Consider the following 57671-nt stretch of genomic DNA (forward strand, 5'->3'; position numbering starts at 1 on the left):
CGGCGGCTGCCGGCTGCGCTTCAGGGCTGCCCGGCCCCGGACCGTTGCAGCCGGGCATCAAGCTGCCAGAACAGCAGCGCCCAGCCCAGGCCGAATGCCCAGCCGGCCATCACGTCGGTCGGCCAGTGCACACCCAGATAGATGCGGCTCGTGCCCACCACCGCCGCGAGCAGGACCGCCAAGCCATAGGCCAGGATGTGTACGCTCCACTCGGCGCGTTCCCGCACCAGCATCCTGGCGAGCATGAGATAGACCAGCATGGAGGCTAGCGCATGCCCGCTCGGGAAGCTCGCGGTATAGACGTTGGTCAGGTGCTCGACGACATCGGGACGCGGTCGTGACAACGCCAGTTTCAACAGGTGATTCACCAGGATGCCGCTGCCGAGCGCCACGGCGAGCACTATGGCCTGGCGGTGCCGGCGCGCCAGCAGGAGAAAGGCCATGGCCGCCAGCACCAGCGTGATGAGCACGCCATAACTGCCCAGCGCGGTGAAATCCCGCACCGTCTCTCCCAGCCAGTCGGGCCCGCGCGGCTCAGCGCCTCCTTCGGCGCCGCGAAGGACCATGAGCCACCGTCGTTCGAAGGGCATCGGCTCTTCCCGCCGGGCGCTCCATGCCAGTACCGCAAAGACCAGAAACGCCAGGACCGTGACAATCCATGTTGCAGACGCACGGATGCCGGGACCGCGGGATGATGGTCCCGCCGGTCCCAGGGGATTCTTTACCGGCCCGATCATGGCTGCACTGTAGGCCATTCCGTCCAGTGACGCCGGGACCGCGGCGTGGCGGCCGGCGTGCCCTCACGCGGCCGGCGACAGATATCCCTCGGGGGCCAGGCTGGTGGCGAGCATCACGCTGTTGATGTCGAGGTGGTCATGCCAGGTCGCCGCCTGCTGATTGATGGGTTGGAGCCAGAAGGCCTGGATGGAGTCGGCCATGGATAAGAAGCCGCGGAGGACGCCAGGCGACGCGGTTGCCGCCCCCCGGGTGTCGAGAATCCGCTCCACCGCGTGCAGCCCGATGCCCAGTCCGAGCTCCCGAAATGGCAATCGGCGATTCGCCGGCCCCGCAAGCTGGCCTTGTCGCACGATCGCCTCCAGTCCCTGACGGCCGTCGTCCAGCAGGCGGTCGACCTCTTCCGGTCCGATCTCGCTGGCCACGGGCACGAGCTGCTCCAGGCGCCAGGCATCCGTCAGGAGACCCCCGATGCCCAGCGGGTCGCTGGTCACCCATCCCCGATCCACGCACATGGAGCGGAAATCAGCGGCCTGGGGTGCCAGCCGGGCATGGTCGTCGCCAAGCGGGGACCACTGCAGCTGCAGGGCGGTGATCCAGCCGTCCAGCGGATCGTGGTGGCCCATCGAGGTGACCTGGGGACGATCGAGTTCGACATTCATCTTCCACCACATGCGGGGCGTCCCATCCCGTTCGTCGCGGTACACGAAGGCCTGATGCGCGGTCTCGCACAGTTCGACCGCCCAGCGGTGGTAACGACGATCGCCCGTGACCCGGGCGACCTGCTCGAGGGCGTGCATCCAGCGGGTCAGATAATGGAAGTACTGTCCTTCGCTCTGCCATTCAAGCCGTTCGTCGAAGGGCTCGCTGCCCGTGCGTTCGGGGAGCTCCTTGCCGATGCGCAGGCCGGCGCGCGTCGGGTGCTGCCGCTGCTCTGCATCGTCCAGCCCGCTGAGCCAGCCGACGCGCGGGTCATCCGGGTGATGCCGTCCCAGCACCGCGTGGACCTGCTCGACCAGCTTGAGCGCCAGCCCCAGAAGATGCGGTTCTCCCAGTGTCCGCTGGAGCCCCAGAAGGTTGCAGACGGCAAAGGCATCGGTCCACAGATAGCGGCGCGGCGGCTCGCTGCCCTTGACGCCGGTGCGGGTCGCAAAGTTGTCCATCAGGGTTACGGCGCGAGTGTGCTGGTCCATGGTCGCGGTCTCCGGCTTCCGTTGGTTCAGCCCCCGCCTTGCGCGGGATGTCCATCCGGGCGGGACGCAGATCCCCGATGGGCGGAGTCGCCGGAGGCGGTGCCTGCGCGACGGGGTCACGCGACGCATTCGCTGATGATTCGGGCCAGCCTTCGGCGATTCGACAGGCTTGGCGCGATAGTGCAGGCGGCCCCACCGCGCCGTGAGTCACACGTGCGTGCTGAAGTCTCCGTGGCGCACCTCGCCAAGCAGGGAACGGAAGGCCTCGCCGCTCAGGTGCACGAGCGAGTGGTGGTCGCCACCCTCGATGAAGATGTCATCCTGGTCGGCGAGGCTGTCGTCGAGCAGCATTTCGATGCCGTACGCGGTTCCGAGCGCCGGAACGGCACCGCGCTCGCAGTCGGGGAAGAGGTCCCGCATTTCGTCCTCGGTGGCCAGACCCACATGTTCCCCCAGTTCATGGTGCAGGCGTCCGAGCTGCAGCCGGCGTGTGGCGGGCAGCGCAGCCAGCATGGGCCGACCGTGATTTTCCAGTACCACAGCCTTTGCAAACCGGTCGCCCGGCACGTGAGCCGCCTCTGCGCTGCGGTTGGCCGATGGGGTGGTGGGGTGCTTGACCACTTCATACTGGACACCGTGTTCGTCCAGGAAGGACTTCAGTGTGGTTGCGATGGCCATGGTGGTATCTCCACGAGGACGGTCCCGTCCTGATGATGGGCATGGGCCTTCCCGGTCAACGCCGTCGGCGGAGATCGATGACTGCCCCGATTTCAACCTTGCGCCCGGGAGGAAGGATTCCGGGGTCTGAAATGGGCCTTCAAGCCCGAAAACGCCAGTCGGAACCACGCATGATGGCTTCGGATTCAGGGGGATGCGTTGGTCCGACCCCAAGACTCCCCACGATTCGCGTCTGGGGAGCGCACTGGCCTACATGCCGACCAGTTCGGCCTGGATGCCACTGTCGGTGACCGTGTCCAGGATCGCGCGGCCGTCGATGGCATCCGGGTCGTATCCGACCACCACCAGGTGAGGGGTCTCATCCTGGCTTGATGCGGCGACCACGCCCCGCAGACCGCGCAGCTCGTCCTGAATTTTCTCGCGATCCGCAGCCCCCAGGGACTCGTCGAGATGAATCGTCACGTCCACGACTTTGTCGGTCATTGTCGACTCCTTGGTGTTGCCTGTTCTCCGATGAGATACGTTCGCATCCGGCGCTGCAGCACCCTCTACTCCTTGTGACCGACTGGGCCCGTTGCCGTTCACGACCCAACCCCGTCCAAGGTCATCTCGATGTTGCGACGGTGCAGCGCGTCGACCCGAGCAGAGGCGGAGTCTCCGGCAGCGGCCCGCAATCGACTGGCTGAGACACCGTGCTTGAGCTGTAGGCAGGGAAAAGCGGGCGGCCTGTTCGCGCCAGTCGACCATGCGCAGGATCCCCGGCAAATGATCCTCGCGTTCCCCGGCGCGCTCAGGGCTTGCGAGCGAGAAGCTGGACCACGGCGCCACGCCCGTTGTGCAGCCGGCCCTCGTGCACCTCGCGCTCCAGCTCGCACGCCCGTTCGAGGTGCAGGCCGGCCAGCTCTTCCCGCAGCGTCTCCAGGGTCATCATCAGCGCGGCATCGGGCGGACCGCCAGTACCCAGCGCCAGCTGTGCCGGCGTGTACGCCTCGAGCACGAAATGCCCGCCCGGGCGCAGCCCGGCGACCACCTCGCGGTGCAGCGCCCTGCGCGCGGACGCCGGCAGGTGGCAGAAGACGGAGACGATCAGGTCCCATGCGCCGGGCTCGATGCGATAGCCGTCCAGGTCCGCCACCTCGGTGCGGATCTCGACCCCGCGCTCCCGCGCCAGACGTTCCGCCTTGGCGAGACCCACTGCGGACGCGTCCACCGCGTGCACCCTGTAGCCCTGTTCGGCCAGGAAGACCGCGTTGCGCCCCTCGCCTTCCGCCAGGCAGAGCGCGCGGCCTCCGGTGCCGAGCGAGCGGATCATGTTGGCAAGGAAGTCGTTCGGCTGCCTTCCGTAGACGTATTCTTCGCCCGCGTAGCGCTGGTCCCAGATCATGCGACACCTCTTTTGATGGTTACGAAGACCCCGCTGGGGATGAGCGCCGGATCGCCGCGAGGGTGTGCCCCCGTGGGAGCGGCCTGTGGCCGCGATTGCGGCCGTCTCAGGGCCGATCGCGGCCAGAGGCCGCTCCCACAGGCGGCCGTCTCAGGACCGATCGCGGCCGGAGGCCGCTCCCACAGGCGGCGGTCTCAGGGCCGATCGCGGCCGGAGGCCGCTCCCACAGGCCGTTCCAACAGGCCGCTCCCACAGGGGCTGCTGCGGCACCGCGGGAGGCCAGGCCGCTGGGCGACAGGTCCCGGCGCCGGAGTTTCGTGTTCCGCCGGCCAGGACCGCCATTGTGCCGGAATGCCGCGGCCCCTGGGGACGTCGTATTTTTAATCTCCCCAATCGGAGTTCCGCCATGCATGCCGCCGTTTCCTTGCGCCGTTCGCCGGCCGAGATTCGCCGTCGCCGCCTCTGCTCGGTATTCGGGCTTGCGGCGCTGATCCTCGCCGCACTCCTGCTCACCTCCGCCGATGCGCGCGAGCGCCTGGAGTATCCGGACTGGTTCACACCGACCTTCTATGATCTGCCGGGCGATCTTGACGATGCGGTCGCGCGCGGGAAGCGGGGCATCGCGCTCTTCTTCAGCGCGGAGACCTGCCTGCACTGCGTCGCAATGGCGCGCAGCACCTTCCAGGATCCGGAGATCGTGCGGCGCCTCTCGGGGCAGTTCGACGTGATCGCGGTCGATGTCTTCAGCGACGTGGAGATGGTCGGGCTCGACGGCGAGATGCACCGGGCCCGGGAGCTGTCCGAGCACGAGCGGGCGACCTTCACGCCGACCCTGCTGTTCGTCGACGCGTCCGGTGAGCGGATGCTGCGCTTCGTCGGGTTTGCCGATCCCGAGCGCATGACCGTGATCCTCGACTATCTTGACTCGGGGGCCTGGCAAGGCGAGTCCCTGCGGGACTATGCCGCCCGACTGCAGGACGAGGAGGGCAGGGTGGCGTCACCGCCTGCGGCTGATGCCGAACTCAGTGGCTTCCAGCAGCCGCCGGCGGACCTGGCCGCGCAGCGGACGGCCAACCCACGTCCCTCGCTGGTGCTGTTCGAACGCGACGGTTGCGAGGAGTGCCAGCGGTTGCGCGAACAGATTCTCGAGCACCCGTCCGTGCAGGAGGAGCTGGCCGGTTTCCACGCCCTGCAACTGAACACGGACCACGGCGGCATCGTCGTGCTCCCGGATGGCCGGCACGGCACCGCTGGAGCCCTGGCCGCCGAGCTGGATCTGGCCCATCGGCCCGGCCTTGTCTTCTACGCCGAGGACGGGCAGGAGGCCGTCCGCATGGACAGCACCTGGCTGATCGATCACTCGGGACAGCTGCCCGACGCCACACGCCAGGACCTGCTTGCCGCCTTTCTCGCGCGGCTCGATTACGTCGCCAGCGGTGCCTACCGCGACTGGCCGCAGTACCAGCGCTGGCGCGCCCAGCGAGACCGTGCGCAGGCGTCCGACGGATAGGGATCGAGGCCTTCCGTTCAGACCCCGGGCGTCACGCGCGACCGGGGGCGCCCGCGTGCAGACGCGACTCCGTGAACGGTCGCCGAAGCGCTATCATTGTGGAGAGGCACGCGGGCGTGGGCGGCGGTGCCGCGCAGCGGTATACCGCTCGGCATTTCGGTATACAGTACGCCGGGGTCAGCAGGATCGATCGGGGCGGTGCGGGGCCAGACACGAGACCGGACCCTGGCCATGGGGGCGGATGAGCATGCGAGGCTCGGGGGAGGGCACGGGGCGAAGCGACGAAGACGGCAACGGGCTGCGGATCGAGATCGAGGGTCGCGGCCGGATCGCCGAGGTCAGCGCGAGCGCGCGCCGCGTCCCGTGGCTGCTGAACGCCCTGCAGATTCTCTGGGTGGCCGGTCCCGCCACCTTCATCGCAATGCAGGGCGGTTACTGGCTTGGCTTCGGCGAGTTCGCGCCCGCGCGCAACGTCGTTTATTTCGTGTTCTTCACGTTGTTTCTGGGCCTGATCGGTCTGGCCAGCAAACTCGCGTCGGTTGCGGTGATCGAGCGGCGCGAGCACGAGGCCGCACAGAAGCTGCGCCGCACGATCGACCTGTTACCGGATCTCCTCTTCGCGATCCGGGATACCGATCTCGCGGCGGAACCCGCGGAACGCCGGCGACGTCTGGCCGCGGGCGTGCTGCTGCAGGAACTCGATCTCGGGCCCGAGACCCTGGCAATGGCGGTGCGCGAACTCTCCGGCGATGTCGGTCTCTCGCAGGTGGCGCAGCAGATCGAGGTGTACCGACGGCTCGGCCTGCACTCTCGGGTTCGGGATCTCGTGGACGCGTCGGCCGAGGCGCGGCTGGCGGCCCTGGAACGGGTGCACGCGGAGGCGCCGGAACTGGCCGACGCGCTGCGGGAGCGGCTGCAGGGGAACGCCCCGAGCCAGGACGCCGGCATACCGCGTCGCGAGGGCTTTCTGCAGCGCCTGCTCGCCACCGCGGACGAGGATGACCCGGCGGACTTGCCCGTCTCGGATGTGCAGGAACTGATCGTGCTGGCCTTCGAGCTGCTCAGCGGACGGGAGATCCGTTACCTGCATTTCACCTGGAAGGGCCGCTGGGGCGTGGCGCGCGCCCTGGATGCCGTGGAGACCACCCGGGCCCGCTACCGCCTTGCCCAGGCCCGCGTGGACGGTCGGTTGCGCGCGCTTGGCCTGAGTATGGTCGGGTTGCCGGAAAGCCAGATTCAGCGCGCGGACATCCGCAGCGACCCGCTGGTCCTGGCGCCGAAGGTCATCGACGCCCTGGAGCGGCTGATCGCGCATCGGCCGCCCCGCGGAACCCGGGCGGCGCGGCGTCTGGGGCGGATCCTGACCGGCGTGCGCCGGCTGCGCGAGGAGTACCACCAGTGGCTCGAGGCGGGCAGCGCCCTCGATGCCGCGATGGCGCACTGGGAAATGCTCCAGCGCCAGATCTATCCAACCGGCGCCCGCTGGTGGCGCAGGCGGCTGTCCGCGCGGAGGCTGCAAATCCAGGAAGGCGTGATCGCGTTCAGCGACGAGGCGAAGCTCGCCTTCGCGCGGGGCCTGTGCGATCTGGTCGACGATCTCGAGCTCCAGGTCGATCAACGCGGACTCTACTTCGCCGGCCAACCGCTCGACCGGGCCGAGATACGGCGCCTGGGGCTGCAGCTGCTGACGCTGCTGCAGGATTCCCTGGACCTCACCGACCTGGCTGTCCAGCGCGCGATCCAGGCGTCCCCGGCGGCGTGGCTTGGGGGGCTGCAGGCGGATATGAGTGCAGAGGCGCGCGCGGGTCTGGGGGCGGCCGTGGTCAAGGAGGTGCGCCAGGATCTCGGACGGATGGCGGAGCGGCTGGCCGCCCAGCTGGTGACGTTGTACCACCTGCCTCTGGACGCGCAGCTGCGGCAGCAGTTGGTGGAACGCTATGGGGCGAATGCCGAGCGGCTTGAGATGCTGGCGAGCCGAAGCGCGGAGGGTGAGGTCTCCTACCCGGTCCGGCGCGTGCGCAGCAGCGAGCGCGAGGCGATGATGCGGGATCCGCGGTGGACCTTGCTGCTCAAGCTCGGCGAGCGCTATGCCGGCTGAGCCGGGGCCGGTGCCTCCGCCGGGGCCGGGGGTGAAGGGGAACGGCCTGGCCCCGCTTCGAAACCGCCGATATCCCGGGGGTGGAATTGCCGGGGGCCGGCTTCTGGTGCAAGCTGCGGACCGTCTGCAGCCCCTGCGGTACCGGGGATAGGCGACCGCCCCGGTCCACTGAACCACGCCGCCGATTGTCGGGAGTCTGAAAAAGATGCGTCTGGGATTCAGCACTGTCGTACAGGTGCTGTTCATCACGATGATGATCATCACCGTGACCCTGGTTGCGGCCACCGGTTACAACCAGGCGCGCTCCGGCGTGGTGGATGTCGGTACGCAGGTGATCGACGGTGCGCTGGAGAAGACCCGCGAGCGTTTCACGGAACGTTACACGGAGACCGGCGATCGCCTGGCGCTCCTGGCCACGGCGCTCACGGGGCTGGATCCGGTGGAACAGCGCGACGACGTGCTGCGGAGCCTGTGGGAGCTGACCCGGCAGTCACCGCTGCACCAGTCGAGCTTCCTGGCCGGCGTTGACGGCCTGCTGCTGGAGGCGCGGAGCCTGCCCAACCCTGCCACCCGTTTCGTGCCCCCAGGGGACGGGGAGGCGCGCGAGGAATGGGTCTACCGGGATGCGGACTTCGGCGTGATGACGCGCCTGAAGAAGCCGGGTACGGAGTACCCGCGCGAGGCCCAACGGCTTGCCGAGGGCACGGTGCCGGAGGACACACGGTTCAGCTCTGTGCATGCGCTGAGTCTCACCGGTGAGCCCGGCATCACGGTCTCCCGGCCGGTGCACGATGCGGATGGCACGCTGACCGGGATTGTCGGTATCGAGGTGCCGCTGGCCAGGCTGGATTCCCTGCTGCGCGCCGGCATGCTCGGTGACGAATCGGTGCTGCTGATCATCTCGGATGCGGACGAGGTGATCGCCCACCCCCTCGGGCCTGCACCGGGGCAGGCCGGACGGGATTCCGACGGGCTGCTGAAGGTCGCGGACCTGCGCCAGCAATGGATCGGCGAGGCCTGGATGCGCCTGGGCGAGCAGGCAGGGGCCGACGGCAGCTCCGAGGTCACGCTGCTCGATCTGGAGCCGGGGCGGTACTTCGTGCAGAAGAAGCCGCTGACCGGGCATCTGGACCACAACTGGCACCTGTTCCTGATGGTCTCGGATCACGTGGTACTGGCCGGCGTGAATCGTGGTCTCCACACCTCCGTGACGCTGGCCCTGATCATGATGATCGTCGCGGCCTACGTGATCTTCGTGACCGCGGGGCAGCTGACCCGCCCGCTGCGCCAGATGGTGGACAACGCCCGCCTCCTCGAGCAACTGCGCTTCGGCGAACTGAAGCCCGTCCAGGCAGATTTCAACGAGTTCAGGGCCCTGGATCGCTCGCTGCGTCAGATGGCCTCCAGTCTGATGGCCTTCAACCGGTATGTGCCGACCTCGCTGCTGCGACGGCTGCTGTCCGAGAAGCACGAGGCCACGCTCGGTGCGGAGTCCCGCCCGCTGGTGCTGCTGAACACGGGGATCAACCACTTCAACAGCGTCGGTGCGCAGATGGAGGCGCAAGAGCAGGCGGAGTACCTGACGCGCTACCAGCGCGAGGTCTTCGAAGCGGTGCATCGCAATGACGGTTCCATCGACAAGTTCATCGACGATCGGGTGATCGCATTCTGGGGGGCTCCGGATGCGGCCGAGAACGACACCTATCACGCCTGCACGGCTGCACTGGAGTGCCAGGCCGCGATCCAGCAGCTCAGCCAGGCGCTGCGCTGGGAGAACCATCCGGCGATGGCCGTGCGCATCGGCCTGCACCGGGATGTCTGCATGGTGGGCAACTTCGGCTCCGAGGACCGGATGTTCTACTCGGTGGTCGGCGGGGCGGTCTCGGTGAACCAGTGGCTGGGCAACCTGAACAGCCGCTACGGCACCACGATACTGGCGAGCGAGCCCATCCGCCAGCAGACCGCGGGCGACTTCGTGTGGCGGTGGGTGGACCGCGTCGAGGAGTTCGACCAGGAGGGCGTCTTCGATGTCTATGAGCTGTGCGGCCACGGCGCGGATCCCGGTCTGGCCCAGCGCCGGGACTACATCGCACGCTACGAGGCCGCGCTCGCGCTGCGGGTGAACGAACGGGACCTGGACGCGGCGCTGGACCACTTCTATGCCCTGCACGAGCAGTACCCGGGCGATGCCGCGGTCGCCTGGCAGGTCGAGCGCATCCGTGCAATGTCGGAGGATAAAAAGGCATGAGTTATTTCGACCAGGACAAGATGGTCGAGACGGCGCTCGAGCGCTTCGACCACATCCACGCCCTGCATGTCCAGGGCTCGGCCGCGCTGGCACAACGCCTGAATTTCCTCTACCGGGTGACCTTCCTCGGCCTGGCGCTGGTGCTGGGGGCGCTGTTCTTCCTCGTGATCGTGATCTCGGCCCAGATGAACAACATGAACCGGGTGATCTCGGTCCTGAACGACCACGTGGGCGAGATCAATCAGGACATGAACCGGATGCTGGCGACCGTGTCCCGCCTCGACACGAACATGCAGGGCATGTCCGGGATCGTGCTCCGGATGGATGACATCAACGGCAGCGTCGAGACGATTTCGGAAGACATGATCGAGGTCAACGGGCACATGGCGGCGCTGGACCGGGACGTCGAGCAACTGTCGGCCCATGTCGGCGACATGCGTCAGTCCTTTCAGGCAGTGGACGGCAACATGGGGCTTCTCGCCAACGACGTACAGCACATGTCCCAACCGATGCGCCTGTTCAACCAGCTCAATCCCTTCTGGTAGCGCTGATGACCGGATCCGCGAAGAGCCTGGAGAGGATCGTCCGCCGCCTCGGCCAGGTCGAGGACGACATCCGCCAGAATCAGCTGGAGGACGCCGCGCATGTACGCCGCACTCAGCGGTTCATGCAGACGATGGTGGCAGCACTGGCCGTGGTCGCCCTGGTGAACCTGTATTTCGTGGGCGAGCTCGCCCACGAGATCGGGCTTCTGGTGCGCAACATGGATCGGGGCGTGGTGCATCTCGAGCAGATGGGGGATCGCATGTCGGGGATGCAGCTGCACTTCGACAGTATCGGGGAGAGCGCCGGCAGGCTGCCGATCGTCGTGGACCAGATGATGTCCATCAGCGCCGGCATGCAGGATATCGAGCGGGACCTCGGCGGTATTCGGGGGCGCACGCAGCAGATGAGCGAGCACGTGGCGGAAATGGACGGGGACGTCGAGAACATGACGCACGCGTTCCGCGAGGTGAACGGCAAGCTGGTGCACATCCGGCACAGCATGGGACAGATGTCGAACGTCGTGCCCTGACCGGCACCGGTCGCTGACGCGGGCTTGCGTTCAGTCCCTTGCGGCCGGAAGACGGATGACCTCGACGCTTACCTGGACGAGACCGCTGTCGAGCATGCCAAGCCTGCCGGCGGCCGTGCGCGACAGGTCGATGATCCGCTCCGTCCGGAACGGCCCGCGGTCGTTGATGCGGACCACCACGCTCGTCCCGTTGTCCTTCCGCGTGACGCGCACGGTGGTTCCGAAGGGCAGCGTCCGGTGCGCGGCGGTCAGGGCTCCCTGGTCGAACCGCTCGCCGCTTGCGGTCATCCGACCGTGAAAACGGTCGTGATAGTAGGAGGCGATGCCTGCCTCGGTATGTCCGGGCACCACGACCGCCTGACCCGCTGAGCAGACGGGGAGCACTGCAAGGAGCATCAGGAGCAGGGCCGTTGTCGTGGTCGGTGACATCACCACAGTCTAGTGGACCGTGCGGAAGGTTCGGTAGTGCGTCATGCAGACGCCGTGCATGCCCGCGGCGACGCGTTGGTCCCGCAAAACGAAGACGGGGGCGCCGTTTGACGCCCCCGTGACCTGCTGCGAACCGGATGGCTTGCGGTCAGCGCTGCGGGCGCTCGCGCGGGTCCACGGCCGGCTCGGATTCGCGACTCGTGGTGGTCAGCACCGGAATCTCTTCCACCTCTTCCGAGACCGTCTGGTCACCGTCGAGCCACGGCGGTGGGCTGTCCGGCCGCCATTCGAGGACGTGCGCGGGCGAGGGGAGGTCGGTCGCGCTGAGCAGCCGCGAGGCGGAGTCCACGGCGGCCGGGTTCTGCAGGGTGATCACCAGACCCGTCGCCAGCATCAGCAGACCGAGGTCGAACTGCGGATTGCGGGTGGTCGACTTGGATCGGAGCATGAAGCGCATGGGCGATGCCTCTTCGCGGAATATCACTGTGGACGGTAGCGGCCTTCCGGGATGCTGTTCAAGCGTCCGTACCGGGTTTGCGGTTGATGCTGGCAGGGTGCCGGACGCACCACGGACTCTACACGGGTTCACAGCGGAAGACACGCGTCCCGGGGCGAAGTTTCCCCGGGATACTGCCCGCCCCCCGGGCGGGGGACCTGCGGTTGCGCGATACACCCGGGCGCTCTGCCCGTCGCGACCCCTTGCGAAGGGCGGTCGAACGGTGAAGCATGCGGGATGCGAGGAGCATTCGATGGCAATGACGTGGGCCGGAAAGACGCGATGGTGGATGTCCGCATGCGTGCTGGCATTCTCGCTGGCCGCTGCCGGGGAGGGGCCGGACGCGGCCCCGCGGCAACTCTACGCCGAGCCGTCGCCGCTGGCGCGGGTGATCGCCGGCGCCGGGGGGGCCTCCGAAGCGGCGCGGCTGGATCTCGCGGTGCTGATCGTGGAGGCCCTGGTCTCCGCGTACGAGTCCGAACTGGACGAGGCCCTGCGTGCGGGAGCCCGGGACGCCGGGGATCGGCGCAAGCTGGAGCGCTGGCAACGGTCCGTTGCACCGGTCCTCTCGGAGCTCCGGGTCGCGCGCGCTGCGCTCTACGGCGCCCGCGAGGTCGAGCTGCACGCCGACCGTCACGACCGGATCCTGCTGCTGATCGACGGTCGGCCGTCGTGGATCGCCTGGCCACGGGTCAGCCTGGAGAACCGGCTGGAGAGAGAGATCGCGGCGGAGTTCTGCGGGCGTCACGAGTGCCCGACAGCGGGCAGGGAGGGTGTGCGGCAGCCGGCGGCGGTGCAGGGTGGCTGGGTCCTGTCACAGGGACGCCCACCGGGCTGGGAGAGCGTGGACGGGCTGCGCTGCGAGTTCCCGGACCTCGCCTCGCGCGGCGAGCGGGAGGCGACCTGCAGGGCGCTGGCGACCGATCTCCACGCGCTGGCGGCGGCCCTGCGCGAGGCCGCGCGCCGCGGTCAGCGCATCGAGTGGTCGCACCTGGCCCTCGACGCGGGGTCGGTCGGCCTCCGCCAGCGGGTGGTGGTGAACGCACGCGGGGATTACCTCGCCGTTGCCGTTCCCGAGCTCGCGGGCAACCGGGTCGACTGGGCCGAGGTGCGGCGGTGGCTGCAGGCGCGCAGCAAGGGGCGCAGGGTCCTGGCGACGGTACTGGGTGCCGCCGACGACAGATGAGCCGGGCGGCCGCGCCGGGCGGCTCCCGGGCCAATGGCCGGCGACGGTTGCCCCTGCCGCAAGGATGCGTTCTGGGCTAGGCTGGAACGACTGCACACGGCAGGGATCTCGGGAGCGGCGTGGATGGGTGTTCTGGGCGGGCTGCTGATGGCGGTGCTTCTGTTCGGCGCGTTGCTCGGGGCCGCGCTCGGCTGGGTGAGCGCCCTGCGCCTGCGGGAGGTCGCGGCGCGGCTGGCCCGGCTGGAGGCGGAAATCGATCGGCTGCGGCCCGCGGGCGGCGGGGACTCGGAGGCCTCCGGGACCAGGGCTGCACCCGCGCCTGCGCCCGGGGGGCAGGCTCCCCGGCAATCGGACGGAGCCACCGCCGCAGACGCGGCGGCAGCGGCATCATCCGCCCCCAGGGCCTCGCGCAGGGGATGGTCCGGACCCGCCCGCCACGCCGCCGGTCAGGTCTTGGCGGGAATCCGGGATCACTGGATGGTGTGGCTGGGAGGGCTTTCGATCGGCCTTGCCGGGATCTTCCTGGTGCGCCATTCGATCGAACAGGGCTGGCTTGGGCCGGCCGCGCGCGTGCTGCTGGGGATCGTGACCGGCGTGGTCCTGCACGCGCTTGCGGAGTGGCTGCGCCGGCGCACGCAACGGCACTACGACGCGGTTGCCGCGCTTGCCGGGGGCGCCAGCCTGACCCTGTATGCTGCGGTGCTCGCGGCCCTGCATCTCTACCAGCTCTGGCCTGCGGCGGTGATCTTCCTGCTCCTGGCACTGATATCGCTGGGCACGATGCTGCTGGCACTGCGGCACGGACCCGTCCTCGCGATCCTGGGCATACTCGGTGCCTACGCGGTTCCCGCGCTGCTTGGCGGCGCGGCCGATCAGCTCGCCACGGTCCTCGCCTACAGCCTGACCGTCGCCCTGGCCGCCTTCCTGCTGATGCGTTACGTCTACCGCCCCTGGCTGTGGTGGGGCACCGTGGCGGGTGCGCTCTTCTGGTGGTGGATCGCGCTGGAGGCGGGTGCGCAGACCGAGCCGTGGCTCGGCCTGTATCTCGCGATTCTCGCCTGGGGCATGCTGGCGCTGCGGTCGGGCAACTATCGCCTGAACCGACCCGTCGCCGATGCCACGCCTCCGGTCGGCTGGCGCGACTGGCTGCGCGGCGACGGCTCGGCTCAGGCGCAGTTGCTCAAGGCACTGCTGATGCTGATCGTGGCACAGGCCTACGCGATCTCACTGGATCCGCTGTGGTCGCTGGGTCCGCTGGTATGGCTGCCGTTGCCGGCGCTGATTCTGATCGCCAGCCGATACAACGAAGCGCTTCGGGCATTCCCGTGGGTCGCCCTGATCGCGACGGCGGCGGGTTTGGTCGCGAGTGCGGTCACCTGGCAGCCCTTCGGTCCGTGGCTGGGCTCCCTGCGCCCGGTGGCGGCGGAGGACCTGCGCGTTGCACTGGTCTCGCTGGCCCTGCTGGGTCTGCTGTTCAGCGCGGGTGGCGCCTGGCATCTGCATGCCCGGCGCGACTCGGCACTGGCCGCATCGCTTGCCTTCATGGCGCCTCCGCTCGTGCTGGCGCTGGCCTACGTGCTGGCCCCCGACGCCCTGCAGGAATGGATGCTCAGCGCGGCGAGCCTGGCGGTGGGTCTGGCGCTGGGCGGGTTCGCGGCTGCGCGGCTGCGCGCCGGGCAGGCGGACGCCGTCGCGTTCTGGCAGATCGCGTCGGCCCACCTGGCCTATTCCCTGGCGGTGGTGATCGGCCTCGAACAGGTGACGCTGACCCTCGCGCTGGCCGTTCAGGTGCTCTCGCTGACCTGGCTGGTTCAGCGCTTCGCGGTGCCGCAGCTGGGCTGGCTGGTGAAGCTCGTGCTGATGGTGGTCGTGGTGCGGCTGACGCTGAACCCGTGGCTGCTGGAGTACGGCCCGGCCACATCGTGGACGCTTGCGACCTACGGCGGCAGCCTGCTGGTGGTCTGGCTTGCGAGCCGGCTGGTGCCGGCGCAGGAGGGGTTGAGGCCGTGGCTGCAGGTTGGCGCGGTGCATCTGCTGCTGCTGCTCCTGCACGTGCTGGTCCGGTTCCAGCTCCACGATGGCAATGTCTTTGCGCCCGCCTACGGCTTCACCGAGGCGGCGCTGAATACCCCGCTGTGGGCATCGTTCGCACTGCTGTACTTCTGGCGTAGCCGCCTTGGCAGTGAGCTGCCGGAACTGCACCGGGTACTCGCCCAGATCCTGATGCTGCTCGCGGTGGGAAACTACCTGGCGCTGGTCACGGTGATGAACCCCCTCTGGGACGCGGCGAGCGCCGCCGTGATCGCGCATACCCCGATCCTGAACCTGCTGCTGCTCGCCTACGGCCTGCCCGTGCTGCTCTGGGCCCTGGCCAGCCGCTACTATGAACCGGACCTGCGCCCGTTCTTCGCGTTGCTGGCGGGCATCGGCCTGTGGCTGTTCGTCAGCCTCGAGATCCGGCACCTGTGGCACGGCCAGATGGATCTTGCGGCCCCCGTCCGTGCTGGCGAGCTCTACAGCTACTCCGCGGTCTGGCTGCTGATGGCCGTGGGCACGATGGTGCTCGGGATCCTGCGCGGCCGTTCGGCCCTGTATCGTGGCGGTCTGGCGCTGCTGCTGCTGGTGATCCTGAAGATCTTCTTCGTCGACATGGCGGGACTGACCGGACTGCTGCGTGCAGTGTCGTTCATGGGGCTCGGCCTGTCCCTGCTGGGCCTGGCCTTCCTGCATCAGTACCTCGGGCGCAGGCGAGCGACCGGGGACCGGGTCCCACACGAGGCGCCGCCCTGACGATCCCGGCGGGCAACAGGAGCGGCCACGTCCCTGCGATCAGCGGCTTTCGTCCCGGCATCGCCGGCGCTAGGATGCGCATTCCCCGTCACCCCTCGACCAGCGCAGGCAACCGTGCGACCGATCGCGGTGGTGATTCCTCAGTCAGGTGACCCGCACACGATGTTTACCTCCCCCAGCAACATCGAAGAACTGCTACGCGGCTTCCACCTGGAAGATTCGATGCTGCGCTACAGCAGCTTCGTTCCGCGCCTTTACAACTACTGCCGCAGTCTCGGCTTCGAGCGGGGACGGATCCTGCCATCGCGGGCCTTCTGCTCGGACGAGAGCCAGGGCTATCCGACCATCCTGATCGCCAAGCACTTCGGCACCTTCCCCTTCAACCACGGCCGGGGGGGTGCGATCGTCGCCACCCAGCGCCATGGCCCGTTCGCGGAGCATGGGCAGGATCTGGTCATCGTCCAGGCCAGTCACGTCGGCTACGACCCGGAGACCGCGGCGTTCGGGCAGTACCGCCGGATCCACGCGCAGCATGCGGGACACTCCACCAGCTGCGGAAAGATTGCCGGCGTGATCGCGCCCTACCAGCGCGAGTACGAGTTCGCTCAGGGCGGCGTGCTGCTCGAGTCCTGTGGCGGCTCACTGTGTGTGTGCATCGACAACGGCCTGCTGCGCGGCAACCGGCGCGAGGGACTGTTCCTGAATCTGGCCAGCATGGCGGAACCGGATCCGAACGGAGCGTTCATGCCGGTGCGCGCCTACAGCACCTCGAAGAGCTTTCCCGCCAGCGCGGCGCTGCAGCGCCAGTTGCCGGATCTGCGCCTGCGGGAGGGCGAGCGCCTCCCGATCGGGACGCATCTCGAGCCGAAGATGTTCTACTTTCAAAGGGATCTCGACGAGACACCCGAGGGGCGGGATCAGCAGGAGCTGGGCCTGATCAGCGCGATGCCCTGGATCGTGACCTCGCCGCATCCGCTGTTGACGGCCGCTCAGATCAATACCCAGGTGGAGTTCGACCGGGCCTTTCGTACCGCGGCCCAGGCCCCCAGCTTCCGGGGCAAGCGGCTGCTGTATGTGTCGGGCCTGAACATCGATATCTCGCCGCAGCCCGGCGAGAACTTTCCGACGACCCATTTCGTGCCCTGGGCCGCCTATCTGCAGGATCGCGATGGCCGGGCACGCATTATCGAGCAGCCGGAGCTGCTGGTGGCCCTGCTGGCGCAGAGCGAGGACAATCCCGACGCGGTGGACCTGGAAGCGGCGATCACCGTGATGGCCGAAGGCGACATGGTGCGTGTGGGGCGAACGGCATCCGCGGCGGGCTCGCCGCAAACCCCGTCATCGACGTGATCGGCCCGCCTGGGGTCCCCGGTCGGCGCTGCCGGGGTGATATCCGTGCATTATCTGTCCCGGACTGGATAGCATTTCTGTGAAGTTGGGCTAAACTTCTGAATAGATGACTGAACGCCGACTCATGCCCCGATTTCCATTCCGCTGGCCCGTGGAGGTCCGCGGTCCGCGTGGCGAGCGCTTCTTTGCGCGCAGTTCGGAGATCTCGGGACGGGGAATCGGCATGGTGGTCGATCACCTGACGGCGGTCGGGCTCGCGCCTGGCGGTACCGTTCTCGGGCCGCACACGCCGGTGATCGGCGTGCAGCTCCAGGTCCCCGGAGAGGACGCCGAGGCCGGTATCCGGCTCGAGGGGCGCGTGCGGCACATCCGCCGGCTCTCCCAGCAGCAGTACCTGGTCGGCGTGAACTTCGTCGATCCGGATGCGGCCCTGCAGCTGGTCCACCGCGTCAGGGCGTCCGGTCCGTTGTCCCACGCAGCCGGGGCGTCCGCCAAGCCGGACTCCTGAGCATCGGGCGCTCCTCGCGCCCATGCCGCACGATCTCCGGCCGGCCCGTTTTCCTTGCCTTCCGAGGAATGCTGGAGTACACGAGGGGTATATTGGACCGCAAGCGGTTCCCCAGGAGGGCATCGGGACGCGATGTTGCGTCCGGCGAAAGGCGATCGACATGCAGGCAGAACAGTTCCCCAGGCACGCGGCCGCGATATCGGCACCGGACTCGGAGGCGCCGTCTCCGGCGCAGCACGGGCCACGCATCATTGCGATCACCAGCGGCAAGGGTGGCGTCGGCAAGTCCAGTATCGCGGTGAATCTGGGTCTGACGCTCGCGCGCTACGGGCGCCGGGTGTGCATCCTCGATGCCGACACCGGCCTCGCCAACGTGAACATCCTGCTCGGCCTGCGTCCGGGCAGGAGCCTGGAGCACGTGCTGGCGGGCGAGTGCCCGATCGAGGACATCCTGCTCGAGGCCGCGCACGGTCTGAAGGTCATTCCGGGCGCCAACGGCATCAGCGAGTGCGTGAACCTGGACCCGGAGCGGCAGCAACGCCTGGTCACTGAGCTGAGCCGCATCGAGGGCGATTTCGACTACCTGTTGCTGGATACCGCCGCGGGCATCAGCGAGACGACGCTCGACTTCGTCAGCGCGGCGCACCAGGTCCTCCTCGTGATCACCCCCGAACCCACCGCCCTGACGGACGCCTTTTCCCTGCTCAAGCTGGCCCTGCGCAGGCACCCGGTCGACTGTGAGGTGGTCGTGAACATGGCCGCCAGCTTCAACGAGGCGCACAGCGTCTTCCAGCGCTTCCACGGCGCAGTCGGCAAGTACCTCGAGGCGGACGTCAGCTTTCTGGGTTTCGTGCAGCGGGACGAGAGCCTGCGCACGGCGGTGTCCCTGCAGCATCCGGTCGCGCTGTTCCCGGAAACGGACCCGTCGGCCCGTCCCTTCCAGCGTCTCGCCGAGGCACTGGAGGAGGGCGCACCGAGCGGGCAGGACGCGGAGGGCTTCAGCCGGTTCTGGTTCCGGCGCTTCCTGGAGCCCGCCGGCATCCCGGCACCGCCGGGCGGACGGCTGCCGCCGACGGAAGAGACCGGCGAACCCGGGTCGACGGAACCGGCCCCCGCTCCCGGGAGCACCCGGACGGAACCGGTGTCGCCCCCGGATCGTCTCGCGGCCCTGCGCAGCGAGTGCTGGCAGCTCCTCGAGGAGATGGACGATGCCCGGCTGCTCGCGCAGTGGATCGAGGGGCTGCATGCGCGGTACTGGGATCGCTTCGGGCGGCCGGCCATCGACCTGCAGCGTTTCCTCGAGCGCCTGGAGGGGGATCCCGACGCGCATGCGCAGATGCTGGCGATGCTGCGCGAGCGCTTCGGGGCTGCCGATGTGGACGCGAATCCGGAACCGGGGCCGGCCGCGGAACCCGAGAGGGGCGGGGCCTCGCACGAAGCCGAAAGGGAAATCCCTGCCGAGGCCGCGCGTGCCCCTGAATCGAGCACCGGGGACGCCGACGCTCGCGCGCCGGCCGTCGCGGTGGCTACGGAGCCGCATCCGGATTTCGGCCGGACCGCGGCGGAGACCGGCGCGCGACCGCCGACCCTGCCGCGGGCCCGGCCGGAGGATAGTGCCCGGACGCACGCCTATGATCCGGGGCGTTTCGGGACGCAGCGGGAACTGGCGGACAGACTGCAGCAGATGAGTCCCGATGACGGAACCCTGCTGGATCTGATCCGGAGACTGTGAGAACCCCGCTCCCGGGCCGGGCCTCGCCTTTTGCGGGCCTGCCGGCGGGGCAGTATAGTCGCCCCGTGAACAGGGGAATGCGTACATGGGGCTGTTTTCCTTCCGAAAACGGACCTTGCGAAGCGCGCGGCGGGGGGCGAGGCCATGGCTGAGAGACCGCTGCCAGGCGCCGGGCGCCCGGGCGCTGCTGCGGGTCTGGAGCGCTAGGCATGGCCGAGGCCCGCAAGGCGCGTGAATCGCTGCCCAGCCTGCCCCAGGTGCTCGTACGCATCCTCGACGCGATCTACGAGGACCAGGCCGACCTGCAGAAGCTGAGCGCGATCATCCTGCAGGACGCCGCCATGACCGCCCGCGTCATCGCGGTGGCCAACTCGAGCTTCTATTACCGCGGGCGGCGCCAGGAGTCCCTGGACCGGGCCGTTCTGCACCTCGGGACGGACGCGGTGAAGACCCTGGTGATGACCGCCTCGATGCGGCAGCTGTTCTCGCGCTTCGGTCGGCGGAGTCCGCGCCTGCTGAAGCGGGTGTGGCGCAACGCGCTGGTCACGGCCAGCCTGAGCCAGGTGCTGGCGGTGCTGACCAGCTATCCCCGGCCGGAGGAGGCCTACCTGAGCGGGCTGATGGTCGATATCGGCCGGCTCGTGCGTCTGGGCGAGGACCCGGAGCGCTATCGGGCGATGCTCACGGAGGCCGGGGACGAACAGGCCCTGATCCGGACCGAGCGCGAGGTCTTCGGCAGCACCCACTGCGAGGTGGCGGCGGACCTGATGGAGCAGTGGGGGCTGAGCCCCTTCATCGCCGACGCGGTGCGCTATCACCTGGAGCCGGCGATCAGGATTCGGGACGCGCACCACCTCGTGAAGATCGTGAACCTCGGCTACTCGATGGGCCGGCCCGGTGCGATCGGCCACGACACGCTGGTTGCCGGAGATACCCTCTTCGGTCTGAACGAGGGGCTGACCGCGGAACTGCGCGGACGCGTGTCGGACGACGTCACCGGTATCGCGCGTTCCCTGGGGATCGACATCGAGGCCGAGGACGACGCCTCGGACCGGCAGGCGCGGCAGTCCCTTGGCGAGCGCCTGGAGGGCCTGAACCAGTTGGCACGGCTCCAGGGCGAACTCTCCCGGATCGCGACACTGCATCGCCACGTGGCGGTCCAGCGCGCGCTGCTGCTGACCTTCGGCGTGCAGCACAGCCTGGTGTTTCTCGCTGATGACGGCGCGGAGTTCCTCAAGGCCTGGATCGACGAGGATCCCGAACCGGCCTTCCTGCTGCCGCTGGAGCGTGGACGCAGCGTGGTGGCCGATGCCGTCCTGGAAGGGCGTCCCGTTCAGGTCACGGCGGCCGACGGGGAGGAACTCCCGGTGGTGGACCGCCAGATCCTAGGCGCCTGCGGCGCGGAATCGATGTGGGTGCAGCCGTTCCCGCCGGATACCGGCCGTCCCGGCGCGCTGGTGCTCGGTCTGAACAGCGAGCAGCTCTCGCAGCTGGCGGAGCGCGGCAGCCTGGTGGCGGCGATGGGGCGCGAGATTGCCGCCGCCCTCGGGTCGGCGCAGGAGCTGGGACGCCCGGACACGGAGGCGCTGGAACGGCGCATCCGCGAGATGGTGCACGAGGCGGGCAATCCGCTGAGCATCATCCAGAACTACCTGGCGATGCTGCGCGTGAAGCTCGGCGAGGAACACGACGCACAGCTCGAGATCGGCGTGATACGCGACGAGATCGAGCGGGTCGGGAGAATCCTGATGCGCATGCGCGAGGCCCCCCGCGAGGCGGAGGCGGCATCGGTGTCGCTGAACCGGGAGGTGCAACAGATCACCGACATCTTCGCGGCCTCGGTCTGCAGTGCCCGTGGCATCGAGCTGGAGGTGGAGCTTGCCTCCGGGGATCCGCCGCTCGCACAGTCGCCCGACCACCTGCGGCAGATCCTCACAAATCTTCTGAAGAATGCCACCGAAGCCATTGGGGAAAATGGTAAAATTAAGGTAACGACTCGTGATCCGGTGAGCCTGGGCGGGCGCCGTTATACGGAGATCATCATCCAGGACGATGGGCCGGGACTTCCGCCCGAGGTCCAGGCAAGGCTCTTCTCGCCAGTGCAGTCGACCAAGGGCGACGGGCATTCAGGCCTCGGTCTGAGTATCGTCAAGCGCCTGGTGGATGAGATGGACGGCGTGATCCTCTGTTCCAGCGGTGCCGAGGGCACCCGCTTCCAGGTGTTGCTGCCGCGCGCGGCCGGCGAATGAGGTTCCCCCCGGGCGGTTAGCGGGGCCGGGCCGCCCGGACGACCGGGCCGCCAGCTCGACATCAGGCGCTGTCCGCCGCCTCCGAACCGGCAGGTGCCGCGCCAGCAACCCGCCGTGCCCGCACCGCCTCGGCCAGCTCTTCGAGTAGCGCCACGGTGTCGTCCCAGCCGATGCAGGGGTCGGTGATGCTCTGGCCGTAGGTCAGCGGCTGGTCGGTCTGCAGGTCCTGGCGCCCCTCGACCAGGTGCGATTCGGCGGAGACGCCGAAGATGCGCCGATCGCCGGAGGCGATCTGTCCGGCCACCGCCTCCCCGGACTTCAGCTGGTAGCGGTAGCCCCCCGGCGTGTTTCCGTGCGAGAGGTCCACCATCAGACGGTCCGGCAGATGGAAGCGCGCGAGGTCCGTGCACGCGGCATCCACGCTTGCGGGGTCGTAATTGGGCTTCATCCCGCCGCGCAGGATGATGTGGCAGTCGGGGTTCCCGAGGGTATCGACGATCGCGACCTGGCCCGACTTGTGCACGGAGAGGAAGTGGTGCCGCTGCCGCGCCGCGAGGATCGCCGCGGCGGCGATCTTCACGTTGCCGTCGGTCCCGTTCTTGAAGCCGACGGCGGAGGAGAGCCCCGAAGCGAGTTCCCGGTGCACCTGGGACTCGGTGGTGCGTGCCCCGATCGCTCCCCAGGAGACCAGATCGCCGATGTACTGCGGCGAGATCACGTCCAGGAACTCGCAGCCGGCCGGGACCCCGGCCTGATTGATGCGCACCAGCAGGTCGCGGGCGATGCGCAGACCCTCGTTGATCCGGAAGCTGCCGTTCAGATAGGGATCGTTGATCAGCCCCTTCCAGCCGATGGTGGTGCGCGGCTTCTCGAAATACACCCGCATCACGATCTCCAGATCGGCCGCGAGGCGGTCCCGCTGCGCCTTCAGCCGGGATGCGTATTCCAGCGCGGAGACCGGGTCGTGGATGGAACAGGGGCCGATCACCACCAGCAGGCGATCGGATTGTCCGTGCAGGATGTCGCGGACGTTCCTGCGGGTATCGGCAATGAAGCGCTCCGCCGGCGTGTCCTTGATCGGAAAGAACTGGATCAGGTGCGCCGGGGGCGGCAGCGGGAGGATGTTCTCGATGCGCTGGTCGTCGGTTGTGGACGTGCGGTCGATGGATGGCGGGGCCAGCGGATCGCCCTGGATTTCGGTCATGGTCGGATGTCCATCGCGTGAGAGTTGTGTGCGGGCGGAGCGTTGCGGACGGCGGACCGCGATTCCGGCGGTCCTGCCTGAGGACCGGCGGGCGGTCGGCGGATCCCGGGACCGCACGCCTTCGTGCGCAAGGCCTGAGCGGTGGCTTCGATATGCGTTGCTCGAATCTGCCATCGAGTATTGAATAGCTTGTGCATTGCGTCAACGTCGGCGGGAATTCCCGGGGCAGCGGCGCGACGTGTGCCCGTATCCTCTAGAATCCCTGCTGGAAGACTTCAGCCCCGGGCCCGGGCGCAGGTGGCGGATCGCGCGAGGGCGCGCCTCGCGGGAACGCACCGCATCGCAATGGCGCTGTCGAGGCCGTTACACTGACGAGGTGACAATGCTGTTCGTGGGCGCCACCGATCACGTCGACCTCTAGACCAGGCATCAACAGGCACTGGCGCGGTTTCCGCCGGCGTTCGCGCAGGCGGATGAACCCGTGAGCGGTGCCTAGTGGAGACCCGCATGAAGATTGTCAACGAATTTCCCCGACAGGTCCGGATCGAAGAGCACCTGTGGATCACCCTGTCCGACGGAACCCGCCTCGCGGCCCGCCTCTGGCGGCCGGAGGACGCGCTCGACGAGCCGGTGCCGGCGATCCTCGAATACATTCCCTATCGCAAGCGCGAGTCCACCCGCGCCCGCGACGACCTGATGCATCACTACTTCGCGGGCCATGGCTATGCCTGCCTGCGTGTCGATCTGCGCGGCAGCGGCGATTCCGAAGGGGTGCTGAGGGATGAGTACCTGCAGCAGGAGCTGGACGACGGCATCGAGGTGATCGAATGGCTCAGCGACCAGCCGTGGTGCACCGGCCACGTGGGGATGATCGGCATCTCCTGGGGCGGCTTCAACGGGTTGCAGATTGCCGCAATGCGTCCCCCGGCGCTGAAGGCCGTCGTCAGCGTCTGCTCCACGGACGACCGCTACGCCGACGACATCCACCACATGGGCGGCTGCCTTCTTGGCGACAACCTCTCGTGGGCGTCGACGATGTTTGCCTACAACTCCCTGCCGCCGGATCCCGGACTGGTCGGCGATCAATGGCGCCGCATGTGGTTCGAGCGCCTGGAGGGCAGCGGTCTGTGGCTCGAGCAGTGGCTGCGCCACCAGCGCCGGGACGATTACTGGAAACACGGCTCCATCTGCGAGGACTGGTCCGCGATCCAATGCCCGGTGATGGCGGTCAGCGGCTGGGCCGACGGGTATTCGAACGCGGTATTCCGGCTGCTCGCGAATCTTCAGGTGCCGCGCCTGGGACTGGTCGGTCCCTGGAGCCACAAGTATCCTCACCAGGGCGTGCCCGGACCGGCGATCGGATTCCTGCAGGAGTGCCTGCGCTGGTGGGACCGCTGGCTGAAGGGGACGGACACGGGGATCATGGACGAGCCGATGCTGCGGGCCTGGATGCAGGACAGCGTGCCACCGACCACCTACTACGATGAACGCCCGGGACGCTGGGTTGGCGAGCCGCACTGGCCATCGAAGGAGGTGCAGCAGCAGGGCTGGACCCTCGCCTACCCGGGCACGCTGGAGACGGAAGACGCGGAGGTTCCGGAACGCACGATGACGCTGCTGTCGCCGTTGAGCGTGGGCCTGTTCGCCGGCAAGTGGTGCTCCTACGCGGCGACCCCGGATCTGCCCCACGATCAGCGCGAGGAGGACGGCGGCGCGATGGTGTTCACCACCGTTCCGCTGGAGGAGCCGCTGGAGATACTGGGTGCGGGGGTGGTGGAACTCGACCTCAGCGTGGATCGACCGGTGGCGATGGTCGCAGCGCGGCTGTCCGACGTTGCCCCCGATGACAAGGCGACACGCGTCACCTACGGCCTGCTCAACCTCACGCATCGGGACGGTTCGGAGTCACCGCAGCCGATGGAACCCGGGCGCAGCTATCGGGTGCGCGTGAAGCTCAACGACATTGCCCAGCACTTCCCGGCCGGACATCGCATTCGCCTGTCGCTCTCGACGTCCTACTGGCCGCTGGCCTGGCCGGCGCCCGAGCCGGCCCGACTGAGCGTGCACGCGGGCATCAGCCGGCTGCTGCTGCCCGTACGTCCGCCGCGGGATGCCGAGGATCTCCGCATCGCCTTCCCGGAACCCGAGGGCGGGCCGGCCTCGACCCAGATCGATCAGATCACCGGGCAGGTCCACAACTGGCGCGTGATCCGCGACCTCGCGCTGGACCGTTCCACGCTGGAGGTGGTCAACGATCAGGGCAGGGTGCGGTTGCGGGAACTCGGGCTGGAGGCACAGCGCAAGGCGCTGGAGTGGTACAGCTACCGGAGCGACGACCACAACTCGGCACGTGGCGAGACGCTGTGGGAGCGCGGCCTCCGGCGCGGCGACTGGCAGGTGCACACCGTGACCCGAACCGTGCTGAAGTCCACCGCGCGCGAGTTTCTGCTGCATGCGGAACTGGATGCCTTCGAGGGGGATCGGCGGGTGTACTCGCGCAACTGGGACGTACGGATTCCCCGCGATCTGGTGTGACCGGAAGGGTGGCAGGGGGCCGCGCCGGCCGCCCCGGCGCTCAGGTTTCAGAGGAGCGCGGCATTGGCCTCCGGAACCATCCAGAACGCAAGCGAGAGCACGATTGCGGTCAGGCTGGTGCCGAAGATCGGCAGCAGCATCAGTCCCGCGATCGCCTCGCGCTGGAACAGCCGTATCCCCATGGCCGCCAGGCTGCTGGACCAGACGATCGCAGCAACGACGGCGAGCAGGTAGAGCCCTTCCAGCCAGAGCGTCATCACCAGCAGCGGGAGGCCCAGGTTCAGGGCGACCAGCAGATAGTCCCGGCCCCCGGACGCGCGTCCGGCGGTGAGCGCATAGGCATAGGCGGCCCAGAACAGGAACAGGCCGAAGCCGAAGGCCCCCGCGGCCGGCGAGCCGGTGGGCGCGCGGAGCACGGCGGCCCCCCGGGCCTCGAGACCGAGACCGAGGCCCACCAGCGCCAGGGCGGCGCCGATGCTGATGATCAGCCAGAACCACAGGGTTCCACGTTGGATGGTCGGTTCCGTCATCGGCTCTCCATTGGGGCGGGCCGCACCCCGCGACTGCCCGGTCGATGCCCCGCGGGCCCGCCCGCGCGACGATCCGCTCCCGAGGCGTTCGGCGCCATCAATCGGGGTTGAAGCTCTCCGGCGGACGCTGGAAGAAATACGAGATCGCCGTGGTCGCCGCGGTGGTTGCCCAGAGAAAGAGGAAGGTCACGGAGTAATAGCCCATGTTCGTCAGTGCCGGGCCTCCGCCGCGTGCGAGCTGTGCGGGGTCCAGAAACATGAACACGATCGCCGTGGCCACTGCGGACATGATGAAGGAAGGCCAGAATACCGAAACCCATTTCTGCATCGTTCGTCTCTCGTGTTGCAAACACATGCCCGCCACGGACCGATTCCGTAACCGGAAGCTACCCCGACCGGCGCAATGAAGAATCACCCTGCCGGTCCGGTACCGCGGTCCGAAGGCTCGGAAGAGAGGCGTCCTGCCGGGCTGTCGCTTCGTCGCCGGACCGGAATTCGGGGGCCTCGCCCCTCGCGTGATGCCTCCGGAGAGGGGTCGGTTCCAGGGATTCTGGCACCGCGGCTCATCCGCTTACAAGGCCATTTCTGATACCGGAAATGGCCCTCCAGGGGCAAAATTGGCACATGCTCGCCCCCCTGACCCGATGTTTAACAATGACTTGGCCTGGTCCGACCCCGGTGGTGGGGGCGGCCTGCCCGGTCGCGCCGGCCTGACTGTCCGTATGTGGATGCAGAATCTTGTGCGCTACCGTGCGATCATTTGGCTCGCCCCTAGCCCCCTGATGATGATGGCAGCGCCCGAACTCTCCGAACTCCAGCAGAACACGGTGACCGCGGCAGTCGTGTGTCCGGCCACGATCGCCACTGAACGCACCGCCGGCCCGGGCGTCAGGACACCATGAGGAACGCCGGCAACGAAACCCGGCCCGTGCCCCTCGCGCCTCGCGCGGTGCTGATCGGCGCCGCGCGCTACCGCCGGCACTCCTACGGCAGCAATCACCCACTGGGGATTCCGCGCGTCTCGCTGACGCTGGACCTGATCCGTGCCTACGGCGCCCTGACCGCGAAGGAATTCAGCGTGTCGCGGCCGGCCACTTCGGTGGAACTGGAGCGGTTCCACACGCGCGAGTATGTCGGGGCGCTGCGCCAGTGCGAGGTCGATGGCAAGGTCGCACACCGCTACCGCCAGCGGCACAATATCGGCAATTTCGAGAATCCCTTCTTTCCCGGCTTCTTCACCACGCCCGCGACCGCGGCCCACGGGAGTATCCTCGGCGCGGAGATGCTGCTGGAGGGCCGGATCGCCTTCAGTCCGGCGGGCGGGATGCATCACGCGCGTGCGGACGAGGCGCGTGGCTTCTGCTACATCAACGATCCGGTCCTCGCCATCAACCGGCTGCGCCGGGAGGGGCTGCGGGTGCTGTACGTGGACCTCGATGCCCACCACGGCGACGGCGTCGAGGCGGCCTTCGTTCGCGATGCGCGGGTGACCACCCTGTCACTGCACATGGACACGGCCTACGCCTATCCCTTCGAGGGCGGCGGTGTAGCCGACACGGGGCCGCTTGGCAATGCGGTGAATCTGCCGTTGCCGCGAGGGATCCACGACGACGAGTACCGCTATGCCTTCGACCGGGTCTGGCCCGCGGTTCTGGAGATGTCGCGTCCGGACGCGATCGTGCTGCAGGCCGGCACCGACATCCTGGCGCCGGATCCACTGGGCAAGTTCCGCATCTCCACCCAGCTGTTCCTGGAGGTGGTTGCGCGGATCCTCGCGGATGCCCCGGCTCACCCGGATGGAACACCCCGGATTCTGGTGCTCGGGGGCGGCGGCTACCATCCGCTGGTGCTTGCGCGCTGCTGGACCGGACTGTGGGGCCTGCTTTCCGGGCGCGACCTGCCGGAGACGATTCCGGCCGAGGGGGAGGCGCTGCTGCGGGCGGTGGACTGGGATCTGGACGAGGACGAGGAGCACTTCCCGGGCCTCTTCACCCGGCGTGTGGACGTGGCGCAGGGAGGCGAATTGCGCGCCGGGCTGCGCGAAGGGGTCGAGCGGCTGCTGGACACGCATCCGCTGCTGCGGATGCGTCCCCGCGGCTGATGCGGCCGTCTCGGCGAGATCGGCCGGTCCCGCGTACGGTTCAGGCGGGGGCGACCGGGATGCGCCCGATGCGGGCCCGCCATTCCTGCGGTCCGGTGACGTGCACGCTGGTGCCCCGGCTGTCCACCGCGACGGTCACCGGCATGTCGCGGACCTCGAACTCGTAGATCGCCTCCATACCGAGGTCTTCGAAGGCGACCACCCGCGCCGAGCGTATCGCCTTCGCGACCAGGTAGGCGGCCCCGCCGACCGCCATCAGATAGGCGGAGCCGTTTTCCCGGATCGCGTCGATCGCGGCGGGGCCGCGTTCGCCCTTGCCGACCATCGCGATCAGTCCGGTCTGTTCCAGCATCATGCGGGTGAACTTGTCCATGCGGGTTGCCGTGGTCGGGCCAGCCGGGCCGACGGCCTCGTCGCGCACCGGATCCACCGGTCCGACGTAGTAGATCACGCGGTTGGTGAAGTCGACCGGCAGGGGATCGCCCCGGTGGAGCATCTCCTCGATCCGCTTGTGCGCGGCGTCGCGTCCCGTGAGCATCCGTCCGTTCAGCAGCAGGACCTGCCCGGGACTCCAGGAAGCGACCTCCTCGCGGGTGAGGCGGTCGAGGTCCACGCGCCGTGCGACCTCGCTGTCGGGCTGCCAGGTCACCGCCGGCCAGTCCTCCAGCCGCGGCGTCTCGAGCTGTGCCGGCCCGCTGCCATCGAGACGGAAGTGCAGGTGCCGGGTGGCGGCGCAGTTCGGGATCAACGCCACCGGCAGGCTGGCCGCGTGGGTGGGATAGTCGAGGATCTTCACGTCCAGCACGGTGGTGAGGCCGCCGAGCCCCTGGGCGCCGATGCCCAGGGCGTTCACCTTGTCCATCAGTTCCAGGCGCAGTTCCTCGATGCGGGTCAGCGTCGCGCCGCCGGCGGCCTTTTGCCTGACGTCCTGGATGTCCACCGGCGCCATCAGCGCCTCCTTCGCCATCAGTGCGGCCTTCTCCGGCGTGCCGCCGATCCCGAGGCCCAGGATGCCGGGCGGGCACCAGCCGGCACCCAGCGTTGGCACGGTGCGCAGCACCCAGTCGGCGATGGAGTCGGAGGGGTTCAGCATCGCCATGCGGGCCTTGTTCTCGGAGCCGCCGCCCTTCGCGGCACAGATCACCTCCACGCCGTCGCCCGGAACGATCTCGTAGTGCACCACCGCGGGTGTGTTGTCCCGGCTGTTGCAACGCGCGCCGGCCGGGTCCAGCAGCACCGAGGCGCGCAGCTTGTTGTCCGGGTGCAGGTAGGCGCGGCGCACGCCCTCGTCGACCATCTCCTGCAGGCTCATCGCCGCGTCCCACCGGACGTCCATGCCCACCTTCAGGAAGACCACCGCGATCCCCGTGTCCTGGCAGATCGGACGGCGTCCCTCGGCGCAGAGGCGGGAGTTGGTCAGGATCTGGGCGATCGCGTCGCGGGCCGCGGGGGATTCCTCGCGCTCCCAGGCCGCGCCGAGGGCCCGGACGTAGTCGACGGGATGGAAGTAGCTGATGTACTGGAAGGCGTCCGCGATCGACTGCACGAGGTCCTGTTCGCGAATCACGGCCATGGCTGCACTCCGGCTGACGGGATCAGGGCTCCATTCTAACCGTGATGGCGCTCCGCCACCCCCAGACCATGAAGGCCTCCCGCGCCTGCTGGAAAGGACGCGGAAGGGAAGGACAGGAAGGACAGGGGGCAGATTAATAAATCTGTCCCCGATACGAAGGGGAGGTTTCCGCGGTGGCGCCTCGGCCGAATGGTGGCCCGATGCGCCCGGCCGGCCCTACGCCGGTTCCGCCTTGTGGGGTGAGGGGTCGGTAGCCAGGGGGCCGTTGTAGATGGGTCCGCCACGTTCCACGTAGCGTTGCAGGATGGCCTGTCCCTGCCGGCGCAGCAGCGGGCCGCGCACGGCGATGCCCCGACGCTGCAGTTCCCGCCGCCACCGGGGGGTCGCGGGTCCCTCGTCGAAGCCGATGGCCTCGACGTCCTGACGGGGAGTGCAGAACACCAGCCGCTGCACCCCGCTCCATGCGATTGCACCCAGGCACATGGTGCAGGGTGCGCTGGAACTGACCAGGACGCAGGGCAGGGCAGCCAGGCTGTGACAGCCGATGCGCTGCTGTGCCAGGGACAGGGCCTGCAGTTCGGCATGGGCCGCGGCACAGCAGCTGGCGATGGTGGTGTTCACTGCGGCCCCCAGACGCTCCCGGGTGTCGATGCGGTAGACGACCGCCGCGAACGGCCCGCCGCCCCCGTGCTCCACGTGCTCCCGCGCCAGGCCGAGCACCTCCGCGAGGCGTTCACGGTCATCCGCGGCGGGCGCGGGCTGTCGCGTCCAGTCGTGCAGCCATCGCGGCTGCTCCAGCCGGATCACGAGGGTGGCATCGTTGTCGGACATCCTCGGCGCCCCGGGGGCCATGGGTCTGCACAGAGCGTAGCGCGGATCGCCCCGGATTGCTGCCGGATCGAGCACCGCGGAAAGTCCGGTATCAGCTCGCCGGGCCGACCCGCCGGCGCTGCGTCGGCAAGCCGGCAACAGGGTGGCCATTCCTGCGCTTGCCTGCCTTGCTCCGCGGTGTCGGGCTGGGCGCCATCGTTACCGAACGTCCCGCATGCACCATCCGAGGCCGCGGAAGACGGGCAGCGTGAAGGCGTTTTTGGCACAATCGGATCAGCGGGGCATCGGGGGGCGGCCATGCGCAGGGTGGTGTTCAACCAGAAGGGTGGTGTCGGAAAATCCACCATAACGGTGAATCTTGCAGCAATCAGTGCCGATCACGGCCTTAAAACCCTTGTCGTCGATCTTGATCCGCAGGCCAATTCGACCCAGTACCTGCTCGGGACCGACGACCTCGGGTCGGGCCCGACGCTCGCGGACTTCTTCGATCAGGTCCTGAATTTCAAGCTCAATCCCCGGGAGAGCAGCGAATTCGTCACCGCGACCCCCTTTCCCAACCTGCATCTGATGCCCTCGCATCCCGACCTCGAGGACCTGCAGGGCAAGCTGGAGTCCCGGTACAAGATCTATAAGCTGCGCGAGGCCCTCGAGCAGCTCTCCAGCGACTACGAACGGATCTGGATCGACACTCCCCCCGCGCTCGGGTTCTATACGCGATCTGCGCTGATCGCCGGCGATCGCTGCCTGATCCCGTTTGACTGCGACGATTTTTCGCGCCGGGCGCTCTACACGCTGATGCAGAACGTGCAGGAGATCCGCCTGGACCACAATCGCGCGCTGTCGGTCGAGGGGATCGTCGTGAACCAGTTCCAGTCCCGCGCCTCGTTGCCGCGCCGGATCGTGGAGGAGCTGGATCGGGAGGGACTCCCGGTGCTGAGGCCCTATCTCTCGACCTCGGTGAGGATCCGCGAGTCACACGGCCGGTCGAAGCCGATGATTCATCTCGATCCTCGGCACAAGGTTACGCGGGAGTATCTGGAACTGCACGAGGCGCTGGACCGACTCCACGCCGGCGCCTGAAAGCGAGGCAAGAACATGCACGACCCCGCACGCATCGGAATCCTGACCGTATCCGACCGGGCCAGCCGCGGCGAGTACCGGGATGAGGGCGGCCCTGCCATCGAGGCCTGGCTGGATGCGGCTCTGACCACCTCATGGGTGGCGTTGCGGCGCGTGATTCCGGACGAACTGCACGAGGTCGAGGCCACACTTGCGCTGCTCGCGGACACGGAGGACTGCTGCCTGATCGTGACCACCGGCGGCACCGGGCCGGCGCCGCGCGACGTCACCCCGGAGGCCACCGAGGCAGTCTGCGACAAGCTGCTGCCGGGCTTCGGCGAACAGATGCGGGCGGTGTCCCTCCGCCACGTACCGACCGCGATCCTGTCGCGCCAGACCGCCGGCATCAGGGGCGGTGCGCTGATCGTGAACCTTCCCGGCAAGCCCTCGGCAATCGCCGAATGCCTGGACGCGGTCTTCCCGGCCATCCCGTATTGCGTGGATCTGATCGGCGGACCGTATCTCGAGACGGACCCGGTGCGCGTGGCCTCGTTCCGGCCGGCGCATGCCAGGCCACCGGGGTGAGGCGCGGCGGGATCGGGCCGGCCGCCGAAGACCTCAGAACGCGGTCGCGTTATCGACGACGCGGTCGAGCAGCTCCTCGACATCCTGCAGCGCCGCGCGGGTCTCCTCGTCACCCACGATCGGGACACGCTGGTAGCCGATGTAGACGGTACCCGGTTCGGTTGTCAGTTCGTAGACCGCGATCACGTAGGGACAGAACACGATGCTGTGAGGGTCGGCCTCCATCATGCCGCGGGAGTAGATCGCACTGCAGAATTCCAGCGACTCTCCCTGCAGGTAGATGCTTTCCTCTGCGCCAAGGTCCCCCCCGGTACGGTCCAGCATATCGGCGATCCGGCCCACCGCGTTGATCACCATGCCTTCGCCGGTAATCGCGGATTCGACCATCTCCCGGTAAAAGTCGTAGTCGCCCTCGATCGCGTAGATCCGGCGATCGTCGGTGTCGAGCACGAGTTCCTTTGCCTGTGCGGCGGGCAGGGCGAGCAGCAGGGCGAGGGTTGCCAGGATGGCTGAGCGCAGAAGGTTCATCACGGAGTCCTCAGGGTGGTCGGATGGAGTGGGGGTGTCCGGGACCGGGCGCAGGGGCCAGGCAGGCTGTCCGCGTTCCCGGGACCGCGGACGCCGCCATGGTCTTCAGAGCGGCTCCTGTTCCTGGAAGGTCCGGGGAATGCGGAAGAATTCGGGACTCAGGGTGTCGGTGGATAGGCCGGTCAGGCGCGTGACCAGGTCATCGCGGACATGGCGGACCTCCAGGGGCACGCCGTCCAGTCCGGGAAGCACATTCGCGCTCATCGCCCGGGCCACCGGCCCTCCGGCATCCAGCGCCCTGCGCGACAGCTCGAACAGCCGCTCAGTCAGGGCGTTCAGCGTCTGGAAATCGATCCGGGACAGGCCGAGGTCGTCCGGGCCCGTGACACAGGCGACGCTCTGCACCCGCCCGTCGACCCGGATCTCCTTTTCTTCGCATTGCAGCTCGCCGATCTGCCGGGTTTGCCCGGTCGTCCGGATCTCGACCTCGACCGGTGCACGGTCGACGCCCAGGCCGAGCTGCGTTTCCAGTTCCGCACGCGCATCCTCCGGAAGTTGCTGGATCTCGGTGCGCATCTCCGCGATCATCTCCTCCATCGCCTGCATCTGGGCATCGACCACCTGCTCGTCGAAGGCCATATAGGTCCGGTTGGTCCGGTCAACGATGTACAGCGAACGGTCGTTCGCGTTGAAGAGCATGAACCCGGCGCCGCCATCGCCATCCGCGATGTCCATGCGCGCGTAGTTGCCCTTGACCAGTATCTCCGAGTTCTGACCCGTGTTGTCCGCGAAGCGCAGCAGGGCATCCGCATGCGCGATGCCCGCGGACAGCAGCATCAGAAAGCCGAACGTCGCGAGAGTGGGACGCATCCAGTCACCTCCGGATAGGAGAAATGCCCGCCGGCGGCCCCGCGGCCCGGGAGGGGCTGCGCAGGGGCGGCCGCTCCTCCCGGCGATTCCGCCAGTCGTTACGGGCCGCGGGATCGCGGCGGCTCATGGGCGCTGCGCCGGTGATGGTCATCCGGAGACGCCCTCCGACCGCGATCCGCGTCCCAGCATCTCTTCGAGTGCCGGCCAGCGCAGGGGGTTCCCCGGTCCCGTGTGCAGGCTCGGCTCATCCTCGCCGGGCGGCTCGACCGCGGCGCGCTGCTGCTCCATGACCTCGATGTCCGCGTCCGAGGCATCCCCGGAGCTCCTGCGGCGCTCGACGAGCCGCTCGCGCAGGGTCTCGATGTCTGCAGAGCAGTGGACGATCGCGAATCCTGCGTCGCGGTCCCGGGCGAGGTCCTGGAACGGGCGGCGCTGCTCCCGCTTCATGAAGGTGGCATCGACGATCACCAGGTGACCGCCGGCGAGCAGGCGCCCGGCGAGACCCTGCAGGTGCCGGTAGACCGCATCAATGCCCTCGGGGGAGTACATCGCTTCCTGCTGTTCCGGTGTCGGACGGTCGTCGGGCGCAAGGCCGATCATGCGCTTGCGCTCCACGTCACTGCGCAGCCGGATCGCGCCGAGGCGCTCCAGGATGGCGGTACTGATCCAGGTCTTGCCGCTGCCGGAGATGCCGTGCATCAGGATCAGCCCGGGCTGTCCCGGAAGCCGCAGGCGGCTGGCCAGCTTCAGGTAGCGCTCCACCTCGGCGTCGCACTCTGCGCGCTGCTCGTCGGAGATCTCCGCCTCGGCGGCGTGGATCGCGTTGACCTTCGCCCGGACCAGCGCCCGGTAGACCTGGTAGAAGGGAAGCAGCGACAGCGCCTCGAGGTCGTCCCGCCATTCGAGATAGGCATTCAGCACACGGTGCGCGTGGGCCGGCGCGCCGCGGGCATGCAGGTCCATGGTCATGAAGGCGAGTTCGGAGGCCACGTCGATCCAGCGCAGCGACGCGTTGAACTCGATGCCGTCGAAGATCGCGAGCCGCTTCCGGCCCTGATCGTCCCGGACATACACCATGTTGCCCAGGTGCATATCCCCATGGCAGGCGCGTACGAACCCGTTGGCGAGCCGGGAGCGGATCAGGGACTCCAGACGCGCGCATGTCTGCCGCGTCCAGGATTCGAGTTCGTGCAACTGCCCGGACCGTCCCGGCGCCGCGTCGGCCGCCGGCTCGAGCGCCTCGAAGTTGGCCAGCATCGGTGCCAGGACCGCCTGGGGCGTTCCGTATTCCGAATCCGCCGGGGCGCGGTCCGCCTGCTCGTGGAAGGCGGCGACCTTCGCACCCAGTTCGTCCATCGCAGACACCGGCAGCCGTCCACTGTCGAGAAGACGGTCCAGTTCCTGGTCGCGGTCGAAGCGGCGCATGTGGACCGCGTATTCCAGTACCGGCCCCTCGCCCCCGATGTTCGGGTCGTCCGGCGTACCCCGGATGGTTGCGACATCGAGATAGATGCCTGGCGCGAGGGCGCGGTTGATCTCGAGCTCCGCTTCACAGCAACGCCGGCGGGATTCCAGAGTGGAGAAGTCGAGGAAGCCGAGATCCAGCGGCTTCTTGATCTTGTAGGCGTGCTCGCCCGCCAGCAGCAGGGTGGAGATGTGGGTCTCGATGCGTTCCACCGCTTCAGCGGAATGCGGGAACCTGGACGGCTCCGCAAGCCGCGCGAGCAGGTGACGCTGGCGTTCCAGTGCGGTCATGGCGGTGTCGGCCGGCTGGCGCTGCAGCGGTGCCGCCGCAGGATTCTCTGAAAGGTACGCACGGCTCAGGTTAACATTAGGCCTTATCCGAAATCGATCGAGTCCATGCCCCGAAGCCGACCCCCTTCCCGCCCCCGGTCGCGGATGCGCCGCGCGCTGGCCGCAGGGGCGTGGTTCAGCGTCGGGCTGCTGCTGGTGGCCGTCGGGGTCGGCGCCCTGCACGTGCAGCAGCTGGACCGCGAGGTGCGGGAGCGCTTCGAGGGCAAGCGCTGGGCCCTGCCGGCCCGGGTCTTCGCAAGGCCACTCGAGCTGTATGTAGGGCGTGCCCTGACGCCCGAGCTGCTGCGTCTGGAACTCGAGGCACTGAACTACCAGGAGGAGGGCGAGGGCCGCCCCGGCCAGTTCACCATCCGCGGCAAGGAGGCGTCGCTGCACACCCGGGCCTTCGTGTTCAGCGACGGGCCGGAGCCCGCGCGTTCGGTGCAGATACGGTTTGGCGATGGGGTGGTGGCCGACCTGCGGGACCGCCACGGCAGTGTCGATCTGATGCGGGTCGAACCCATGCTGATCGGCAGCATCTACCCGACTCACGGCGAGGATCGCGTGCTGGTGAACCTGCGGGAGGTGCCGGGCGGCCTGGTGGGCGCGCTGCTGGCCACGGAGGACCGCCGCTTTCTGGCCCATCGCGGCGTGGATCCGATCGGGATTGTGCGTGCGGCGTGGGCCAACCTGCGTGCCGGGCGGACGGTGCAGGGCGGCAGCACCCTGACCCAGCAGCTGGTGAAGAACTTCTATCTGACCCACGAACAGAGCCTCAAGAGGAAGATCAACGAGGCGGTGATGGCGATCCTCCTCGAGTACCACTATTCCAAGGAGGAGATCCTCGAGGCCTATCTGAACGAGGTCTTCCTGGGCCAGGCCGGAGCCCGCGCGATCCACGGCTTCGGTCTGGCGGCGGAATTCTATTTCCAGCGGCGGCTGCAGGAACTCGAGCTGGACCAGCTGGCGCTGCTGGTCGGCCTGGCCCGGGGCGCCAGCTATTACGATCCGCGCCGCTTCCCGGAGCGGGCGCTCGCGCGTCGCAACGGCGTGCTGGACCGGATGCAGCGCGAGGGGCTGGCCTCGCGCGACGAGATCGAGAGGGCCCGGTCGCGGCCGCTGGGCGTGACGCCCCGCATCCCGCGGGGGGAAGGCCACTTTCCGGCCTTCCTGGACCTGGTGCGGCGGCAGCTGCGGGACGAGTACCGGGACGAGGACCTGCGCACCGAGGGGCTGCGGATCTTCACCACCCTCGACCCCGGCATCCAGCTGACCCTGGAGAGACAGTTGACCGCGGGCATCCAGGAACTGGTACGGGTACGGGGCATCGAAGACCCGCTGCAGGCCGCCGCGGTGGTGACCGATCCGCTGGCAGGCGAGGTGCTGGCGCTGGTCGGCGACCGGGACCCGCGCTTTCCCGGCTTCAACCGGGCGGTGGAGGCGCGGCGCCCGGTGGGGTCACTGATCAAGCCCTTCGTCTACCTGGCCGCGCTGTCGGATCCCGAACGCTACACGCTGGCGACGCTGCTGGACGACGGGCCCCTGACACTGCACCTGCCGCACGGCGAGCCCTGGACCCCGCAGAACTTCGACCGCGAGTTCCGCGGTCCGGTCACTACATGGGAGGCGCTGGTCCACTCCTACAACGTGCCCACCGTGCGTCTCGCCCAACAGATCGGAATCCCGCAGGTGGTGCGGCTGCTCCAGACACTGGGGCTGGAACGGACTCCGGCGCCCCTGCCTTCGGTGGCCCTGGGGGCGCTGGACCTGTCGCCGCTCGAGGTGGCGACGCTCTACCAGGCCCTCGCCAACGGCGGCTACGCGACCCGCAGCCGGGCGATCCGCGATGTGCTGGATGCCGGGGACCGGCAACTGTCGCACTACGGCCTGGAACTGCGCGGAGCGGTCCCGGATGGGGCGGTGCGGCTGGTCGTGCGGGCGCTGCACGACGTCACCACCCAGGGCACCGGACGGCAGATCGGCTGGCGCCTGCCGGAACGCGTGGTCGCCGGGAAGACCGGTACCTCGAGCGATCTCCGGGACAGCTGGTTTGCCGGCTTCGACGACCGTTTCCTGCTGGTGGTCTGGCTGGGCCTGGACAACAACCGCCCCCTCGGTCTGACCGGTGGAGGCGGCGCGGTGCCCATCTGGTCGCGGGCGATGGCGGCGTTTCCCGGCGCTTCACTGAATCTCGGGCACCACCCCGAGATCCGGATGCAGCAGGTGGACCGGGCGTCCGGCCTGCGTGCCGATACCGATGCCTGTGCCGAGCGTATCGAGTTACCCTTCTGGCGGGACTCCGCTCCCGAGGTGCGGGCCGATTGCGACCTCGGGGTGGCTCTTCCCGGACCGGGCGGTGACAACTGGCTGGAGAGGTGGCGGCGATGAGCAGGGCAACGATCGGGATTTCCGCGGTAACGAGCCGGGCCGGCCGCCTGGCCGCGGTGCTGCCGGCCTTCGCGCTGCTCGCGGCCTGCGCGGTGCCCGCGCCGCGACCAGAGGCTCCGGCGCAGACCGGCGCCGTGGTCGTGGTCCCCGAAGTCCCGCCGTCGCCCCGGGAGGAGCGGCCGCCGGCTCCGGCCGCGCTCCCGGACCCGTCGCACACCGCAACGGCGGCACTGGCCCTGGCTGCGCAGTCCGACGAGGCAATGGCGGCTGGTGATCTGCGCCTGGCGGGACTGCAACTCGAGCGGGCGCTGCGCATCGCCCCGCGCGATGCCGGACTCTGGAGCCGCCTGGCCCGGGTGCGGCTTCAGCAGGGCGCATTCCAGCAGGCCGAGCGCATGGCGCAGCGCTCGCTGCAGCTGGGGTCCGCCGACCGCGGACTGGCACTCGCGAACTGGCGCATCATCGCCGAAGCCCGTGAACGGATGGGCGACGCCGAGGGCGCGCGCCGGGCGCTCGAAGAGGTGCAGCGGCTGGAGCGGGCGCTTGGCTGAAACGGCACTGGATACCGCCGGGCGCGCGCGTGCCGCCCTGTGTACCGGGGGGCTGGTCGCGCGCGCGGTGCCGGGCTTCCACCCGCGCGAGCCGCAGCAGGTGATGGCCGGGCTGGTGGCCGAGACCATCGATGCCGAAGCCGGGACGCTGCTGGTCGAGGCCGCGACCGGCGTGGGCAAGACCTTTGCCTATCTGGTGCCGGCGATGCTCTCTTCGCGCCGGGTGCTGATCTCCACCGGCACCAAGACCCTGCAGGACCAGCTCTTCGAGAAGGACCTGCCGATGGTGTGCGAGGCGCTGGGACAGCGACCGAAGATGGCCCTGCTGAAGGGGCGCTCGAACTACCTGTGCCACTACCGCCTGGACTCGGCGGCGGCCGATGCAGCGGGGCGCACGGGGCAGGCGGAAACGATCCGTGAGCTGCGCCGTCTGGCCGCGAGCTCCAGGACCGGCGACCTGACGCAGGCCGGAGTCCTTGCAGAGGATGCGCCGCTCTGGCCGCAGGTGACCTCCACGGTCGACAACTGCCTGGGTGGCGAGTGTCCGCGGCTGAACGACTGCTTCGTGGTGCGTGCCAGGCGCCGGGCGCAGGAGGCGGAGGTGGTGGTGGTCAACCACCACCTGCTGCTCGCGGATATGGCGCTGAAGGATGAGGGCTTCGGTGAACTCCTGCCCGAGGTCGAGGTGGTGATCGTGGACGAGGCGCACCAGTTGCCGGAGATCGCCGGCGCGTTCTTCGGGCTGGCCTTCGGTACGCGGGCGGTCCGGGATCTCGGCCGGGATGTGCTGCGGGAGATGGAGCGGGACGCCCCGGACATGGTCGACCTGCGCGATCGGGTGTCCGCTCTGCAGTCGGCGGTTGCGGAACTGCTCCGTTGCTCGGACGGCTGGCCCGCGCGCGCTGCCTGGTCCGAGGTGCCCGATCACGACGGCGCGCTGGAGACGCTCGCCGGGGTGGACGTGGCGCTGGGGGCCCTGGAGGAAGGACTGCGTGCCGCGGCCCAGCGCGGCCCGGGTCTGGATCAGGCGCGGTCCCGGTGTACCGCCCTCCGTGCGCGGCTCCAGGGCTGGCTCGAGGATACCGCGGGAACGGTGCCCTGGGTGGAGCGCTTCCGGCAGAGCCTGATGCTGCACCGCACGCCGCTGGACGCCGCGCGGCCGCTGGCCGAGCAACGGACGCGAACGCCGGCCAGCTGGATCTTCACCTCCGCGACCCTCGCCGTGGGCGAAGACTTCCGGCACGCGGCGCGCCGCCTCGGATTGCCGGACGACGTCCGCGCACAGCGCCTCGACAGCCCCTTCGACTTTGCGCGCCAGGCCTGCCTCGCAGTGCCTGCGCCGCCACTGCCCAATCCGAACATGTCCGGCTATACCCGCGCCTGCGTCGAATGGGCATGGCCTCTGCTGATCGGGAATCCCGGTGGCGGGTTCTTCCTTTTCACCAGCCACCGCGCGTTGCGGGAGGCGGCTGCGCTGCTGCGGGACCGGCTGCCGGCGGAGCAGCCGCTGCTGGTGCAGGGGGAGCGCCCGAGGGCGGAATTGCTGGAGCGTTTCCGCGCCTCCGGCAACGCGTGGCTTCTCGGCGCCCACAGCTTCTGGGAGGGGGTGGACATACGCGGCGACGCGCTGTCGGTCGTGATCATCGACCGCCTTCCCTTCGCCGCCCCCAGCGACCCGGTCCTGCAGGCGCGGACCGCCGCGATCGAGGCCGCGGGCGGGAGTCCGTTCATGGACTTCCAGCTGCCGCAGGCGGTGCTGGCCCTGAAGCAGGGAGCGGGCCGCCTGATCCGCGATGCGAGCGACGCCGGCATCCTGGCCCTGTGCGACCCCCGGCTCACCGGAAGGCCCTACGGACGCCAGTTCCTGAAGAGCCTGCCGCGCTTTCACCAGTCGAGCGATCCCGCCGCGGCGCTGGAATTCCTGCAGGCGGCAAGACGGCGCAGAGGGGTGGACGCATGCGCCTGATCGCGCTGGAGACCGCGACCGGGGCCTGTTCGGCGGCGTTGTGGATCGACGGTGAACTGCGCTGGCTGATGGAACCGGAGGCCGCCCGGCGCCACGGCGAACTGGTGCTGGGGCAGGTCCAGCGCCTGCTGGCCGACGCCGGGCTTCGGCCCCCGGATCTGGATGCGGTGGCGGTCGGGCGGGGGCCCGGGGCATTCACGGGCGTCCGCCTGGGGCTGGGGACCGCCCAGGGTCTCGCCTTCGCCACCGGAATCCCGGTGGTGCCGGTGTCAACCCTGGCCGCACTGGCCCAGCAGGGTGCGGACCGCGGGGCGCGCCAGGTCCTCGCGGTGCTCGATGCGCGCATGCGGGAGGTGTACTGGTCGGTACTGCATACCGGTCCTGATGGTCTGGTGGCGCCTGCGGCCGAGTTCGTGGGCGCGCCGGGGGACGTGCGCGTGAACTGGGCAACGGATTCGCGTCTGGCGCTCGGGAACGGCCTGTCCGCGTACCCGGAGCTCCAGCGTCGGCTGGGCCTGTCGGGTCCGCAGACCGACCCCGCGGCGCTTCCCTGCGCTCGCGAGGTCGCAATGCTCGGGGCCGCAGCCCATGCCCGGGGCGAGGCGGTGCCGCCGGAGCAGGCGCGGCCCGTGTACCTGCGGGATCGGGTGGCGGAGCCCGCGCGGGCCCCGGCGGCCCCGATCCGCGGAAGCGGTGAATGATGTCGGCTGGCGCGCCGGAAGGGCTCCTGTATCCCTGGGCGATTCCGCTTCGCGCAAGGCTCCGGGCCGAGCCGGAGGACTTTCGCGTCGACGAGATTGCGGCCACGGAGCCGGAGGGCGAGGGCGAACACGTGTGGCTGCGGATCCGCAAGACCGGCCTCAACAGCGAGACGGTCGCCGAGTGGATTGCCAGGGTGGCGGGCGTGGCGCGTTCCGCCGTCGGCTACGCCGGCCGCAAGGACCGCCACGCGGTGACCACGCAGTGGTTCAGCGTGCAGCTGCCGGGACGCGCGGAGCCGGACTGGTCCGAAGGCCCGCCCGCCGGTGTCGAGGTCCTGACCCGTCGCCGCCACGGGCGCAAGCTGAAGACCGGACACCTGGCGGGAAACCGCTTCCACCTGCGGCTGCGCGATGTCCGCGGCGACCGGGCTGCCGCCGACACCCTGCTGGAGCGCATGCGGCAGCGGGGGCTGCCGCACTACTTCGGGGAACAGCGCTTCGGTCATGCGAACCTGGAACGGGCACGCATGTGGCTTGCGGGCCGTTCACGACCCCGGAACCGCAATCAGCGCAGTCTCTACCTCTCCGCGGCCCGGGCCGCGATCTTCAACGCGGTGCTCCGCAGGCGGGTGGAGGACGGCAGCTGGGACCAGCTCCTTTCCGGCGACGTCGCGAACCTGGACGGCAGCGGCAGCATCTTCCCGGTCGCGACGATCGACGGGACGCTGCGCGCACGATGCGAGCGTCTGGACCTCCATCCCACCGGCCCGCTCTGGGGTCATGGCGATCCGGGCACGGGCGGAACGGTGCGCGCCCTCGAGGCCGCCGCAGCCGATGCCTTCGGGGATCTGGCGCGTGGGCTGGAACGGGAGCAAATGCGGCCCGGGCGCCGGCCGCTTCGGATGCGTCCGGGACGGCTGGCGTGGTCCTGGGAGTCCGACGAGACCCTGGTGCTGGAGATCGAGCTGGGTCCGGGAGGGTATGCGACCGGCGTTGCCGGAGCGGTCGCCCTGACCTCGGCGGTTGACTGAACCGGGCCGGGAGGGAGTGGGCGCAGGGGTTCAGGAACCGTCCGGACCGGTACCTCGCGCCGCGGCCAGGGCGCGCTCCGCGCGCTCGGCCCGTGCCTCGGCCTCGACCCGGGCGGTGATGTCCTTCTGGATGCCGATGTAGTAGGTGAGCTGGTCGTCGTCGTTGTACACCGGCGTGATGGACAGTTCGTTCCAGAACAGCGACCCGTCCTTGCGGTAGTTGCGCAGGACCACGCGGCAGGGATCGCCCTTTTCCAGTGCGGCGCGGATCTGGCGCACACCCTCCTGCTCGGTGTCGTCGCCCTGCAGGAAGCGGCAGTCCCGGTACAGGATCTCGTCCGAGCTGTATCCGGTCAGTTCCTCGAAGGCACGGTTCACGTAGATCAGGATGTTGTCGTGCCCTTCCTGTTCGGCGATCACGATGCCGTCGTTGGAGGCATCGACCGCGAGGGCCAGGAGTTCTGCGTCAATCGATCGGGTCATGTTCCGGCTTGTTCGGGCACCATGCTCGGTGTCCTGAGGCGCACCAGTCCAGGACTGTAGCACAGGCTGCGCATTCCGCGCGGAACCGCCGCCGTATCCCGGGCAAAGGAAGAGGGCTGCGCGCGCGCAGCCCTCTGGCGGGAAAACGGTTGAACGTCCAGCCGCTGCCGCTACATCCGCTGGATGATCGTGAAGGCGCCGCGCACGTCTCCCTCGGAATAGCCGGTGGCCTGGTCCTCGGGGTACAGCCGCTCCAGCGCGTGCTGGATGTCCCCGTCCACCTCGCTGCCGTGACAGGTCAGGCAGACGCTGCCAGTGGGAATCGCCCGCATGAAACGGAAGACCTCTTCATCGCCTTCCTGCACGGTTTCATGGTAGGCCAGCTCGGATGCCGGTACGCCCTGCGCGCGGCGTGCCTCGAAGTGCTCGAGCACGGCCCGCTCCCACTCGTCGGGGGCATTGTCCGGGTTGCGAAGCTTCAGGCTGGTGCGTCCGACGCTCCAGCCGGTCTCGGCCGAGATGTCTTCGGCGATCTGGGGAGCGACCTGCTGGCATACGGAGATCGCCTCGGTCGGGCCGCCCTGCTGCATGGCCTCCATCAGATGGCCCTGCAGGGTCCCGGCGAAGTCCTGGATCGCCTCCTGGCTCGCCGCAATGCGTTCATCGACGGATTCGGCGTGTGCCGGACCGACGGCGGCGAGAGCCAGTGCAACGGAAATCATCTTCCATCGGTTCATCTTTGCAGCCCTCGATTTGGGTTGTTCTGCCATTTTGTACAGCAGTTGTACAAATACTGCATCGTATTTCCCTTTCTTGCAAGCGCCGGGAGCGCGGAATACGTACCGGGATCCCGCGAGCGGCGCCAGGGAGTACGCGCCATGAGGGAGACACCGGTGAATCAGGGTTTGCCGGTCTCGCGCGGCTGCAGCTTCGCCCGTCACGCCGCAAGCGCCGGTATCAATCTACACACTACGGATAATGGCGCTTGCCCGCAACGCCGTCCGGGTCTTCCCGGACTCCGGATATGTCCTCTGCGGTGAGGTGGAGGAACCCGGCCTGCCGTGAAGGGAAGGCGTCAGCGGGGGAGGGGGCCTTTATTGTCAGGGGTGGTGGAGGGCCATGGCAGTCAGGACGCGCGGCGCAGCAGCACGTACACCGCTCCGGTGCCGCCATCGGCCGGCGGCGCGGAGCAGAAGGCGAGGACATCATCGCGCTGCCGGAGCCAGTGATCCAGCAGTCCCTTCAGTACCGGTCCCTGCTGTCGCGACCGCAGCCCCTTTCCATGCACCACCCGCACACACAGGTGGCCGGCCGAGCGTGCGTCGTTGAGGAATTCGGCGACGGTCCTGCGTGCCTCGCCGGCGAAGAGACCGTGCAGGTCCAGCTCCTCCTGCACGCGATACTGGCCGCGTTTCAGGTTCCGGAATGCCCGGTGGCTGACCCCGGGCCGCATGAAGCGCAGTTCGTCCCCGGGTTGCAGGTCGGTGGCATTCACCGGATCGCTGAGCAGGTCGTTCAGCACCTCCCGTTCATCCTCGCGTCGCTTGCCGGCGCGCGCGCTGGGAGGCGGAGGGTGTACCTCCGCCCGATCGTGCTCCAGGCGCCTGACCGCGCCGACGGCCCGCAGGAAGTGTCCGATGTCGTTTGGGTCTTCGTCCGATTTCATTCGCCACTTCCGTTGCTTCGGGGGTGGTCAGCGCGGGGAATCCGTCGGGATGATCGGGCCCGTCGATCAGCCCGGATTCGATGCGCTGGCGATCGTTTCCAGTATATTAGGCGGCTACGCACCCCGTTTGTTCGCCCATGCATATCCTGGTCAGTAATGATGACGGCATCCACGCGCCCGGTATCCAGTGCCTGGCCCGGCACCTGCGCGACCTGGCGGAGGTTCGGGTGGTGGCGCCGGATCGCGACCGCAGCGGGGCCAGCAACAGCCTGACGCTGGTGCATCCGCTGCGCGCCCAGGCGCTGGATAACGGGGACATCGGCGTGGATGGCACCCCCACCGACTGCGTGCACCTGGCCATTACCGGGCTTCTCGAGCGCGAACCGGACCTCGTGATCTCCGGCATCAATGCCGGGGCCAACATGGGCGACGACGTGCTGTATTCGGGTACGGTCGCGGCCGCGATGGAGGGCCGTTTCCTGGGCCTTCCGGCGATCGCGGTCTCCCTGGTCGGACCGAGGATGCAGCATTACGATGCCGCCGCACGCGTGGTGCTGAATCTGCTGGACCGGTTGCACCGGGTGCCCCTGCCGGCCGCAACCATCCTGAACGTGAACGTCCCGGATCTCCCGTTCGCGGAGATCCGGGGGGTACAGGCAACGCGGCTCGGTCACCGGCACAAGTCCGAGCCGGTGGTGAAGACCACCGATCCCCGCGGACGCCCAATCTACTGGGTCGGACCGGCGGGACCCGAACAGGATGCCGGTCCTGGTACGGATTTCTTTGCGGTGCGCGAGGGCTTTGTGTCGGTGACGCCCATCCAGGTGGACCTGACGCAGTTCGAGGCGATCGATACCCTGGGGCGCTGGCTGGAGGGCGATGCCGGTGGCGATTGACATGCTTGGAGCGGGCCTGACCTCTCAGCGCGCGCGCGACCGGCTGATCCGGCAGCTGGCGGAGCTGGGCATCCGTGATCCCGCGGTACTGGAGGCGATCCGGCAGGTACCGCGTCACCTGTTCGTGGAAGAGGCGCTTGCACACCGCGCCTACGAGAACATCGCGCTGCCGATCGGCTACAGGCAGACGGTATCGCAGCCGTTCATCGTCGCCCGCATGACCGAGGCACTGCTGGAAGGCGGTGCGGTGAGCACCGTGCTCGAGGTGGGCACCGGGTCCGGCTATCAGGCCGCCGTGCTCGCACACCTGGTCGAGCGCGTCTTTTCGGTGGAACGCATCCGGGCGCTGAGCCGTTCGGCGCGCGAACTGCTCACCCGGCTGCGCATCAACAACGTCAGTCTGCTGCACGGGGATGGAGGGCAGGGCTGGCCCGCCCGGGCGCCCTTTGATGGCATCCTGCTGACCGCGGCTCCGCGCGAGGTGCCCCACGAACTGTTGACGCAGCTGGCGCCCGGAGGCCGCCTGGTCGCGCCGGTGGAGGGTGTGGACGGGCAGCAGCAGCTGGTGCGCTATACCCATACCGCCGAGGCCTTCGTCCGTGATCTGCTCGACACGGTATGCTTTGTGCCGATGCTTTCCGGGGCGGAACAGTGAGGGTCTTCGAGCCGCTCTACGACCGCGTGATGGACTGGTCGCGGCATCGTCACGCCCCCCGCTACCTGGCCGGACTCTCCTTTGCCGAATCGTCCTTCTTTCCAGTGCCGCCCGACGTGATGCTGGCACCGATGGCCGCGGCCCGTCCGCGCGAGGCGCTCCGCCTGGCCGGCCTCACGACCCTGTTCTCGGTTCTGGGCGGCCTGCTCGGCTACGCGATCGGGGTGCTTGCGTTCGAACTGGTGGAGCCCTGGATCGTCGAGATGGGCCAGCGCGAGAAGCTGGAGCTCACGCAGGAGTGGTTTGCGGTCTGGGGCGTGTGGGTGGTGCTGATCGCCGGTTTCTCGCCGATCCCCTACAAGCTGTTCACGGTAACCGCCGGGGCGCTGGCGATGCCGCTGCTGCCATTCGTGGTGGCCTCGGTGGTGGGCCGGGGCGCGCGCTTCTTCGCCGTGGCCGTGCTGATGGCATGGGCGGGTCCCCAGGCCGACCGGCATCTGCGTCCCTACATGGAACGCCTGGGCTGGGCATCGGTGCTGATACTGGTAGCCATCGTCGCCTTCTACACCCTTGCCGCCTGATGCGCTGTATTCGGCTCCTGCTCGGGATGGCTCTGGGGATCATCATGGCCTCGTCCCTGGGTTGTGCCACGTCCCCGCCGTCCGCGCCCGCGGCGAGCGGATCGGGCAGCCCCGCGGCCACGCACGTCGTGCGTCGGGAGGAGACGCTGTATCGTATCGCGACGCGTCACGGGCTCGACTGGCGCGACGTCGCCCGGCGCAATGGCATCGGGCCCCCCTATCTGATCTATCCGGGCCAGCGCATTCGCCTCGCCGGTGCGGCACCGATGGACAGCCCTCGGGCCACGGAGGCCCCCGGCCCGGCGGCCCGTCCGGCGCCGTCGCAACCGGCGCCGCAGCAGGCCGGGGCGCGGGCTCCGGCCGTTGCGGCGCCTTCGGCCGCGGAGCCGGCCCGGGAGCCGGCCGGCGCGACCGGGCCACCGCAGTGGCAATGGCCGGTCGACGGACCGGTGTTGCGGGGCTTCAGCAACGGTGCCACGACCCGACGGGGCATCGCGATCGGCGGCGAGGGCGGCGAGGACGTGCGCGCCGCGGCAGCTGGCGAGGTGGTATATGCCGGAAGTGGACTGGTCGGTTACGGCCGGCTTATCATCCTGAAGCACGATGCCCGGTTCATCAGCGCTTACGGGCACAACGAGGAACTGCTGGTGCGCGAAGGTCAGAACGTGCGCGCCGGCGAGCGGATGGCCCGCCTGGGCGATTCGGGGGCAGAACGTCCCATGCTGCATTTTGAAATCCGGCTCGATGGTGCGGCCGTCGATCCGACGCGTTATCTTCCCCGGCGGTAGATGCTGTCGCCCCGAAGGAGAAGTTCCGCCCCATGGCCTCACAGAACCGATTGCGAAAGCGGGCTCCCGAGGAGCCGACTGAAACCGGGCCGGATGTGGGTCCGGAACCCAGTGGCGAGGACGCCGAGCTCGAGCCCGGGATCGATGCAGGGGAGGACCCGGCATTGAGCGACGAACCACTCGTGGTGACGGCGGTGGATCGCATTGCGCACGACGCGGGCCCGGCGGAACTGGACGCGATCCAGCTGTATCTGCGCGACATCGAGTTCCGGCCACTGCTGACCCCCGAGGAGGAGGTGTATTACGCCCGCCTCGCGCGCGCCGGGGATCCGAAGGGGCGGCAGCGCATGATCGAGTGCAATCTTCGTCTCGTGGTCAAGATCGCGCGCCGGTACATGAACCGGGGCCTGGCCCTGCTCGATCTGATCGAGGAGGGCAACCTGGGCCTGATGCACGCGGTGGAGAAGTTCGATCCGGAACGCGGGTTCCGCTTCTCGACCTATGCGACGTGGTGGATCCGGCAGACCATCGAACGCGCGCTGATGAACCAGTCCCGCACCATCCGGATTCCGGTGCACGTGAGCAAGGAGCTGCGTGCCCAGAACAAGGTGTCCCGGGTGATGATGCAGGAACTGGGAAGGGAGCCGACCGAGGACGAGCTGGCGGCCCGAATGGGCAAGCCCGTCAGCGAGATCCAGAAGCTGCGTGCGATGTCCGAGCCGTCCACCTCGATCGACATCGCCGTGGGACCCGATGGCGATCGCTCCCTGACCGAGATTCTGCCTGATGAAAACGCCTCCGGTCCCTCCGCGCTGCTGGAGGATGCGGACATCCGCAACCTCGTTGCCGCCTGGCTGGAGGAGCTGGACCAGAAGCAGCGCGAGGTGCTGGTGCGGCGTTTCGGACTGCACGGCTTCGAGCGCTGCACGCTGGAGCAGGTGGGCGCCGAGATCGGAGTGACGCGGGAACGGGTCCGTCAGATCCAGATGGAGGCCCTGAAGCGCCTGCGCCGCCTGCTTCGGGCCCGGGGTCTGTCCGAAGACGTGCTGCTGCCGCGCCCCTGAACCGGCCGTCAGCTGCCAACGATCAGGGCGGCGGCGACCGTGCGTCCTTCGGCAACGATGAGGTTGTAGGTCCGGCAGGCCGCCGCGGTGTCCATGATCTCGAGGCCCCACGGCTCCATCCGCAGTTCCCGCCAGATCGCGCGGGGTGGAAAGACCTGCCGGGTGCCGGTTCCGAGCAGCAGGATCTCGGGCGGGTGCTCGCGGATCCAGGACAGGTCTCCGGTCTGCAGGACCGTGGCGTCCGCGACTGGCCAGGACCGGAGAATCGCGTCGGGACGAAGGATCAGGCTGGTCGTGTGGCGCACGCCGTTCACGGCCACGTGATCGCGCCCGTAGCCCGTGATCATGTTCTGGTCTTCGCCGGTGATCTGGGTGATCTGCATGCCCCCCAACCTAAAGGCATCAGCCGGTCGCGGCAAGCGTCCGCGAATTGGGGCGGACCCCGCCCGCGATCGCGTTGACAGTGGAATGGACGGGTTATACTTTCACCCGTTTTCTCCGCACCGGCCGTTCTGCCGTGCCCATTCACGATCCAGGAAGCCATCCGTGACCGACGTCTTTCCGCGCATCGAACGCCTGCCGCCCTACGTCTTCAACATCGTGAACCAGTTGAAGGCCGAGGCCCGAGCCCGTGGCGAGGACATCATCGACTTCGGCATGGGCAATCCGGACCAGCCCACGCCCGCGCACATCGTGGAGAAGCTGGTCGAGGTCGCCCGGCGCGGGGACACGCATCGCTACTCGGTGTCCAGGGGTATTCCGCGCCTGCGCCGGGCGGTCACGCGCTGGTACAAGGCCCGCTTCGACGTCGATCTGGACCCGGAGACCGAGGCGATCGTGACCATCGGTTCCAAGGAGGGGCTCGCCCACCTGGCGCTGGCGATCCTCGGTCCCGGCGATGCGGTCCTGGTGCCCAACCCCGCGTACCCGATTCACCCCTACGGTTGCGTGATTGCCGGGGCGGATGTGCGTCACGTCCCGTTGACCCCCGATGTGGACTTCTTTGCCGAGCTACGCCGCGCGATCCAGGATTCCTGGCCGCGGCCGAAGATGCTGATCCTGAACTTTCCGGCCAACCCGACCACGCAGTGCGTGGACCTGGACTTCTTCGAGCGGGTGGTGGAGATCTGCCGCGAGCAGCACATCTGGCTTGCGCATGACATCGCCTATGCGGAGATCGTGTTCGACGGATACAAGGCGCCGTCGGTACTGCAGGTGCCGGGGGCGAAGGAGATTGCGGTCGAGTTCTACACCCTGTCCAAGAGCTACAACATGCCCGGCTGGCGTATCGGCTTCATGTGCGGCAATCCCACGCTGGTCGCCGCGCTGGCGCGGATGAAGTCCTATCTCGACTACGGTACCTTTACGCCAATCCAGGTGGCGGCGATCGCCGCCCTCGAGGGGCCCCAGGACTGCGTGCAGGATGTCCGGGATCTCTACCGTTCCCGCCGGGACGTGCTCTGCGACGGTCTGAACGCGATGGGCTGGCGGGTCGAGAAGCCGAGGGCGACCATGTTCGTGTGGGCCCCGATCCCGGAGGCCTACCGCGACATGGGTTCCCTCGAGTTCTCCAAGAAGCTCCTGCGCGACGCCAAGGTGGCGGTGTCACCGGGCATCGGTTTCGGCAGCTACGGCGATACCCACGTCCGCTTCAGCCTCATCGAGAACGAGCAGCGTACCCGCCAGGCACTGCGCGGGATCAAGGCGATGTTCCGGGCCGATTCCATCCTCGCCGGCGCCCGGGCCGAGGATACGGACGCCGGGCTGCATTCCGCCTGAAACACGGCCCGTTCGGCGCGGGCGCAACAGAATAAGGAAGCTGACCCATGAAACCCGTGAAGATCGGACTGCTCGGCCTCGGCACGGTCGGCTGCGGCACCGTGATGGTGCTCGGCCGTAACGGCGACGAGATCGCGCGGCGCGCGGGCCGCGGCATTGTCGTGGTGGCCGCGGCCGTGCGCGACCTCGATCGTGAGCGTGACTGCGCACTGAATGGCGTCCGCCTGACCGACGAGCCGGACTCTGTCGTGGACGATCCCGAGGTCGAGGTGGTGGTCGAACTGATGGGCGGCGCCGAACCGGCCCGGACGCTGGTGCTGCGGGCGATCGCGGCCGGCAAGCACGTGGTCACCGCGAACAAGGCCCTGATTGCCCTGCATGGCAACGAGATCTTCGCCCGCGCCCACGAGCGGGGCGTGATGGTGGCCTTCGAGGCGGCGGTGGCCGGGGGCATCCCGATCATCAAGGCACTGCGCGAGGGACTGGCGGGCAACCGCATCGACTGGGTGGCCGGCATCATCAACGGCACGGGCAACTTCATCCTCACGGAGATGCGCGATCACGGCCGGGACTTCGGCGACGTGCTCGCCGAGGCCCAGCGTCTGGGGTATGCGGAGGCCGACCCCACCTTCGACGTGGAGGGGATCGATGCGGCGCACAAGCTGTGTATCCTTGCGGCCATTGCCTTCGGCATCCCCCTCCAGTTCGAGCGGATCCACACCGAAGGCATCACCGGGATCACCCGCGAGGACGTCACCTATGCCGCGGAACTGGGATACAGCATCAAGCACCTCGGCATCGCCCGCCGCGCGGCCGGCGGCTTCGAGCTTCGGGTGCATCCGACCCTGATTCCGGAGCGCCGGCTGATCGCCAACGTCAATGGCGTGATGAACGCGGTGCTGGTGCAGGCGGACGCAGTCGGTCCGACGCTGTACTACGGGGCGGGGGCCGGGGCCGAGGCGACCGCGTCGGCGGTGGTCGCGGACCTGGTCGACGTGGTGCGCGTGCTCACCGCGGATCCCGAGAACCGGGTGCCCCATCTCGCCTTCCAGCCGGGCGCACTCTCGGATCTTCCGGTCCTGCCGATGGCCGAGGTGCGCACCTCCTTCTACCTGCGCCTGCGGGCACGGGACCGCCCCGGCGTGCTGGCGGACATCACGCGGGTGCTCGGCGCCCACTGCATCAGCATCGAGGCGATCCTGCAGCGCGAGCCGGATCCCGATCGCGGCGAGGCGACGATCATCATCCTGACCCACCAGGTCCGGGAGGGCGACGTCGACGAGGCCATCAGCGAACTCGGTGGCCTTCCGCACCTCACCTCGCCGGTGACGCGAATCCGCATGGAGCCGCTGTCCCGCTGACCCACAACGCCTTCTACGAGGAACGCACCCAACATGGCCTTCGGACATCGCTACACCGGCCTGATCGACCGCTACCGGGACCGCCTCCCGGTGCACGACGATACCCGGATCATCTCCCTGGGCGAGGGCAACACGCCCTTGATCCGCCTGAACAACATTCCGCGGGAGCTGGACCGCGACGTTGAGCTCTACGTGAAGTTCGAGGGCCTCAATCCCACCGGTTCCTTCAAGGACCGGGGCATGACGATGGCGGTGACCAAGGCGGTCGAGGAGGGCTCGAAGGCGATCATCTGTGCGTCCACCGGAAACACCTCGGCGTCGGCCGCGGCCTACGCGGCGCGGGCGGGCATCACCGCCTTCGTGGTCATCCCCGACGGGAAGATCGCGATGGGCAAGCTGGCCCAGGCGATGATGCACGGGTCCGTGGTGATCCAGATCGAGGGCAACTTCGACGATGGCATGCGCCTGGTCAAGGAGGTCGCCAACACCGCACCGGTCACCCTGGTGAACTCGGTGAATCCCTTCCGGCTGCAGGGCCAGAAGACCGCCGCCTTCGAGATCGTCGAGGAGCTCGGGCGGGCCCCCGACTTTCACTGCCTGCCGGTGGGCAATGCCGGCAACATCACGGCGCACTGGATCGGCTACTCGGAGCTGGCCGCGCACAGCGGGGAACGCGTGACCGAGGCCTGCACCTTCTGCCGCGGACACTGCCGCTTCGCCGGCGGCGGGGTGGCGGGGCAGCGGCCGCGGATGGTCGGCTACCAGGCCAGCGGCAGCGCGCCGTTCCTGCGGGGTGCAATGGTGGATGCCCCGGAGACGGTTGCGACCGCGATCCGGATCGGCCATCCGCAGTCCTGGGACGTTGCCTGGAAGGTGCGCGAGGAGTCCGGCGGCTGGTTCGACGAGTGCTCGGACGAGGAGATTCTGGCCTCTCAGAAGCTCCTGGCCGAGAAGGAGGGGGTGTTCTGCGAGCCGGCGTCCGCGGCCTCGGTCGCCGGCGCCCTGCGGGACATAGGCAACGGGCTGATCCCGGAAGGTTCCAGCGTGGTGTGCACCCTCACCGGCCATGGCCTGAAGGATCCGGATGCGGCCATTGCCCAGGCCAGCCGCGAGCCGATCAAGGTGCGCGCAGAGCTGGACGCGGTGACTCGCGCCATTCACGACAACATGGTCTGAGGAGCACGCGGACACGCGCCATCCATGACAAGGCGCGCCACGGAAGAACAAGCCCGTATGGCTCAGTCGGGCGCGCGCTCCGGCTCCGGGATCAGGCGCAGCCGGTGCAGCTTCCGCCACAGGGTCGTGCGGTCCATTCCCAGGCTGCGGGCGGCCTGCGAGCGGTTGCCGTTGTGGATTGTAAGGGCGTGCTGCAGCGTCTCGCGTTCACGCCTTTCCGCTGCGGTGAAGGGCGCCGGCGACGGCGCATCAGAGGGATGCCACGCAACTCCGCAGTCCTCGAAGGCCTCGCGGACGGCGTCCGCGTCGACGCGCGCCCCCGGCTCCGCATGCAGGCCGAGGGCCCCGAGCAGGTTGCGCAGTTCCCGGAAGTTGCCCGGCCAGTCGTGTCGGTGGAGGAGGCCCCGGGCCGCGTCCGTCAGCGCCACGTCGGTGTGCCGGGACCAGCACTCGAGGGTCGCGTCGAGGTCCCCGGGACGCTCGCGCAGCGGCGCCAGTGCAATGATCAGGCCCGCGAGCTGGTGGTACAGACCCCGGCCGAAGCGCCCGCTCGCCAGCCCGTGGCGGAGGTCCCGGCTCGAGGTCGAGATGACCTGAAGATCGACCTGCCGCACACGGTTTTCTCCCATGCGCTCGAAGCGCCCGTCTGCGAGCACCCGATGCAGGGCCTGCTGCAGGGGTGCCGACATTCCGTCGACCCCGTCCAGGATCAGGGTGCCTCCGTCCGCACTCTCGAGTCTGCCGATCCTTTCGGCCGACGCGCCCGGGAAGGCACCGCGTGTGTGTCCGAACAGTTCCGAGTCGAGTACCGTCTCCGGCATGGACGCGCAGTGCATCTCCGCGCAGGCTGCGGCAGCGCGGGGGCCGGATCGGTGCAACGCGCGTGCCAGCACGGTCTTGCCGGTACCGGTCTCGCCCACCAGCAGCACCCTGATCCCGGAGGCCACGGCCCGGCGTGCGAGATCGAGACGCATCCGGCAGCGCTCATCCGCCGATTCGAGCGGCGATCCCGGCATGAAGCCGGCCGCATCCGGAGTTGCCGTGTCGAGCGGCGGTTCGGGGCGTACGGTGATCAGGCGCAGGCGGCCGTCACCGGCATGGGGGTCAAGCGGCACGCTGGTGATTCTGACCGGCAGCACCGGATGCATCGTGTCGAGCTCGGTCCGGAAATCCAGGGACCGGGAACTCGCGCGCCCGACCGCATCCTGCTCCCCGGCCGCGATCGCTGCACGGACCAGCAGGCGTTGCAGGTTGATCGGGCCCATGCGGAGGGTCGTCTCGAACCGGGTGCCGGCCGGCTGTTCGAGCAGTTCTACCAGGGCGGTGTTATGTGTGACAATGCGTCCGTGGTTATCGATGACCAGCGCCCCGTCCCGATTCTGCTGAATGAGGGTCTCGATCAGGCCGAGCTGCGAGTCTGGGTTCACGGTACCGGGTGCCCGAATGGGTTTGCAACAGTATGCCCGCAGGATTGCAACGGTTCCAGGCCGGCCATGACCGGCGCGCGATTGCAAGTTGCTCCCGGGCACCGAAACGAGGTTGCCCCGGGAACCGGTGTTGCAACAGTCCTCGGGGTCCCGAAGGCCGCTGTGCCGCGCCCCGGTGCCGACCCGGATCCGTGCCGGGAGCGGGCATCGGCGACCGCGACCCGCGCCGCCGTCGGTCACACGGATACAATCGGATGTGGTAAAAAGGCGGGGTTGCTCGGGTTGAACGCCTGCACGAGGTGTCTTCCGGTCTGCGGTCGTTTGCACCAGCGCCTACACTCAGAATCTGCGACATGAAGACGATCATGAACCGAACCATCGTATTCCTGACTGCCGTGCTGGCAGCCGTCATCACCTTCGCGGCCGCCTCTCAGGCGCAGTTCGGTCGGATCATTGAGGTCGAGGGCGCCTCGGTGGGCGGGCAGACGATCAGCGGCACGGTGGTGCCGTTCCGGGAGGTGACCCTGACCGCGCAGATCGGGGGGCGCGTAACGCTGGTCGCCGGCGATGAGGGGGACTACTTCGACCGCGACGAGGTGCTGGTCGCGATCAGCGACGACCGTCTTACCGCCCAGCGCCGTCAGGCGCTGGCCGAGTTGCGCGCGGCCGAGGCGGCAATGCGCAATGCGCAGGTCCAGTACGGCAGGGAGGTTGCCGCACCGCGCAGCCGTGATATCGGACAGATGCCGGGCATGGGCATCCCGTCCATGTTCGACCAGCTGATTACCAGGCCGGCGGGCTCGATCGCCGGTCTGGGCGATCCGGGGCTCGAGCGCCAGGTGGATCTCTATTCCCAGGGGGTGGGGATTGACCAGGCGGCAGCCGCCTGGCAGCAGGCCAGGGCGGCGCTCGAGGAGATCGACTCGGCGATTCGCGACACCCGCTCGATGGCCCCGTTTTCGGGTCTGGTCATGCGCAAGCACGTGGAGGAAGGGGACACGGTGCAGCCCGGCCAGCCGCTGGTGGACTTCGGGCACGTCGAGTTCCTGCGGGTCGAGTCGGACGTTCCTGCCCGTTTCGTCGGGCGCCTGGAGGTCGGCGACATGGTGCGCGTGACGCTTGACATCGGGCCGACGGAGGTCGATGCCCGCGTCGCGCAGATCTTCCCGATTGCCGACCCGCAGCGCCACACCGTCACGGTCAAGTTCGATCTTCCGCGCGGTGTGCCCGGCGGTCCCGGGATGTACGCGGACGTGCACATACCGGGAATGGAGGTCAGTGATGCCGTGGTGCGAATACCGCTGAGCGCGATCGTGCCGGGCGGGGCGCTGCCACGGGTCGCGGTGGTCGAGGGGGATGGGACGGTTCGGATGCGGATGGTCCGACTCGGCGCGGTTCAGAACGACAGCATCACGGTGCTGTCGGGTCTGCAGGTCGGCGAACGCATCCTGGACCAACCAGCCGCGGATATCCGTTCGGGTGACCGCGTCGACGGGATGAACGCTCCGCGGGCAACACCACGCTTTCGCTAGGGGGCCATGCGGAAGGTTCGCTAACCATGGGGCACAGTCAGACAGGCCGGAGCAGAGCGGGTGCGGGCGGGAATGGCCATTCCATTCCAGGCTTGTCCATTGCGGCGCCGGCGTGTCGGGCGAAGGGATTCGAGACCGAATTTCCCGCATCGCCCACCAGGGGCCACCGGGGGGCTGGAGGGTTGTCGATGGTCCCTTGCAGCCATCTGCCGATGGTCGTCAGGGATTGGGATAAGAGAGACCGATAAGAGCCATGTCCGAGCAAAAGAACGAGCACGTCGCCGGCGGGGAGGAGACTGAACGGGATCTGGGATTGGCCGGGAGGATGGCCCAGAGCTTCATTCACTCCCCGCTGTCGCCATTGCTCCTCATCGCCACGCTCGCGATCGGCATTCTCGGCGTGATCATCACGCCGCGCCAGGAGGACCCGCAGATCTCGGTCCCGATGGTCGACATCTTTGTCTCCTTCCCCGGCGTGCCCTCGGAACAGGTCGCCAGCCTGGTCGCGCGACCGCTGGAACGCCTGATGAGCGAGATCTCCGGGGTCGACAACGTCTATTCCGTGTCCCATCGAGGCGAATCGATGGTCACCGTGCAGTTCGACGTCGGCGAAGAGATGGAGTCCTCGATCGTCAAGGTGCACGACAAGCTGATGTCCAACCGGGACCTGATGCCACCCGGGGTCTCGGAGCCCATGGTCAAGCCCAAGGGCGTGGATGACGTACCGGTCGTGACCCTGACCCTCTGGTCGCATGAGGTCGATGACGCGATGCTCCGGCAGATCGCCCTCGACTCGCTCCAGTATCTGAACGAGGTCCCGAACACCAGCCAGAGCTTCGTGGTCAGCGGGCGTGAGGAAAAGGTCCGCATCGAGGTGTCGCCCGAGCGTCTGACCGGCAACAATGTAACCATGGACCAGATCGCGGGCGCGGTGCAGGCGGCGAACGCCGAGCGCACGGCAGGCACGATCGAGGTCGGGTCGAACAGCACGCCCATCTACACGGGTGCATTTCTCCGGGACTCCCAAGACATCGGGCGGTTGCTGGTCACGGTGGCGGGTGGCCGTCCGGTTTATGTGCGCGATGTCGCCGACGTGATCTACGGGCCGGGGGAGATCGAGCGCTTCGTCCGCCACTACACCGGTGTCGCCGGCGAAGAGCCCGATGCCGCGCCCGAGGGCGCCTCGGCGGTCACCATTGCGATCGCGAAGAAGGAGGGCAGCAACGGGGTCTCGGTGGCGAACGGCATCCTTGAGCGCCTGGAATTGCTCAAGGGCCAGGTGATTCCCGACAACGTCGAGGTGTCGGTGACCCGCAACTACGGCGATACCGCGAACGCCAAGGTGAACGAGCTGATGTTCAAGCTCTTCATCGCGACCGCCGCGGTCACCGTGCTCGTGTTCATCTTTCTGGGTCTGCGGGCCGCCCTCGTCGTGCTGATCGTGATCCCGGTGGTGCTGCTCTTCACCATCTTCAGCGCCTGGCTGATGGGCTACACGATCGACCGGGTGAGCCTGTTCGCGCTGATCTTCGCGATCGGCATCCTGGTTGATGACGCGATCGTCGTGGTGGAGAACATCTACCGGCGCTGGCTGATGAAGCGCGGGATAGACACCGAGACCACCGTCGACGCCGTCGCGGAGGTCGGCAACCCGACCATCCTCGCGACCTTCACCGTGATCGCGGCCCTGCTGCCAATGGGTTTCGTGAGCGGCATGATGGGGCCGTACATGCAGCCGATCCCGGCGCTCGGTTCCGTCGCGATGCTGTTCTCCCTGGTCGCGGCCTTTCTGTTCACGCCCTGGCTGGCCTGGCGCCTGCGCCCGAGCATGGGCTACCTGCAACGGGCCGAGGAGAAGGAGCACAGGCAGAACGAGATGATGGGGCGGCTCTTCGCGAAGGCCATCCCCGGCCTCGTGCAGAACCGCACCTACGGCTGGTCGTTCCTGATCGGCATTGTGGTCGTCTTCTTTCTGACCGTGCTGCTGTTCTTCACCAAGGATGTGTCGGTGAAGATGCTTCCGCTGGACAACAAGCCGGAATTCAACGTGGTCATCGACTTCCCCGAGGGGACCGCGCTGCCGGAGACGGGGACCCTGATGCATGAACTCGCGCTGGTCCTGCGCGAGATGCCTGAGGTCACCGCGGTACAGGGCTACGTGGGCACTGCCTCCCCGTTCAACTTCAACGGGCTGGTGCGGCACTACTACCTGCGGCAGCAGCCATGGCAGGCCGACATCCAGGTCCAACTGGTCGACAAGGGCGATCGCGAGCGCACCAGTCACCAGATCGCGATCGAGGCACGCGAAGTCCTCACCCCGCTGGCGCACGCGGCGGGCGCCCGCATCCAGGTCGT

General features: G+C 68.5%; 50 protein-coding genes (1 of these 50 running past the window's edge). 30 read left to right on the top strand and 20 right to left on the bottom strand.

From position 1 onward, the window contains the following. Positions 1-20: 20 nt before the first annotated feature. The 5 genes from ACESMN_RS00005 to ACESMN_RS00025 all read right to left on the bottom strand — a co-directional run bounded on the left by ACESMN_RS00005 (position 21) and on the right by ACESMN_RS00025 (position 3987). Positions 21-590: a phosphatase PAP2 family protein gene (locus tag ACESMN_RS00005; protein WP_373051526.1), complete on the bottom strand. Its 570-nt coding sequence runs from the start codon at positions 588-590 to the stop codon at positions 21-23. Between the two features lie 210 nt (positions 591-800). Further along, entirely contained in the window at positions 801-1928 is a 1128-nt protein-coding gene (locus ACESMN_RS00010) for a hypothetical protein (RefSeq protein WP_373051527.1), read from the bottom strand. 207 nt (positions 1929-2135) lie between these two features. Continuing rightward, entirely contained in the window at positions 2136-2606 is a 471-nt protein-coding gene (locus ACESMN_RS00015; protein WP_373051528.1) for an aminoacyl-tRNA deacylase, read from the bottom strand. A gap of 249 nt (positions 2607-2855) precedes the next feature. Then, a complete protein-coding gene (locus ACESMN_RS00020) occupies positions 2856-3089 on the bottom strand; it encodes an ATP-binding protein (RefSeq protein ID WP_373051529.1) in 234 nt (77 codons plus the stop codon). A 307-nt stretch (positions 3090-3396) separates the two neighbouring features. Then, the gene (locus ACESMN_RS00025) at positions 3397-3987 is read right to left on the bottom strand and encodes a class I SAM-dependent methyltransferase (protein WP_373051593.1); all 591 of its coding nucleotides are present in this window, start codon (positions 3985-3987) and stop codon (positions 3397-3399) included. 409 nt (positions 3988-4396) lie between these two features. Between ACESMN_RS00025 and ACESMN_RS00030 the strand changes: the two genes are divergently transcribed. The 5 genes from ACESMN_RS00030 (at position 4397) to ACESMN_RS00050 (ending at position 10921) form a co-directional block, all read left to right on the top strand. Continuing rightward, positions 4397-5500 carry a thioredoxin family protein gene (locus ACESMN_RS00030; RefSeq protein WP_373051530.1) on the top strand — a complete coding sequence of 368 codons (1104 nt, stop codon included), beginning with the start codon at positions 4397-4399 and terminating at the stop codon, positions 5498-5500. Positions 5501-5741: 241 nt separating this feature from the next. Beyond that, positions 5742-7598 carry a hypothetical protein gene (locus ACESMN_RS00035; RefSeq protein WP_373051531.1) on the top strand — a complete coding sequence of 619 codons (1857 nt, stop codon included), beginning with the start codon at positions 5742-5744 and terminating at the stop codon, positions 7596-7598. A 205-nt stretch (positions 7599-7803) separates the two neighbouring features. Continuing rightward, positions 7804-9846, top strand: coding sequence for a hypothetical protein (locus tag ACESMN_RS00040; protein WP_373051532.1), 2043 nt, complete (start codon positions 7804-7806; stop codon positions 9844-9846). Further along, a complete protein-coding gene (locus ACESMN_RS00045; protein ID WP_373051533.1) occupies positions 9843-10391 on the top strand; it encodes a hypothetical protein in 549 nt (182 codons plus the stop codon). The genes ACESMN_RS00040 and ACESMN_RS00045 overlap by 4 nt, the downstream gene beginning before the upstream one ends. Positions 10392-10396: 5 nt before the next feature. Further along, complete coding sequence (locus ACESMN_RS00050) at positions 10397-10921, top strand: hypothetical protein (protein WP_373051534.1); 525 nt, start codon at positions 10397-10399, stop codon at positions 10919-10921. 30 nt (positions 10922-10951) lie between these two features. On the opposite strand, the gene ACESMN_RS00055 is transcribed toward ACESMN_RS00050, so the two are convergent. Further along, entirely contained in the window at positions 10952-11350 is a 399-nt protein-coding gene (locus ACESMN_RS00055; protein ID WP_373051535.1) for a septal ring lytic transglycosylase RlpA family protein, read from the bottom strand. Positions 11351-11498: 148 nt separating this feature from the next. Continuing rightward, on the bottom strand, positions 11499-11807 hold the full coding sequence (locus ACESMN_RS00060) for a hypothetical protein (RefSeq protein ID WP_373051536.1): 309 nt from the start codon (positions 11805-11807) through the stop codon (positions 11499-11501). A gap of 292 nt (positions 11808-12099) precedes the next feature. Between ACESMN_RS00060 and ACESMN_RS00065 the strand changes: the two genes are divergently transcribed. From ACESMN_RS00065 to ACESMN_RS00090, 6 genes are all read left to right on the top strand, one after another. After that, positions 12100-13032, top strand: a complete 933-nt coding sequence (locus tag ACESMN_RS00065; protein ID WP_373051537.1) for a hypothetical protein — start codon at positions 12100-12102, stop codon at positions 13030-13032. 123 nt (positions 13033-13155) lie between these two features. Next, a complete protein-coding gene (locus ACESMN_RS00070; protein WP_373051538.1) occupies positions 13156-15822 on the top strand; it encodes a DUF2339 domain-containing protein in 2667 nt (888 codons plus the stop codon). 162 nt (positions 15823-15984) lie between these two features. Beyond that, on the top strand, positions 15985-17172 hold the full coding sequence (locus ACESMN_RS00075; protein WP_373051539.1) for a hypothetical protein: 1188 nt from the start codon (positions 15985-15987) through the stop codon (positions 17170-17172). 124 nt (positions 17173-17296) lie between these two features. After that, positions 17297-17680, top strand: a complete 384-nt coding sequence (locus ACESMN_RS00080; RefSeq protein ID WP_373051540.1) for a PilZ domain-containing protein — start codon at positions 17297-17299, stop codon at positions 17678-17680. Positions 17681-17840: 160 nt separating this feature from the next. Then, a complete protein-coding gene (locus tag ACESMN_RS00085) occupies positions 17841-19412 on the top strand; it encodes a P-loop NTPase (protein ID WP_373051541.1) in 1572 nt (523 codons plus the stop codon). 209 nt (positions 19413-19621) lie between these two features. Beyond that, entirely contained in the window at positions 19622-21661 is a 2040-nt protein-coding gene (locus tag ACESMN_RS00090) for an HDOD domain-containing protein (protein WP_373051542.1), read from the top strand. 61 nt (positions 21662-21722) lie between these two features. Here the strand turns inward: ACESMN_RS00090 and ACESMN_RS00095 are convergent, their stop codons facing one another. After that, positions 21723-22865 carry a 3-deoxy-7-phosphoheptulonate synthase gene (locus ACESMN_RS00095; RefSeq protein WP_373051543.1) on the bottom strand — a complete coding sequence of 381 codons (1143 nt, stop codon included), beginning with the start codon at positions 22863-22865 and terminating at the stop codon, positions 21723-21725. Between the two features lie 507 nt (positions 22866-23372). Between ACESMN_RS00095 and ACESMN_RS00100 the strand changes: the two genes are divergently transcribed. Further along, positions 23373-25400 (top strand): CocE/NonD family hydrolase, encoded by a 2028-nt coding sequence (locus ACESMN_RS00100; protein WP_373051544.1) that lies wholly within the window; start codon positions 23373-23375, stop codon positions 25398-25400. A 47-nt stretch (positions 25401-25447) separates the two neighbouring features. Here the strand turns inward: ACESMN_RS00100 and ACESMN_RS00105 are convergent, their stop codons facing one another. Next, the gene (locus ACESMN_RS00105; RefSeq protein WP_373051545.1) at positions 25448-25930 is read right to left on the bottom strand and encodes a hypothetical protein; all 483 of its coding nucleotides are present in this window, start codon (positions 25928-25930) and stop codon (positions 25448-25450) included. 97 nt (positions 25931-26027) lie between these two features. Further along, positions 26028-26258 (bottom strand): hypothetical protein, encoded by a 231-nt coding sequence (locus ACESMN_RS00110; protein WP_373051546.1) that lies wholly within the window; start codon positions 26256-26258, stop codon positions 26028-26030. Between the two features lie 570 nt (positions 26259-26828). Between ACESMN_RS00110 and ACESMN_RS00115 the strand changes: the two genes are divergently transcribed. Beyond that, on the top strand, positions 26829-28031 hold the full coding sequence (locus ACESMN_RS00115) for an acetoin utilization protein AcuC (RefSeq protein WP_373051547.1): 1203 nt from the start codon (positions 26829-26831) through the stop codon (positions 28029-28031). Positions 28032-28071: 40 nt separating this feature from the next. Here the strand turns inward: ACESMN_RS00115 and ACESMN_RS00120 are convergent, their stop codons facing one another. Next, positions 28072-29604: a fumarate hydratase gene (locus ACESMN_RS00120; RefSeq protein WP_373051548.1), complete on the bottom strand. Its 1533-nt coding sequence runs from the start codon at positions 29602-29604 to the stop codon at positions 28072-28074. Between the two features lie 216 nt (positions 29605-29820). Beyond that, positions 29821-30435: a nucleoside deaminase gene (locus tag ACESMN_RS00125; RefSeq protein WP_373051549.1), complete on the bottom strand. Its 615-nt coding sequence runs from the start codon at positions 30433-30435 to the stop codon at positions 29821-29823. A 297-nt stretch (positions 30436-30732) separates the two neighbouring features. Between ACESMN_RS00125 and ACESMN_RS00130 the strand changes: the two genes are divergently transcribed. Both ACESMN_RS00130 and mog read left to right on the top strand, forming a co-directional pair. Further along, positions 30733-31515: a ParA family protein gene (locus ACESMN_RS00130; RefSeq protein WP_373051550.1), complete on the top strand. Its 783-nt coding sequence runs from the start codon at positions 30733-30735 to the stop codon at positions 31513-31515. A gap of 15 nt (positions 31516-31530) precedes the next feature. Next, positions 31531-32079: a molybdopterin adenylyltransferase gene (mog, locus tag ACESMN_RS00135; RefSeq protein ID WP_373051551.1), complete on the top strand. Its 549-nt coding sequence runs from the start codon at positions 31531-31533 to the stop codon at positions 32077-32079. 33 nt (positions 32080-32112) lie between these two features. Here mog and ACESMN_RS00140 read toward each other — a convergent pair whose 3' ends face one another. The 3 genes from ACESMN_RS00140 to ACESMN_RS00150 form a co-directional block, all read right to left on the bottom strand. Then, on the bottom strand, positions 32113-32607 hold the full coding sequence (locus tag ACESMN_RS00140; RefSeq protein WP_373051552.1) for a DUF302 domain-containing protein: 495 nt from the start codon (positions 32605-32607) through the stop codon (positions 32113-32115). Positions 32608-32712: 105 nt separating this feature from the next. Then, a complete protein-coding gene (locus tag ACESMN_RS00145) occupies positions 32713-33477 on the bottom strand; it encodes a hypothetical protein (RefSeq protein ID WP_373051553.1) in 765 nt (254 codons plus the stop codon). Between the two features lie 147 nt (positions 33478-33624). Continuing rightward, entirely contained in the window at positions 33625-35232 is a 1608-nt protein-coding gene (locus ACESMN_RS00150; protein ID WP_373051554.1) for an AAA family ATPase, read from the bottom strand. 105 nt (positions 35233-35337) lie between these two features. Here ACESMN_RS00150 and mrcB point away from each other — a divergent pair, with 105 nt between their 5' ends. From mrcB to truD, 5 genes are read left to right on the top strand one after another with little or no spacing between them, the layout of a single operon-like run. After that, on the top strand, positions 35338-37659 hold the full coding sequence (gene mrcB / locus ACESMN_RS00155; RefSeq protein ID WP_373051555.1) for a penicillin-binding protein 1B: 2322 nt from the start codon (positions 35338-35340) through the stop codon (positions 37657-37659). Then, a complete protein-coding gene (locus tag ACESMN_RS00160; protein WP_373051556.1) occupies positions 37656-38210 on the top strand; it encodes a tetratricopeptide repeat protein in 555 nt (184 codons plus the stop codon). Before mrcB ends, ACESMN_RS00160 begins: the two co-directional genes overlap by 4 nt. Beyond that, on the top strand, positions 38203-40176 hold the full coding sequence (locus ACESMN_RS00165; protein WP_373051557.1) for an ATP-dependent DNA helicase: 1974 nt from the start codon (positions 38203-38205) through the stop codon (positions 40174-40176). The genes ACESMN_RS00160 and ACESMN_RS00165 overlap by 8 nt, the downstream gene beginning before the upstream one ends. Further along, a complete protein-coding gene (tsaB, locus tag ACESMN_RS00170; protein WP_373051558.1) occupies positions 40167-40877 on the top strand; it encodes a tRNA (adenosine(37)-N6)-threonylcarbamoyltransferase complex dimerization subunit type 1 TsaB in 711 nt (236 codons plus the stop codon). Before ACESMN_RS00165 ends, tsaB begins: the two co-directional genes overlap by 10 nt. Continuing rightward, entirely contained in the window at positions 40877-41908 is a 1032-nt protein-coding gene (truD, locus tag ACESMN_RS00175) for a tRNA pseudouridine(13) synthase TruD (protein WP_373051594.1), read from the top strand. Before tsaB ends, truD begins: the two co-directional genes overlap by 1 nt. A gap of 30 nt (positions 41909-41938) precedes the next feature. Here the strand turns inward: truD and ACESMN_RS00180 are convergent, their stop codons facing one another. From ACESMN_RS00180 to ACESMN_RS00190, 3 genes are all read right to left on the bottom strand, one after another. After that, a complete protein-coding gene (locus tag ACESMN_RS00180; protein WP_373051559.1) occupies positions 41939-42391 on the bottom strand; it encodes a PAS domain-containing protein in 453 nt (150 codons plus the stop codon). Positions 42392-42561: 170 nt separating this feature from the next. After that, on the bottom strand, positions 42562-43128 hold the full coding sequence (locus ACESMN_RS00185) for a DUF3365 domain-containing protein (protein ID WP_373051560.1): 567 nt from the start codon (positions 43126-43128) through the stop codon (positions 42562-42564). A 389-nt stretch (positions 43129-43517) separates the two neighbouring features. After that, complete coding sequence (locus ACESMN_RS00190; protein WP_373051561.1) at positions 43518-44057, bottom strand: Smr/MutS family protein; 540 nt, start codon at positions 44055-44057, stop codon at positions 43518-43520. Positions 44058-44194: 137 nt separating this feature from the next. Between ACESMN_RS00190 and surE the strand changes: the two genes are divergently transcribed. From surE to rpoS, 5 genes are read left to right on the top strand one after another with little or no spacing between them, the layout of a single operon-like run. Beyond that, positions 44195-44953, top strand: a complete 759-nt coding sequence (surE, locus tag ACESMN_RS00195) for a 5'/3'-nucleotidase SurE (RefSeq protein ID WP_373051562.1) — start codon at positions 44195-44197, stop codon at positions 44951-44953. Then, positions 44937-45608, top strand: coding sequence for a protein-L-isoaspartate(D-aspartate) O-methyltransferase (locus ACESMN_RS00200; RefSeq protein WP_373051563.1), 672 nt, complete (start codon positions 44937-44939; stop codon positions 45606-45608). The genes surE and ACESMN_RS00200 overlap by 17 nt, the downstream gene beginning before the upstream one ends. After that, positions 45605-46189 carry a YqaA family protein gene (locus tag ACESMN_RS00205; RefSeq protein ID WP_373051564.1) on the top strand — a complete coding sequence of 195 codons (585 nt, stop codon included), beginning with the start codon at positions 45605-45607 and terminating at the stop codon, positions 46187-46189. Before ACESMN_RS00200 ends, ACESMN_RS00205 begins: the two co-directional genes overlap by 4 nt. A gap of 44 nt (positions 46190-46233) precedes the next feature. After that, positions 46234-46977 carry a peptidoglycan DD-metalloendopeptidase family protein gene (locus tag ACESMN_RS00210; protein WP_373051565.1) on the top strand — a complete coding sequence of 248 codons (744 nt, stop codon included), beginning with the start codon at positions 46234-46236 and terminating at the stop codon, positions 46975-46977. A 32-nt stretch (positions 46978-47009) separates the two neighbouring features. Then, positions 47010-48041 carry an RNA polymerase sigma factor RpoS gene (gene rpoS / locus ACESMN_RS00215; RefSeq protein WP_373051566.1) on the top strand — a complete coding sequence of 344 codons (1032 nt, stop codon included), beginning with the start codon at positions 47010-47012 and terminating at the stop codon, positions 48039-48041. A gap of 8 nt (positions 48042-48049) precedes the next feature. On the opposite strand, the gene ACESMN_RS00220 is transcribed toward rpoS, so the two are convergent. Further along, a complete protein-coding gene (locus tag ACESMN_RS00220; RefSeq protein WP_373051567.1) occupies positions 48050-48424 on the bottom strand; it encodes an Mth938-like domain-containing protein in 375 nt (124 codons plus the stop codon). 163 nt (positions 48425-48587) lie between these two features. On the opposite strand from ACESMN_RS00220, the gene alaC reads away from it, so the two are divergent. From alaC to thrC, 3 genes are read left to right on the top strand one after another with little or no spacing between them, the layout of a single operon-like run. Next, on the top strand, positions 48588-49820 hold the full coding sequence (gene alaC, locus ACESMN_RS00225; protein WP_373051568.1) for an alanine transaminase: 1233 nt from the start codon (positions 48588-48590) through the stop codon (positions 49818-49820). 47 nt (positions 49821-49867) lie between these two features. Further along, positions 49868-51181, top strand: coding sequence for a homoserine dehydrogenase (locus ACESMN_RS00230; protein WP_373051569.1), 1314 nt, complete (start codon positions 49868-49870; stop codon positions 51179-51181). A gap of 33 nt (positions 51182-51214) precedes the next feature. After that, the gene (thrC, locus tag ACESMN_RS00235; RefSeq protein ID WP_373051570.1) at positions 51215-52357 is read left to right on the top strand and encodes a threonine synthase; all 1143 of its coding nucleotides are present in this window, start codon (positions 51215-51217) and stop codon (positions 52355-52357) included. 62 nt (positions 52358-52419) lie between these two features. Here the strand turns inward: thrC and ACESMN_RS00240 are convergent, their stop codons facing one another. Next, the gene (locus tag ACESMN_RS00240; protein WP_373051571.1) at positions 52420-53784 is read right to left on the bottom strand and encodes a sigma-54-dependent Fis family transcriptional regulator; all 1365 of its coding nucleotides are present in this window, start codon (positions 53782-53784) and stop codon (positions 52420-52422) included. A gap of 365 nt (positions 53785-54149) precedes the next feature. Here ACESMN_RS00240 and ACESMN_RS00245 point away from each other — a divergent pair, with 365 nt between their 5' ends. Both ACESMN_RS00245 and ACESMN_RS00250 read left to right on the top strand, forming a co-directional pair. After that, complete coding sequence (locus ACESMN_RS00245; RefSeq protein ID WP_373051572.1) at positions 54150-55316, top strand: efflux RND transporter periplasmic adaptor subunit; 1167 nt, start codon at positions 54150-54152, stop codon at positions 55314-55316. 253 nt (positions 55317-55569) lie between these two features. After that, a protein-coding gene (locus ACESMN_RS00250) for an efflux RND transporter permease subunit (protein ID WP_373051573.1) crosses the window boundary here: on the top strand, positions 55570-57671 show its 5' portion. Its footprint extends 2098 nt past the window's final position; only the first 2102 of its 4200 coding nucleotides appear in the window; the start codon lies at positions 55570-55572; its stop codon lies beyond the right edge, outside the window.

Source organism: Thioalkalivibrio sp. (genome assembly GCF_041690275.1).
Classification (GTDB): Bacteria; Pseudomonadota; Gammaproteobacteria; order Ectothiorhodospirales; family Ectothiorhodospiraceae; genus Thioalkalivibrio.

Coding starts and splice junctions, on each gene's coding strand:
- ACESMN_RS00180 (WP_373051559.1), bottom strand. CDS start 42,391: ATGACCCGATCGATTGACGCAGAACTCCTGGCCCTCGCGGTCGATGCC.
- ACESMN_RS00200 (WP_373051563.1), top strand. CDS start 44,937: ATGCCGGTGGCGATTGACATGCTTGGAGCGGGCCTGACCTCTCAGCGC.
- ACESMN_RS00130 (WP_373051550.1), top strand. CDS start 30,733: ATGCGCAGGGTGGTGTTCAACCAGAAGGGTGGTGTCGGAAAATCCACC.
- ACESMN_RS00080 (WP_373051540.1), top strand. CDS start 17,297: ATGCCCCGATTTCCATTCCGCTGGCCCGTGGAGGTCCGCGGTCCGCGT.
- mrcB (WP_373051555.1), top strand. CDS start 35,338: ATGCCCCGAAGCCGACCCCCTTCCCGCCCCCGGTCGCGGATGCGCCGC.
- ACESMN_RS00115 (WP_373051547.1), top strand. CDS start 26,829: ATGAGGAACGCCGGCAACGAAACCCGGCCCGTGCCCCTCGCGCCTCGC.
- ACESMN_RS00190 (WP_373051561.1), bottom strand. CDS start 44,057: ATGAAATCGGACGAAGACCCAAACGACATCGGACACTTCCTGCGGGCC.
- ACESMN_RS00110 (WP_373051546.1), bottom strand. CDS start 26,258: ATGCAGAAATGGGTTTCGGTATTCTGGCCTTCCTTCATCATGTCCGCA.
- ACESMN_RS00050 (WP_373051534.1), top strand. CDS start 10,397: ATGACCGGATCCGCGAAGAGCCTGGAGAGGATCGTCCGCCGCCTCGGC.
- surE (WP_373051562.1), top strand. CDS start 44,195: ATGCATATCCTGGTCAGTAATGATGACGGCATCCACGCGCCCGGTATC.
- ACESMN_RS00040 (WP_373051532.1), top strand. CDS start 7,804: ATGCGTCTGGGATTCAGCACTGTCGTACAGGTGCTGTTCATCACGATG.
- thrC (WP_373051570.1), top strand. CDS start 51,215: ATGGCCTTCGGACATCGCTACACCGGCCTGATCGACCGCTACCGGGAC.
- ACESMN_RS00020 (WP_373051529.1), bottom strand. CDS start 3,089: ATGACCGACAAAGTCGTGGACGTGACGATTCATCTCGACGAGTCCCTG.
- ACESMN_RS00045 (WP_373051533.1), top strand. CDS start 9,843: ATGAGTTATTTCGACCAGGACAAGATGGTCGAGACGGCGCTCGAGCGC.
- ACESMN_RS00230 (WP_373051569.1), top strand. CDS start 49,868: ATGAAACCCGTGAAGATCGGACTGCTCGGCCTCGGCACGGTCGGCTGC.
- ACESMN_RS00245 (WP_373051572.1), top strand. CDS start 54,150: ATGAACCGAACCATCGTATTCCTGACTGCCGTGCTGGCAGCCGTCATC.
- ACESMN_RS00120 (WP_373051548.1), bottom strand. CDS start 29,604: ATGGCCGTGATTCGCGAACAGGACCTCGTGCAGTCGATCGCGGACGCC.
- ACESMN_RS00185 (WP_373051560.1), bottom strand. CDS start 43,128: ATGAACCGATGGAAGATGATTTCCGTTGCACTGGCTCTCGCCGCCGTC.
- truD (WP_373051594.1), top strand. CDS start 40,877: ATGTCGGCTGGCGCGCCGGAAGGGCTCCTGTATCCCTGGGCGATTCCG.
- ACESMN_RS00085 (WP_373051541.1), top strand. CDS start 17,841: ATGCAGGCAGAACAGTTCCCCAGGCACGCGGCCGCGATATCGGCACCG.
- ACESMN_RS00095 (WP_373051543.1), bottom strand. CDS start 22,865: ATGACCGAAATCCAGGGCGATCCGCTGGCCCCGCCATCCATCGACCGC.
- ACESMN_RS00070 (WP_373051538.1), top strand. CDS start 13,156: ATGGGTGTTCTGGGCGGGCTGCTGATGGCGGTGCTTCTGTTCGGCGCG.
- ACESMN_RS00075 (WP_373051539.1), top strand. CDS start 15,985: ATGTTTACCTCCCCCAGCAACATCGAAGAACTGCTACGCGGCTTCCAC.
- ACESMN_RS00055 (WP_373051535.1), bottom strand. CDS start 11,350: ATGTCACCGACCACGACAACGGCCCTGCTCCTGATGCTCCTTGCAGTG.
- ACESMN_RS00060 (WP_373051536.1), bottom strand. CDS start 11,807: ATGCGCTTCATGCTCCGATCCAAGTCGACCACCCGCAATCCGCAGTTC.
- ACESMN_RS00015 (WP_373051528.1), bottom strand. CDS start 2,606: ATGGCCATCGCAACCACACTGAAGTCCTTCCTGGACGAACACGGTGTC.
- ACESMN_RS00100 (WP_373051544.1), top strand. CDS start 23,373: ATGAAGATTGTCAACGAATTTCCCCGACAGGTCCGGATCGAAGAGCAC.
- ACESMN_RS00150 (WP_373051554.1), bottom strand. CDS start 35,232: ATGACCGCACTGGAACGCCAGCGTCACCTGCTCGCGCGGCTTGCGGAG.
- ACESMN_RS00005 (WP_373051526.1), bottom strand. CDS start 590: ATGCCCTTCGAACGACGGTGGCTCATGGTCCTTCGCGGCGCCGAAGGA.
- ACESMN_RS00105 (WP_373051545.1), bottom strand. CDS start 25,930: ATGACGGAACCGACCATCCAACGTGGAACCCTGTGGTTCTGGCTGATC.
- tsaB (WP_373051558.1), top strand. CDS start 40,167: ATGCGCCTGATCGCGCTGGAGACCGCGACCGGGGCCTGTTCGGCGGCG.
- mog (WP_373051551.1), top strand. CDS start 31,531: ATGCACGACCCCGCACGCATCGGAATCCTGACCGTATCCGACCGGGCC.
- ACESMN_RS00145 (WP_373051553.1), bottom strand. CDS start 33,477: ATGCGTCCCACTCTCGCGACGTTCGGCTTTCTGATGCTGCTGTCCGCG.
- ACESMN_RS00140 (WP_373051552.1), bottom strand. CDS start 32,607: ATGAACCTTCTGCGCTCAGCCATCCTGGCAACCCTCGCCCTGCTGCTC.
- ACESMN_RS00010 (WP_373051527.1), bottom strand. CDS start 1,928: ATGGACCAGCACACTCGCGCCGTAACCCTGATGGACAACTTTGCGACC.
- ACESMN_RS00035 (WP_373051531.1), top strand. CDS start 5,742: ATGAGCATGCGAGGCTCGGGGGAGGGCACGGGGCGAAGCGACGAAGAC.
- ACESMN_RS00125 (WP_373051549.1), bottom strand. CDS start 30,435: ATGTCCGACAACGATGCCACCCTCGTGATCCGGCTGGAGCAGCCGCGA.
- ACESMN_RS00160 (WP_373051556.1), top strand. CDS start 37,656: ATGAGCAGGGCAACGATCGGGATTTCCGCGGTAACGAGCCGGGCCGGC.
- rpoS (WP_373051566.1), top strand. CDS start 47,010: ATGGCCTCACAGAACCGATTGCGAAAGCGGGCTCCCGAGGAGCCGACT.
- ACESMN_RS00210 (WP_373051565.1), top strand. CDS start 46,234: ATGGCCTCGTCCCTGGGTTGTGCCACGTCCCCGCCGTCCGCGCCCGCG.
- ACESMN_RS00220 (WP_373051567.1), bottom strand. CDS start 48,424: ATGCAGATCACCCAGATCACCGGCGAAGACCAGAACATGATCACGGGC.
- ACESMN_RS00090 (WP_373051542.1), top strand. CDS start 19,622: ATGGCCGAGGCCCGCAAGGCGCGTGAATCGCTGCCCAGCCTGCCCCAG.
- ACESMN_RS00065 (WP_373051537.1), top strand. CDS start 12,100: ATGGCAATGACGTGGGCCGGAAAGACGCGATGGTGGATGTCCGCATGC.
- ACESMN_RS00030 (WP_373051530.1), top strand. CDS start 4,397: ATGCATGCCGCCGTTTCCTTGCGCCGTTCGCCGGCCGAGATTCGCCGT.